The sequence below is a fragment of the Leucobacter celer subsp. astrifaciens genome, from assembly GCF_001273835.1.
Lineage (GTDB): Bacteria > Actinomycetota > Actinomycetes > Actinomycetales > Microbacteriaceae > Leucobacter > Leucobacter celer.
Genome location: NZ_JHEI01000132.1, coordinates 284,064 through 340,728 on the forward strand (window position 1 = coordinate 284,064; position 56,665 = coordinate 340,728).

The 56,665-nt window shown below is 68.5% G+C and carries 52 protein-coding genes and 1 tRNA gene (2 of these 53 only partly in view); 29 read left to right on the forward strand and 24 right to left on the reverse strand.

What is annotated here, in order from left to right; translation table 11 throughout:
- A protein-coding gene (locus AMS65_RS02180; RefSeq protein ID WP_053382518.1) for a DUF501 domain-containing protein crosses the window boundary here: on the forward strand, positions 1-259 show its 3' portion. It extends 224 nt beyond the left edge of the window; the window shows 259 of its 483 coding nt (coding positions 225-483); its start codon lies off the left edge, out of view; the stop codon is at positions 257-259.
- Between the two features lie 190 nt (positions 260-449).
- Positions 450-1,781, forward strand: a complete 1,332-nt coding sequence (locus tag AMS65_RS02185) for an NAD(P)/FAD-dependent oxidoreductase (protein ID WP_053382519.1) — start codon at positions 450-452, stop codon at positions 1,779-1,781.
- A 240-nt stretch (positions 1,782-2,021) separates the two neighbouring features.
- On the opposite strand, the gene AMS65_RS02190 is transcribed toward AMS65_RS02185, so the two are convergent.
- Positions 2,022-3,491: a helix-turn-helix domain-containing protein gene (locus tag AMS65_RS02190; protein WP_083451414.1), complete on the reverse strand. Its 1,470-nt coding sequence runs from the start codon at positions 3,489-3,491 to the stop codon at positions 2,022-2,024.
- Positions 3,492-3,623: 132 nt separating this feature from the next.
- Between AMS65_RS02190 and AMS65_RS02195 the strand changes: the two genes are divergently transcribed.
- Together AMS65_RS02195 and AMS65_RS02200 are read left to right on the forward strand one after the other, a co-directional pair.
- Positions 3,624-5,471 (forward strand): phosphoenolpyruvate carboxykinase (GTP), encoded by a 1,848-nt coding sequence (locus AMS65_RS02195; RefSeq protein ID WP_053382521.1) that lies wholly within the window; start codon positions 3,624-3,626, stop codon positions 5,469-5,471.
- Positions 5,472-5,783: 312 nt separating this feature from the next.
- On the forward strand, positions 5,784-6,788 hold the full coding sequence (locus AMS65_RS02200; RefSeq protein ID WP_053382522.1) for a GGDEF domain-containing protein: 1,005 nt from the start codon (positions 5,784-5,786) through the stop codon (positions 6,786-6,788).
- Between the two features lie 55 nt (positions 6,789-6,843).
- Here AMS65_RS02200 and AMS65_RS02205 read toward each other — a convergent pair.
- A tRNA-Leu gene (locus AMS65_RS02205) sits at positions 6,844-6,917 on the reverse strand.
- 42 nt (positions 6,918-6,959) lie between these two features.
- Positions 6,960-7,172: a helix-hairpin-helix domain-containing protein gene (locus AMS65_RS02210; protein WP_053382523.1), complete on the reverse strand. Its 213-nt coding sequence runs from the start codon at positions 7,170-7,172 to the stop codon at positions 6,960-6,962.
- Between the two features lie 59 nt (positions 7,173-7,231).
- On the opposite strand from AMS65_RS02210, the gene AMS65_RS19940 reads away from it, so the two are divergent.
- The 7 genes from AMS65_RS19940 (at position 7,232) to AMS65_RS02240 (ending at position 15,236) form a co-directional block, all read left to right on the forward strand.
- Entirely contained in the window at positions 7,232-7,381 is a 150-nt protein-coding gene (locus tag AMS65_RS19940; protein ID WP_169787566.1) for a hypothetical protein, read from the forward strand.
- 388 nt (positions 7,382-7,769) lie between these two features.
- Positions 7,770-9,023 (forward strand): alanine racemase, encoded by a 1,254-nt coding sequence (locus AMS65_RS02215; protein WP_053382524.1) that lies wholly within the window; start codon positions 7,770-7,772, stop codon positions 9,021-9,023.
- Positions 9,011-10,324, forward strand: a complete 1,314-nt coding sequence (locus AMS65_RS02220; RefSeq protein WP_053382525.1) for a D-arabinono-1,4-lactone oxidase — start codon at positions 9,011-9,013, stop codon at positions 10,322-10,324. Before AMS65_RS02215 ends, AMS65_RS02220 begins: the two co-directional genes overlap by 13 nt.
- Before the next feature lie 85 nt (positions 10,325-10,409).
- A complete protein-coding gene (locus AMS65_RS02225; RefSeq protein ID WP_053382526.1) occupies positions 10,410-10,979 on the forward strand; it encodes a LemA family protein in 570 nt (189 codons plus the stop codon).
- A gap of 7 nt (positions 10,980-10,986) precedes the next feature.
- Positions 10,987-11,856 (forward strand): M48 family metalloprotease, encoded by an 870-nt coding sequence (locus tag AMS65_RS02230; RefSeq protein WP_053382527.1) that lies wholly within the window; start codon positions 10,987-10,989, stop codon positions 11,854-11,856.
- Between the two features lie 363 nt (positions 11,857-12,219).
- Positions 12,220-13,701, forward strand: coding sequence for an MFS transporter (locus AMS65_RS02235; RefSeq protein WP_053382599.1), 1,482 nt, complete (start codon positions 12,220-12,222; stop codon positions 13,699-13,701).
- A 59-nt stretch (positions 13,702-13,760) separates the two neighbouring features.
- On the forward strand, positions 13,761-15,236 hold the full coding sequence (locus tag AMS65_RS02240) for an aspartate ammonia-lyase (RefSeq protein WP_053382528.1): 1,476 nt from the start codon (positions 13,761-13,763) through the stop codon (positions 15,234-15,236).
- A gap of 94 nt (positions 15,237-15,330) precedes the next feature.
- Here AMS65_RS02240 and AMS65_RS02245 read toward each other — a convergent pair whose 3' ends face one another.
- Positions 15,331-16,197, reverse strand: coding sequence for a fumarylacetoacetate hydrolase family protein (locus AMS65_RS02245; protein ID WP_053382529.1), 867 nt, complete (start codon positions 16,195-16,197; stop codon positions 15,331-15,333).
- A gap of 162 nt (positions 16,198-16,359) precedes the next feature.
- On the opposite strand from AMS65_RS02245, the gene AMS65_RS02250 reads away from it, so the two are divergent.
- Entirely contained in the window at positions 16,360-16,731 is a 372-nt protein-coding gene (locus tag AMS65_RS02250) for an FKBP-type peptidyl-prolyl cis-trans isomerase (RefSeq protein WP_053382530.1), read from the forward strand.
- Positions 16,732-16,943: 212 nt separating this feature from the next.
- Here the strand turns inward: AMS65_RS02250 and AMS65_RS02255 are convergent, their stop codons facing one another.
- Complete coding sequence (locus AMS65_RS02255) at positions 16,944-18,992, reverse strand: S-layer homology domain-containing protein (RefSeq protein WP_053382531.1); 2,049 nt, start codon at positions 18,990-18,992, stop codon at positions 16,944-16,946.
- A 363-nt stretch (positions 18,993-19,355) separates the two neighbouring features.
- Here AMS65_RS02255 and AMS65_RS02260 point away from each other — a divergent pair, with 363 nt between their 5' ends.
- Positions 19,356-20,825, forward strand: a complete 1,470-nt coding sequence (locus tag AMS65_RS02260) for an NCS2 family permease (protein WP_053382532.1) — start codon at positions 19,356-19,358, stop codon at positions 20,823-20,825.
- A gap of 11 nt (positions 20,826-20,836) precedes the next feature.
- Here the strand turns inward: AMS65_RS02260 and AMS65_RS02265 are convergent, their stop codons facing one another.
- Genes AMS65_RS02265 through AMS65_RS02280 form a run of 4 tightly spaced genes read right to left on the reverse strand, consistent with a single transcriptional unit; the run spans position 20,837 to position 23,331 of the window.
- Positions 20,837-21,337, reverse strand: coding sequence for a MogA/MoaB family molybdenum cofactor biosynthesis protein (locus AMS65_RS02265; RefSeq protein WP_241489306.1), 501 nt, complete (start codon positions 21,335-21,337; stop codon positions 20,837-20,839).
- Positions 21,334-21,822 (reverse strand): cyclic pyranopterin monophosphate synthase MoaC, encoded by a 489-nt coding sequence (gene moaC, locus AMS65_RS02270; protein WP_053382534.1) that lies wholly within the window; start codon positions 21,820-21,822, stop codon positions 21,334-21,336. The genes AMS65_RS02265 and moaC overlap by 4 nt, the downstream gene beginning before the upstream one ends.
- Entirely contained in the window at positions 21,815-23,080 is a 1,266-nt protein-coding gene (locus AMS65_RS02275; protein ID WP_053382600.1) for a molybdopterin molybdotransferase MoeA, read from the reverse strand. Before AMS65_RS02275 ends, moaC begins: the two co-directional genes overlap by 8 nt.
- A 5-nt stretch (positions 23,081-23,085) precedes the next feature.
- Positions 23,086-23,331 carry a MoaD/ThiS family protein gene (locus AMS65_RS02280; protein WP_053382535.1) on the reverse strand — a complete coding sequence of 82 codons (246 nt, stop codon included), beginning with the start codon at positions 23,329-23,331 and terminating at the stop codon, positions 23,086-23,088.
- Between the two features lie 208 nt (positions 23,332-23,539).
- Here AMS65_RS02280 and AMS65_RS02285 point away from each other — a divergent pair, with 208 nt between their 5' ends.
- On the forward strand, positions 23,540-24,712 hold the full coding sequence (locus tag AMS65_RS02285) for a ThiF family adenylyltransferase (protein ID WP_053382601.1): 1,173 nt from the start codon (positions 23,540-23,542) through the stop codon (positions 24,710-24,712).
- A 10-nt stretch (positions 24,713-24,722) separates the two neighbouring features.
- Here the strand turns inward: AMS65_RS02285 and AMS65_RS02290 are convergent, their stop codons facing one another.
- Positions 24,723-25,352 carry an SIMPL domain-containing protein gene (locus AMS65_RS02290; RefSeq protein ID WP_053382536.1) on the reverse strand — a complete coding sequence of 210 codons (630 nt, stop codon included), beginning with the start codon at positions 25,350-25,352 and terminating at the stop codon, positions 24,723-24,725.
- A gap of 136 nt (positions 25,353-25,488) precedes the next feature.
- On the opposite strand from AMS65_RS02290, the gene AMS65_RS02295 reads away from it, so the two are divergent.
- Positions 25,489-25,902 carry a molybdenum cofactor biosynthesis protein MoaE gene (locus AMS65_RS02295; RefSeq protein WP_053382537.1) on the forward strand — a complete coding sequence of 138 codons (414 nt, stop codon included), beginning with the start codon at positions 25,489-25,491 and terminating at the stop codon, positions 25,900-25,902.
- 202 nt (positions 25,903-26,104) lie between these two features.
- Here the strand turns inward: AMS65_RS02295 and moaA are convergent, their stop codons facing one another.
- From moaA to AMS65_RS02320, 5 genes are all read right to left on the reverse strand, one after another.
- Positions 26,105-27,178 (reverse strand): GTP 3',8-cyclase MoaA, encoded by a 1,074-nt coding sequence (gene moaA, locus AMS65_RS02300; RefSeq protein ID WP_053382538.1) that lies wholly within the window; start codon positions 27,176-27,178, stop codon positions 26,105-26,107.
- 98 nt (positions 27,179-27,276) lie between these two features.
- Positions 27,277-28,407 carry a sulfate/molybdate ABC transporter ATP-binding protein gene (locus tag AMS65_RS02305; protein WP_053382539.1) on the reverse strand — a complete coding sequence of 377 codons (1,131 nt, stop codon included), beginning with the start codon at positions 28,405-28,407 and terminating at the stop codon, positions 27,277-27,279.
- The gene (locus AMS65_RS02310) at positions 28,404-29,186 is read right to left on the reverse strand and encodes an ABC transporter permease (protein ID WP_394324714.1); all 783 of its coding nucleotides are present in this window, start codon (positions 29,184-29,186) and stop codon (positions 28,404-28,406) included. Before AMS65_RS02310 ends, AMS65_RS02305 begins: the two co-directional genes overlap by 4 nt.
- Positions 29,187-29,348: 162 nt before the next feature.
- Positions 29,349-30,173: a molybdate ABC transporter substrate-binding protein gene (modA, locus tag AMS65_RS02315; protein ID WP_053382540.1), complete on the reverse strand. Its 825-nt coding sequence runs from the start codon at positions 30,171-30,173 to the stop codon at positions 29,349-29,351.
- Between the two features lie 5 nt (positions 30,174-30,178).
- On the reverse strand, positions 30,179-30,577 hold the full coding sequence (locus AMS65_RS02320) for a TOBE domain-containing protein (protein ID WP_053382541.1): 399 nt from the start codon (positions 30,575-30,577) through the stop codon (positions 30,179-30,181).
- Positions 30,578-30,766: 189 nt separating this feature from the next.
- Between AMS65_RS02320 and AMS65_RS02325 the strand changes: the two genes are divergently transcribed.
- The 3 genes from AMS65_RS02325 (at position 30,767) to fmdA (ending at position 33,048) form a co-directional block, all read left to right on the forward strand.
- The gene (locus tag AMS65_RS02325; protein ID WP_053382542.1) at positions 30,767-31,390 is read left to right on the forward strand and encodes an AmiS/UreI family transporter; all 624 of its coding nucleotides are present in this window, start codon (positions 30,767-30,769) and stop codon (positions 31,388-31,390) included.
- 47 nt (positions 31,391-31,437) lie between these two features.
- A complete protein-coding gene (locus AMS65_RS02330) occupies positions 31,438-31,725 on the forward strand; it encodes an FmdB family zinc ribbon protein (RefSeq protein ID WP_053382543.1) in 288 nt (95 codons plus the stop codon).
- A 66-nt stretch (positions 31,726-31,791) separates the two neighbouring features.
- Complete coding sequence (gene fmdA, locus AMS65_RS02335; RefSeq protein WP_053382544.1) at positions 31,792-33,048, forward strand: formamidase; 1,257 nt, start codon at positions 31,792-31,794, stop codon at positions 33,046-33,048.
- Between the two features lie 163 nt (positions 33,049-33,211).
- Here fmdA and AMS65_RS02340 read toward each other — a convergent pair whose 3' ends face one another.
- A complete protein-coding gene (locus AMS65_RS02340; RefSeq protein ID WP_053382545.1) occupies positions 33,212-35,536 on the reverse strand; it encodes an FdhF/YdeP family oxidoreductase in 2,325 nt (774 codons plus the stop codon).
- Positions 35,533-36,441 (reverse strand): formate dehydrogenase accessory sulfurtransferase FdhD, encoded by a 909-nt coding sequence (gene fdhD, locus AMS65_RS02345; RefSeq protein WP_053382546.1) that lies wholly within the window; start codon positions 36,439-36,441, stop codon positions 35,533-35,535. The genes AMS65_RS02340 and fdhD overlap by 4 nt, the downstream gene beginning before the upstream one ends.
- Positions 36,442-36,528: 87 nt before the next feature.
- Between fdhD and AMS65_RS02350 the strand changes: the two genes are divergently transcribed.
- Complete coding sequence (locus AMS65_RS02350; RefSeq protein WP_053382547.1) at positions 36,529-37,770, forward strand: molybdopterin molybdotransferase MoeA; 1,242 nt, start codon at positions 36,529-36,531, stop codon at positions 37,768-37,770.
- Positions 37,770-38,738 carry an NTP transferase domain-containing protein gene (locus AMS65_RS02355; RefSeq protein WP_053382548.1) on the forward strand — a complete coding sequence of 323 codons (969 nt, stop codon included), beginning with the start codon at positions 37,770-37,772 and terminating at the stop codon, positions 38,736-38,738. Before AMS65_RS02350 ends, AMS65_RS02355 begins: the two co-directional genes overlap by 1 nt.
- A 176-nt stretch (positions 38,739-38,914) precedes the next feature.
- Here AMS65_RS02355 and AMS65_RS02360 read toward each other — a convergent pair whose 3' ends face one another.
- From AMS65_RS02360 to AMS65_RS02370, 3 genes are all read right to left on the reverse strand, one after another.
- On the reverse strand, positions 38,915-40,117 hold the full coding sequence (locus AMS65_RS02360) for an ABC transporter substrate-binding protein (RefSeq protein WP_053382549.1): 1,203 nt from the start codon (positions 40,115-40,117) through the stop codon (positions 38,915-38,917).
- A 123-nt stretch (positions 40,118-40,240) separates the two neighbouring features.
- Positions 40,241-41,062 (reverse strand): inositol monophosphatase family protein, encoded by an 822-nt coding sequence (locus tag AMS65_RS02365; protein ID WP_053382550.1) that lies wholly within the window; start codon positions 41,060-41,062, stop codon positions 40,241-40,243.
- A 71-nt stretch (positions 41,063-41,133) separates the two neighbouring features.
- On the reverse strand, positions 41,134-42,360 hold the full coding sequence (locus tag AMS65_RS02370) for an ammonium transporter (RefSeq protein ID WP_053382551.1): 1,227 nt from the start codon (positions 42,358-42,360) through the stop codon (positions 41,134-41,136).
- Between the two features lie 259 nt (positions 42,361-42,619).
- On the opposite strand from AMS65_RS02370, the gene rpsO reads away from it, so the two are divergent.
- Entirely contained in the window at positions 42,620-42,889 is a 270-nt protein-coding gene (gene rpsO / locus AMS65_RS02375; protein ID WP_053382552.1) for a 30S ribosomal protein S15, read from the forward strand.
- Between the two features lie 132 nt (positions 42,890-43,021).
- On the opposite strand, the gene AMS65_RS02380 is transcribed toward rpsO, so the two are convergent.
- From AMS65_RS02380 to AMS65_RS02390, 3 genes are all read right to left on the reverse strand, one after another.
- Complete coding sequence (locus tag AMS65_RS02380; RefSeq protein ID WP_053382553.1) at positions 43,022-43,777, reverse strand: alpha/beta hydrolase; 756 nt, start codon at positions 43,775-43,777, stop codon at positions 43,022-43,024.
- 107 nt (positions 43,778-43,884) lie between these two features.
- Complete coding sequence (locus AMS65_RS02385) at positions 43,885-45,279, reverse strand: aspartate aminotransferase family protein (RefSeq protein ID WP_053382554.1); 1,395 nt, start codon at positions 45,277-45,279, stop codon at positions 43,885-43,887.
- Positions 45,280-45,281: 2 nt separating this feature from the next.
- Positions 45,282-45,749: an Lrp/AsnC family transcriptional regulator gene (locus tag AMS65_RS02390; protein WP_053382555.1), complete on the reverse strand. Its 468-nt coding sequence runs from the start codon at positions 45,747-45,749 to the stop codon at positions 45,282-45,284.
- A gap of 359 nt (positions 45,750-46,108) precedes the next feature.
- On the opposite strand from AMS65_RS02390, the gene AMS65_RS02395 reads away from it, so the two are divergent.
- The 5 genes from AMS65_RS02395 to AMS65_RS02415 all read left to right on the forward strand — a co-directional run bounded on the left by AMS65_RS02395 (position 46,109) and on the right by AMS65_RS02415 (position 52,088).
- Positions 46,109-47,317 (forward strand): ABC transporter substrate-binding protein, encoded by a 1,209-nt coding sequence (locus AMS65_RS02395; protein ID WP_053382556.1) that lies wholly within the window; start codon positions 46,109-46,111, stop codon positions 47,315-47,317.
- A 3-nt stretch (positions 47,318-47,320) separates the two neighbouring features.
- Entirely contained in the window at positions 47,321-48,499 is a 1,179-nt protein-coding gene (locus AMS65_RS02400; RefSeq protein ID WP_053382557.1) for an ABC transporter ATP-binding protein, read from the forward strand.
- A gap of 9 nt (positions 48,500-48,508) precedes the next feature.
- Positions 48,509-49,369 carry an ABC transporter permease gene (locus tag AMS65_RS02405; RefSeq protein WP_053382558.1) on the forward strand — a complete coding sequence of 287 codons (861 nt, stop codon included), beginning with the start codon at positions 48,509-48,511 and terminating at the stop codon, positions 49,367-49,369.
- A complete protein-coding gene (locus AMS65_RS02410; RefSeq protein WP_053382559.1) occupies positions 49,366-50,166 on the forward strand; it encodes an ABC transporter permease in 801 nt (266 codons plus the stop codon). Before AMS65_RS02405 ends, AMS65_RS02410 begins: the two co-directional genes overlap by 4 nt.
- A 491-nt stretch (positions 50,167-50,657) precedes the next feature.
- Positions 50,658-52,088 carry an APC family permease gene (locus AMS65_RS02415; RefSeq protein WP_193786997.1) on the forward strand — a complete coding sequence of 477 codons (1,431 nt, stop codon included), beginning with the start codon at positions 50,658-50,660 and terminating at the stop codon, positions 52,086-52,088.
- A gap of 31 nt (positions 52,089-52,119) precedes the next feature.
- Here AMS65_RS02415 and yczE read toward each other — a convergent pair whose 3' ends face one another.
- Positions 52,120-52,776 carry a membrane protein YczE gene (gene yczE / locus AMS65_RS02420; RefSeq protein WP_053382560.1) on the reverse strand — a complete coding sequence of 219 codons (657 nt, stop codon included), beginning with the start codon at positions 52,774-52,776 and terminating at the stop codon, positions 52,120-52,122.
- 62 nt (positions 52,777-52,838) lie between these two features.
- Here yczE and yczR point away from each other — a divergent pair, with 62 nt between their 5' ends.
- The 3 genes from yczR to ftsE all read left to right on the forward strand — a co-directional run.
- Positions 52,839-54,287, forward strand: coding sequence for a MocR-like transcription factor YczR (yczR, locus tag AMS65_RS02425; protein ID WP_053382561.1), 1,449 nt, complete (start codon positions 52,839-52,841; stop codon positions 54,285-54,287).
- A gap of 53 nt (positions 54,288-54,340) precedes the next feature.
- Entirely contained in the window at positions 54,341-55,450 is a 1,110-nt protein-coding gene (prfB, locus tag AMS65_RS02430) for a peptide chain release factor 2 (RefSeq protein WP_053382562.1), read from the forward strand.
- Between the two features lie 186 nt (positions 55,451-55,636).
- Positions 55,637-56,665, forward strand: partial view of a cell division ATP-binding protein FtsE gene (gene ftsE / locus AMS65_RS02435; RefSeq protein WP_053382563.1) — the 5' portion only. Its footprint extends 159 nt past the window's final position; 1,029 of the gene's 1,188 nt are visible here — the first part of the coding sequence; the start codon lies at positions 55,637-55,639; the stop codon falls past the right edge of the window.

The following is a 56,665-nucleotide window of genomic DNA, read 5'->3' on the forward strand; positions in this document are numbered from 1 at the left end:
AGCCGGGGTGATGAACGAGTTCAACGAGCTGCTGGCCGACGACGAGGAGGTGCGCGCGCAGTATGCGCGCGCGCACGAGCAGTACATCGCGGATCGCGACAGCGTGGGGGAGGTGCCGGAACTGGCCGGTGTCAGCGCGGGTGGCATGCCGACGAGAGTCAAGTGCCTGCACGCCCTCATCGGGCACGCACTGGCCGCAGGACCGGGTGTGAACCCGATCGGTGATCTTGCGCTCGAACGGTGCGATTGGAACGGTTGAAGCCGCAGGAGACGCGGTCCTGGTAATTTTTCTCGACCGAATCTCGCGTTTTTCGTCGGCTTTCCGCTGAAACGGCCGTGGCCCCGGTGAAAACGGGGTAGAGTTGAGGCCGTGGGCGCGAAGCGCCCGCTTTTTTCTGTGCCCGCGAGGCGGGCGCACACTACGCTCATTGCATCAAGGAGACCGCTTCGTGGCGAAGAAGATTCTGATCGTTGGTGGTGGCTACGCCGGCTTCTACACCGCATGGAAGCTCGAGAAGCTGCTCCGTGCGGGTGAGGCAGAGGTGACGATCGTCGACCCGCTGCCCTACATGGCTTATCTGCCCTTCCTGCCCGAGGTCGCTTCGGGATCGATCGAGCCGCGGCACGCGGTCGTGGCGCGTCGTCGCCACCTGAGCCGCACCGCGAACATCGCGGGCAAGGTGACGGGCATCTCGCACGCCGCCAAGACCGCCACCGTCACCCCGAACGTGGGCGAGCCCTTCGAGTTCCAGTACGACCACATCGTCGTCACCACGGGCTCGGTGTCGCGCACCTTCCCGATCGCGGGCATCGCCGACAACGCGATCGGCATGAAGACCATCGAGGAGGCCGTCGCGGTGCGCGATCGCCTCGTCGGCAACTTCGAGCGCGCGGCCTCGCTGCCCAAGGACTCGGCCGAGCGCGCGCGCCTGCTCACCGTGACCGTCGTCGGCGGCGGCTTCGCGGGCATCGAGACCATCTCCGAGCTGCGCTCCTTCGCGACCTCGCTGCTGCGCCGCTACCCCGAGATCTCCTTCGACGAGACCGTATTCCACCTGGTCGAGGCCATGGGTCGCATCATGCCCGAGGTCTCGCAGGAGACGGCGAACTGGGTGGTCAAGGATCAGACCCGTCGCGGCGTCGAGATCCATCTCGACACGCAGCTCTCCTCCGCCGTCGACGGCAAGATCGAACTCTCGACCGGCGAGCAGTACGAGTCCGACCTCATCGTGTGGACCGCGGGCGTCATGCCCCGTCCGTTCCTGCGCGGCACCGACCTGCCGATCGGCCCCCGCGGTCACGTCGTGGGCAGCCCCACCCTCCGCATCACCACGGAGGAGGGCGAGGCGCTCGAGGGCGCATGGACCGCGGGCGACACGTCGCAGACGCCCGACATCTCGTCGACCCCCGGGCCCGGCGGATTCTGCGTGCCCAACGCGCAGCATGCCGTGCGTCAGGGCAAGCTGCTCGCGAAGAACATCGTCGCGGACCTGCGCGGCGAGGGCGTGCACGAGTACAACCACAAGAACGCGGGTGCGGTTGCCGGCCTCGGCGTCAACACCGGCGTGTTCCAGTCGGGCAAGTTCGCGCTGAAGGGCTACTTCGCGTGGCTCGCGCACCGCTTCTACCACGGCCTCGCGATCCCCTCGTGGGAGCGCAAGTGGCGCGTGTTCGGCGGCTGGGTCGGCCACTTCTTCCTGGGACGCGATGTCGTCAACATCGAGGCGACGCAGGAGCCCCGCGCGATCTTCGAGGAGTTCGCGTCGCGCCCCAAGGCGTAGCCGGTTCGGGATCCGCGATCCCGGATCTCCCGTTCAGAACCCCCGCAGCCCGGCGCTGCGGGGGTTCTCGCGTTTCTGCCCGCGGAGATCGGGCTCGGAGCGCAAAGCTTCGCTTTGCCGAGAGCTCCTTGCCGGGCCTGTGGGCCCGCGCCGGAGAAGCGAAGAGCTCCGCTCTCCGCTTAATTCTCCTGAGCCTGTGGGCTCAGCGCCTCCGGCGGAGAAAGGCTGACGCCTTTCTCCCTAAGCCTCCGGCGCATGCCGGGAGAGGAACTCGTACATCTCCGTGTCATCGACTCCCGGGAAGGTGCCCGTGGGCAGTGGCGAGAGCACGTGCGCGTGCATGCGGGCGCTGGGCCACGCCTTGCCCTGCCATCGCGTCAGCAGATCTGGACGGGGAGTGCGGCAGCAGTTCTCGTCGGGGCACGTCGAGACCCTGCGCTCGTGCGTATCGCGCCCCCGGAACCACTTGGCGTCGTCGAAGGGCACGCCACAGGCGATGGCGAAGGGCCCCAGCTCGGCGTCGCCGGTCTGCACGCTCGACCAGAAGGTGCCGGCGGGCGTGTCGGTGTACTGGTAGAACTCGCTGGTGCGGTTCGTGCGATTGAACGCCGTGCGGCCGCCCCACTTGTGGCACAGCATCTCGCCCTCGATCGACCCGGAATCATCGCTGGGGAAGGGCAGCCCGTCGTTCTCGTAGCCGCGCACCAGCGCGCCCGCCCCGTCGGCACGGTAGTGGTGCACGCGCAGATCGAGGTGGCGGGTGGCGAGGTTGGTGAAGCGGTGCGCGGCAGCCTCGTGAGTCACCCCGAAGGCGTCGCGCAGATCCTCGATCGCCAGATTGCGGTTGCGCTTGGCCTGCTGCAGCAGATCGACCGCCCTGGCCTCGGGCATCAGGCAAGCGGCGGCGAAGTAGTTGATCTGCAGACGCTGTTCGAGGAACTCCCCGTAGCTCGACGGTTCGGTGTGCCCCAGCACCCGGTGAGCCATGGCCTGCAGGGCGAGCGAGCGCAGCCCGTGGCCGCCGGGGATCGACGCCGGAGGCAGGTAGATGCGGCCGTTCTCGAGGTCGGTGATGCTGCGGGTGTTCGATGGTAGCTCGTCGACGAAGATGAGGGTGAACCCCAGCAGCTCCGCAGACATCGCGACCTCGCGGTGGGTGACGGCGCCCGTGGTGTGGCCGATGCGGCGCATCAGATCGGAGGCGACGAGTTCGATCTCGTGGATGTAGTTGTCGCACTCGCGCATCTGCATGCGGATGGCCGTGTTGGCGCGGCGGGCCTCTTCCGAGGTCGTGGCGGCGGCTCGGGATCGCCGGGCGAGTTCGCGGTGCAGGCCGACGAGGGACTCGAGGGTGTCGTCCCCGAGCGTGCGCGGAGCCCGCACGTGGGGGAGTCCGAGTCGCAGGTAGCTGGGGGCGGTCTGCGCGCGCTCGAGCTCGATCTCGAGTTCGCTGCGGCGATCCGGGGCCTCGCGTTTCAGCAGTTCGGAGGGATCGATCCCGAGCTCGCGAGCCGCGCTCTGCAGCAGGCCGAGCTTCGGCTCTCGGCGACCGTTCTCGATGAGCGAGAGCTGACTGGCCACGACGCCCACCCGCTCGCCGAGCTGGTCGAGGGTGAGTCCCGCCCGGGTGCGGAAGTGCCGCAGTCGTTTGCCGAGCAGCATCCGATCGAACTCGGCTTCGCTCTGGGTGGGGGTTACTTCAGGCGTCATGTTTTGACTATACGGCAAAAATCGCGAAAATTTCCGGGCGAAATGGTGCACGCAGGGTAAATCGCTTGCCGAGAATGGAGATGTCACCGATTCTTCACCGACACGGTGTGAACCCGAGGAGAACGAAACGTCATGAGCGCAACCCAGGTCATCGACGAGGAGATCACGATCACCGATCTCGTCCGCGCCAACGCGACCACCGCCAACGAGGAAGTGCTGCAGTGGGTGACCGAGGTCGCTGAGCTGACCAAACCCGCTGACGTGATCTGGTGCGACGGCTCCCAGGACGAGTGGAACCGCATCACGACTGAGATGGTCGAGGCCGGTTCGCTCATTCCGCTCAACAAGGATCTGCGTCCCGGCAGCTTCCTCGCCCGTTCCCACCCCGGCGACGTGGCCCGTGTGGAGGACCGCACCTTCATCTGCTCGGAGAAGCAGGAGGACGCCGGCCCCACGAACAACTGGGTGGCACCTGCCGAGATGAAGGCGGAGCTCATGCCGCTCTTCGACGGTGTCATGCGCGGACGCATCATGTACGTCGTGCCGTTCTCGATGGGCCCGGTCGGCGGCGCCATCACGCAGCTCGGGATCGAGATCACTGACTCGCCCTACGCGGTGCTGAACATGCGGATCATGACCCGCATGGGCCAGACGGCCCTCGACGGCATCACCCCGGGCAGCGAGTGGGTGCGCACCGTGCACTCCGTCGGAGCGCCTCTCGCCGACGGCCAGGAGGACGAGGCCTGGCCCTGCAGCGACACCAAGTACATCACCCACTTCCCCGAGACCCTCGAGGTGTGGTCGTACGGCTCCGGCTACGGCGGCAACGCGCTGCTCTCGAAGAAGTGCTTCGCCTTGCGCATCGCCTCGGTGATGGGTCGCGACGAGGGGTGGCTCGCCGAGCACATGCTGCTGCTCAAGCTCACCAACACCGAGACCGACAAGTCCTACCACCTCTCAGCCGCGTTCCCCTCGGCGTGCGGCAAGACCAACCTCGCGATGCTCCAGCCCACGATCCCCGGCTGGAAGGTCGAGACGATCGGCGACGACATCGCCTGGCTGCGCCCCGGTACCGACGGACGCCTCTACGCCATCAACCCCGAGGCCGGCTTCTTCGGCGTCGCGCCCGGCACCGGAGAGTCGACCAACCCGGTGGCGATGGAGACGCTCTGGGGCAACACCATCTTCACCAACGTCGCGCTGACGGATGACGGCGACGTGTGGTGGGAGGGCAAGACCGATGAGGTGCCCGCGCACCTCGTCGACTGGCAGGGCAACGACTGGACGCCCGATGCGGACCGCCCGGCCGCTCACCCCAACTCGCGCTTCACCGTGCCGATCCAGCAGACCCCCACGCTCGCGCAGGACTGGTACGAGCAGAACGGCGTGCCGCTCGACGCGATCCTCTTCGGCGGACGTCGTGCCACCAACGTGCCGCTCGTCGCGCAGTCGTTGTCGTGGGAGCACGGCGTGTTCGTGGGCGCGACCGTCTCGTCCGAGAAGACCGCCGCGCAGGAGGGCACCGTCGGCGAACTGCGCCGCGACCCCTTCGCCATGCTGCCCTTCTGCGGCTACAACATGGCCGATTACTGGGGCCACTGGCTCGAGGTGGGCGAGCAGCTGGGTGACAAGGCGCCCAAGATCTTCCAGGTCAACTGGTTCCGTAAGGGCGCCGACGGCCGCTTCCTGTGGCCCGGGTTCGGCGACAACTCGCGTGTGATCGACTGGGTCATCCGCCGAGTCGAGGGCGAGGTCGAGGGCCGAGAGACCGCGATCGGCACGGTGCCCGTCGCCGGCGAGCTGAACCTCGACGGCATCGAGGTGCCTGAGGCCGACATGGCGGAGCTGTTCGCGATCGACCCCGCGTCCTGGCTCGCCGAGGCCGACCTCACCGAGGAGTTCTTCGCCCAGTTCGGCGATCGTGTGCCGGCTGCCCTGCGCGGTCAGCTCGACGGCCTGCGCGAGCGCCTGAACGCATAAGTTTCCGCCGCTCGTGCCGTGCGCGGAGGTTTCCGCTGATTGAGCGGAGCGCGAAGCGCGGAGGTTTCCGCTGATTGAGCGGAGCGCGAAGCGCGGAGTCGAAATCGGGAAACCGGCCTCGCCTCCATCGCTTCGCGGTTCTGCGCAATCGCCGGACCACTCGTAGGCCCCGCCGTCCTGCCCGACGGCGGGGCCTGCTTTTTATGAGCTGAGCAGGGCGCTCAGCGACGGAGGATCGCGTGGCCTGCCGCGCCGGGCGCTATCCTGATGAGGGAGCACGAGGGAGGCAGGCCGGGTTTGGCCCAGTGAAGAGTGAGCAGCGCGCAGAATTCCAGATCGTGGGAGTCGCCGAGCCTGAACGGCGCCCGGCTCTTCACCGAATCCTCCGAGCGCGTAGTCGCCTATCTGAACCTGCACACCCCGCTCACCGATTGGTCGGTGTCCCGTGTGGGCGGAGGCGATCAGGTCCACCTGCACGTTCACCACGACCAGATACTGGACGTGGGTGATCGTGTCGCGTGGACGGAGTCCTTCTGCAGCCGGATGGCTGCGGGGGACACGCACGTCGTCAGGAACTCACGAATCGATCCGGAGTACTCGGATCTCGAGATCGCCGCGACGGTCGGTGCGTACGCTGGCTACACCATCGGTGACGTTCGAGGCGGCGTCTTCGGTGTGCTCTGCGGTGTGCGATCCGAACCGCTGCTCGAGGGCGAGACCGTCGATGAGCAGCTCCTGTCTCTGCTGAGCGAGATGCTCACGACCCAGCTCAGACTCTCGCGACACGTGGATCACGAGCGTCATCGCCTGGAACTCGCCGAAGCCCTCGCGCAGACCGATGCGCTCACCGGCGCGCTGAACAGACGCGGGTGGGACCGAGTGGTTGCGGACGCGCAGGAGCGTCTCGACGCATTCGGAGATCCCGTCGCAGTTGCGGTGGTCGATCTCGACGACCTCAAAGCGCTCAACGACTCGCACGGGCACGCCGCGGGGGATGCCATGATCGTGCGCGCCGCGGAAGCCCTTCGCGCCGCTCCCACCCAGGTGAGTCACGTCGCGCGCTACGGGGGCGACGAGTTCATGATCCTCTGCAACGGGACCGCGCCGTCCCAGATCGAGGCCGGGTTCAGCGCGTTTGCACGCGCCCTCTCCGAGGCCGGCGTGAGAGCGTCGATCGGGATCGCCGCGGCCGAGCCCGGTGTCGTCCCGGTGACCGACGCGATCACCGCTGCCGATGCCCGCATGTACGCGCACAAGCGCGCACGGAAACTCGACCGCCGCGCCCCGGCGTTCTCCCCGAGCGCCCGCGCCCTGTAGAGCGGATCAGCCGCGTCCAGGGTTCGAGAACAAGGCGGGACGGAGCGGAGCGGAGTCCCCCCACTGGGACTCGAACCCAGACTGCGCCGATTTTAAGTCGGCTGCCTCTGCCAATTGGGCTATGGGGGCAGCGACCATCCTCCCATGAGCGGGCCGCACGCGCAGGATCGGCTACTCGGCGAAGCTCAGGCCCGCGTCGCTGAGCGCCTCTTCGAGGATCCGCACGGCCTTGGGGCCGACACCGTGCAGTGCGAGAAGCTCCTTTCGGCGCATCCTGGAGATCTCGCGCAGCGTGGTGACGCCGATGGCGAGCAGCGCGCTGTTCGCCGGACGGCCGATCCGCGGCAGATCGCCGATTTGCTCGGGGAGGTCTCGAGTGGTCATGCGGTCAGCGTACAAGCTCGTCGGCGGATCCCGCGACCGGCGCCGCGTAAGCTGGTTCCGTGCTCTTCGCCAAGGTCCTGCTCATTGTGCTGATCGTGATTGCGATCCTGCTCGCCGCGTACCTGCGCGTGCGGGCCTGGCGGGTTCGCCGCGATGCGGAGCGGGCCGCCTGGCAGGCGGAGCTCGAGCGGGATCTCCGCGGAGACTGAGGGATCGCGGTGCGATGCGGCGCAGCCTCGAGTTACGAGGCTGCACTGTCACGAGTCTGCACTGCTGCGATTCCGCACCGCTGCTGACCCGCACCGCCGCGATTCCGAGCCCCGATCCCGGGCCCGGGGCCGCGAACCCCGAATGCCCGAGCAGCCGGGCACCCGAACACCCGAACACCCTTCCGTGGCCGCCGAGATCCCGATTTCGGTCCTCTCCGCCGCTGCTGAGCGACCGAAATCGGGATCTCGGCGTGATTCGCGGGGCGCTGGGCAGCGCGGAACCATGGCACGCGGGGCACGGGCGGGGCTCGAGACTCGGACAGCGGGGACCGGATTCGAGTCCACCGGGGGAGGTGCGTCCGAGACCCGCAGGCTCTACACTGCATCCATGACACTCGATCTCAGCGCCCCCGAAGTTCGGGCTGCGGCGGCGGAGCAGCCCTGGGAGAGACCGGAGGAGTACTGGTCCGCGTTCACCGAGGCGACGCGCGACCTGCCGGCTCCCGTCGTCGCGCTGAGTCTCGCGGCACTGAGTCGCAACGCCTATGACCTCACCCGGAGGGCCGGCGGGATCCCCATCCGGGTGGCCAGCAAGTCGGTGCGGGTACGCGGCGTGCTCGATGCGGTGCTCGCGCTGCCCGGGTTCCGGGGCGTGCTGGCCTATACCCTCGACGAGGCGTTGTGGCTCGCCGAGACCGTTGACGACGTGGTGGTGGGATACCCGACGGCCGATCGGCGTGCCCTCGCTCGGCTCGGCTCCGACGAGCGCAGTGCCGCGCGGGTCACGGTGATGATCGACGGTGTGGAACAGCTCGATCTCATCGATTCGGTGATGCCACCGGCATCGCGTGCTCCGATCCGGGTCTGTCTCGAGCTCGACGCGTCCTGGCGCAGCAGGGCTCTCGGGCATCTCGGCGTGCGGCGGTCGCCCCTGCACGCACCCGACGAACTGCGGGCGCTGGCGGCCCGCGTGGCTGCGCGCCCGGGATTCACGCTCGTCGGGGTGATGGCCTACGAGGCGCAGATCGCCGGGGTGGGAGACCGTCCGGCGGGGCGGACCGCCGAGGGGATGCTGCTGCGCGCGGTGCAGCGGGCCAGCGGCGCCGAGCTGGTGGAACGACGAGCAGCGGCAATCGCGGCCGTGCGGCAGGAAGCGCAGCTCGAGTTCGTCAACGGTGGAGGTACCGGCTCCGTCGAGCGCACGGCCTCCGAAGCCGCGGTGACCGAGGTGGCCGCGGGCAGCGGGCTCTTCGGGCCGCACCTCTTCGACCACTACAGCACCTTCGACGCGGCTCCCGCGGTGGCATTCGCCCTCGATGTGGTGCGCAAGCCGTCGCCCGATCGGGCGACGCTGCTGGGCGGCGGGTGGATCGCCTCGGGTCCCGCGGCGGCGGATCGCCTGCCGCAGCCCGTGTGGCCGGCCGGGCTGGGCTTCGAGCCCAGAGAGGGTGCGGGCGAGGTGCAGACGCCGGTGCGCGGCGCGGCGGCGCGGAGGCTGCTCCCCGGGGATCGCGTGTGGCTGCGCCACACGAAGGCCGGTGAAGTGATGGAGCACACCAACGAGGTCGTGCCGATCGGTGGAGACGGATCGGTGTTGCCGGCGATCCCGAGCTATCGGGGAGAGGGGCGGTGCTTCCTGTGACGGCACGCTGGAACAACTGGGCGCGCACGGAGTCGTCGCAGCCAGAGCTCGAGATCGCGCCGCGCTCCGCGGAGCAGGTCGTGCTCGCCGTGCAGCGGGCCCGTGAAACGGGTCACACGCTCAAGCCGATCGGCGCGTCGCACAGCTTCACGGCGATCGGCGCCACCGATGGCATCCGGCTCGACATGAGCCGGATGCGGGGTCTGGTCTCGGCCGATACCGCACGGGGCCGCGTCACGCTGTGGGGCGGCACGCATCTCTGGGAACTGCCCGCGATCCTCGAGCCGCTGGGCCTGGCCCTCGCCAACATGGGCGACATCGATCGGCAGACCATCACCGGCGCCACGCAGACCGGTACGCACGGCACCGGCGTGCGGCTCGGCGGGCTGTCGACGGGCGTGGTGGGTGCCCAGATCGTGACCGGCACGGGCGAGGTTCTGACGATCGACGAGGATCATCACTCCGAGCTGCTGCCGGCGGTCGCGCTCGGGCTCGGCGCGCTCGGGGTGCTGGTGACGGTCACCCTGCAGTGCGTGCCGCGCTATCTGCTGCGTGCCGAGGAGGCGCCCGAACCGCTCGAACAGGTGCTCGACACCTTCGTCGCTCGCACCCGAGGGGTCGATCACTTCGAGTTCTACTGGTTCCCGCACACGCGCGGTACCCGTACGAAGACCAACACGCGGCTTCCCGCAGCAGACCCGCGCGAGCCGCTCACCCGGTTCGCGCGCTTCGCCGACGAGGAACTGGCGAACAACGTCGCCTTCGGAGCCTGCACCGCGCTCGGCAGCGTGATGCCCCGGGCGACACCGCGCGTCAACCGGATCATCGAGCAGCTTTCGAGCCGCCGGCGCTACACCGACGAGTCGCATCGGGTGTACGTCACGCACCGCCGCGTGCGCTTCCACGAGATGGAGTACAGCGTGCCGCTCGACGCCGTGCCCGAAGCGGTGCGGGAGCTGCGCGCCATGATCGAGCGCCGGGGCTACCGCGTCTCCTTCCCGATCGAGGTGCGATCGGCCGGTGCCGATGGGCTGTTGCTCTCCACCGCGCACGGCCGCGACTCGGGCTACATCGCCGTGCACCGGTACTGGCGGGATCGGGATCGCGGATACCTGCGCGACGCCGAGGCGATCCTCGCCGCCTACGACGGACGGCCCCACTGGGGCAAGCTGCACACGCAGAGCGCCGAGACGCTGCGCGAGCGCTACCCGGCCTTCGAGAGCTTCACCGGGATCAGGGACCGCCTCGATCCCGAACGGATCTTCGCGAACCCGTACCTCGAGCGGGTGCTGGGCGCCTGACCGCACGAAGCAGCGCATGGCTCTGCGCGGCGGCGGAGCCGAACGCTTCCAGCGCATTCAGGGCCGAGCCGGATAGGATGCACCCATGTCTGGTGGATTGATTGCCGCGCTGATCGCGGTCGGTGTTCTCGTCCTGCTGATCGGTTATGTCTGGATCACGTACAACTCCCTCGTCACGCTGCGCGTGCGGGTCGACGAGGCGTGGAGCGACATCACCGTACAGCTCAAGCGGAGAGCCGATCTCATTCCGGCGCTCGTCGAGACGGTCAAGGGCTACGCCGCCCATGAGAAGGGCGTCTTCGACTCCGTGACCAAGGCGCGCGCCGAGACCATCTCGGCGCAGGGTCCCGCCGAGGCATCGGTGGCCGAGAACCACATGCAGCAGGCGCTCAAGAGCATCTTCGCGGTCGCCGAGGCGTATCCGCAGCTGCAGGCCAGCCAGAACTTCCTGCAGCTGCAGGGCGAGCTGGTCGACACCGAGAACAAGATCCAGGCGGCGCGCCGCTTCTACAACGGCGGTGTGCGCGAGTACAACACCAAGATCCAGGTGTTCCCCAACACCATCTTCGTGCGTGCGATGGGCTTCACGGAGCGCGAGTTCTTCGAGGTCGACGACGTCGCCTCGATCTCGGAGCCGCCGCGCATCCAGTTCTAGGAAGCCCGTGTACAGCGCGATACGCCGCAACAAGGTCAACAGCTTCCTCATCATCCTGCTGTTCATCGGCATCGTCGGTGGACTCGGGTGGCTCGCGTCGGCGATCTACGACTCGCCGGGCATCGTGATCACGGTGGTTGCCGTGGCCCTCGGCTACGCGGCGATCCAGTACTTCGCGGCAGGTCGTCAGGCCATCTCCATGAGCGGCGCGCAGCGCATCACCGAGGCCGACAATCCGCGCCTCTACCGCGTCGTCGAGAATCTGGCGATCACCACGGGAACGCCCATGCCCGAGGTCTACATCGTGCACGACCCCGCCCCCAACGCGTTCGCGACGGGTCGGGATCCCGAGCACGCGATGGTCGCAGCGACGACCGGGCTGCTCGACATCATGACCGACTCCGAGCTGGAGGGGGTCATGGCGCACGAGCTCGGGCACGTGCGCAACTACGACATCCGCGTCTCGATGATCGTCTACGGCCTCGTCGTCGCGGTCGGCATGATCGCCGACGTGCTCGTGCGCATGGCGTTCTTCGGGCGCAACAACAACAGCAACCCGGTGGTGATGATCTTCGGGCTCGTGGCGATGCTGGTCGCCCCGCTGGTCGCGTCGATGGTACAGCTCGCCGTCTCGCGACAGCGCGAGTACCTGGCCGACGCGACCGGCGCCCTCACCACCCGGCACCCGGAGGCGCTGGCCAGCGCGCTCCACAAGCTCTCCGAGTACGGCCGGCCGCTGCAGAAGCAGCAGTCGAGCATGGCGCACCTGTGGATCGCCGATCCGCTCAAGCCCGGAGTGATGCAGCGGCTCTTCGCGACGCACCCGCCGATCCCGGATCGCATCCGGCGGCTGCTGGACATGGGCGGGAAGTTCTGACCGCCCGTTGACTCGCCCTGTGGCAGAGCAAGCGGCATTGGCGCGAAACGCCGGCGCTTGAGCGCCTGGCCTGGGAGGGGAGTTCTCGCCGTTACCGCCGTCCTGTGCGACCGGGGCCTGGTTTCGACTCGCTCCGCTCGCTCAACCGGCAGCGGCCCTCGTCCTGTGCGACCGGGGCCTGGTTTCGACTCGCTCCGCCCGCTCAACCGGCGGTTGTCGTCCTGCGACTCCGGGCTGCGCACCTCGCGCAGATCGACGGGGCGTCCCGGAATATTCGTCGCCCGGAATACGTTGCACTTCCCGGTGCCCGATAGGGTCTCAGTACAGCACCAATCCAAGGAGGTCGCCCACTTCGTGTCGAACATGTTCCGATCGCTCGCCGTGCGCAACTACCGTATCTGGTTCGCAGGAGCGCTCGTCTCGAACATCGGCGCGTGGATGCAGGCGACCACCCAGAACTGGGTGGTGCTGACCGAACTCACCGACAACAACGCCGCGGCCGTCGGCCTGACGATGGCGCTGCAGTTCGGGCCGCAGCTGCTGCTCGTGCCGTTCAGCGGCGCCGTGGCGGATCGCTTCGACCGGCGGCGGGTGCTGCTCGTCACGCAGTCGCTGCTCATGCTGCTCGCGGCCGGGCTCGGGGTGCTGCTCATCACGGGCCAGGCGCACCTCTGGCACCTCTACGGCTTCGCGCTCGCGCTCGGCATCGTCAACGCGTTCGACACGACTTCGCGCCAGGCCTTCGTCTCGGATCTCGTCGGCACGAAGCAGCTCTCCAACGCGGTGGCGCTCAACTCGGCCTCCTTCAATTCGGCCCGGCTCATCGGCCCGGCCGTGGCGGGCGTGCTCATCGCGGTGGTCGGATCGGGCTGGGTGTTCCTCATCAACGCCGTCTCCTTCCTCGCCGTGCTCGGCGCGCTGCTGCTCATCGACGCGCGGCCTCCGGCGCGGCCCGCGGGGGCGGTGCGCGAGTCGCAGCTGCGGCAGCTCTCCGCGGGGTTCCGATACGTCCGGGGCAGGCACGACCTGCTCGTGATCTTCGTGATGGTCTTCCTGGTCGGCGCGTTCAGCATGAACTTCCCGGTGATCTCGTCGACGATGGCGGTCGAGTTCGGCCGCGGGGCGAGCGACTACGGTCTGCTCTCCTCGATCCTCGCCATCGGATCCCTCTCGGGTGCGCTGCTCGCGGCGCGGCGTCCGAGTGCGCGTATGCGCGTGGTCGTCATCTCGGTGGGCGGGATCGGGGTGGTGAGTCTTGTCGCGGCGCTGATGCCGTCGTTCTGGACCTTCGCGGCCACGCTCGTGTTCTTCGGCCTCGCGATCTCCACGATGCTCACCACTGCCAACGGATTCGTGCAGACGACCGCGGATCCCGCCGTGCGGGGGCGAGTGCTCGCGCTCTACATGGCGATCCTCATGGGGGGAACGCCCGTCGGAGCACCGCTCGTCGGCGCGGCCGCCGACGCGCTGGGGCCGCGGTCCACCCTCGTCATCAGCGGAGCGGCGGGTCTGCTGGCCTTCGGGATCGGTCTGGCCTGGCTGTTCACGGAGCGCGAGCTGCGCTTCCACCGCGACCGGGGCCTGCGCTTCACCGTCACTCACGCCGGTCGGCCGGGGGTTTCGGACGACCCGGGGCGCCAGACCGAGACGCTCACCGCCCCGATCTCGGTGCTGCGCCGGGGCGGAGCGGCGATGGGAGCCGGCGAATCGGCCCCGGTCGAGGGCCCCGGGGTCTCGGCCACGGGCGCCATTCGAGTCGACGATATCGAGGATCCGGACGCCCCGCACGGAGGATCCTTCGGAAAGAGCCCCCGCGGGCCCGAATCTCTGCGCGATCCCGAGTAGGCTTGATCTCGTCGTGCGGCTGAAGCCGCTTTTCTTCGAGTAATGGAGCCTAGATACCGGTGAGTGACTTCTTGTCAGCACAGACTCGTACCGAGACGGACTCGATCGGCAGTGTCGAGATCCCCGCATCCGCCTACTGGGGGGTGCACACGGCCCGCGCTCACGAGAACTTCCCGATCGCCCGACGCCCCATCTCGGTGTATCCCGACTTCATCCGCGCCTTCGCCTGCGTGAAGCAGGCGGCAGCGCGTGCCAACCTCGAGATCGGTGCGCTCGACGAGCAGCGCGCCACGCTCATCGACCGGGCCTGCGAAGAGATCAAGACCGGCATGCTGCACGACCAGTTCGTGGTGGGTGTCGTGCAGGGCGGTGCGGGCACCTCGACCAACATGAACGCCAACGAGGTCATCACCAACCGGGCGCTCGAGCTCGCGGGCCACGCGAAGGGCGACTACGCCTTCATCAACCCCAACGACCACACCAATCGCAGCCAGTCGACCAACGACACCTATCCGACCGCGATCAAGATCGCGCTCGCGTTCTCGCTGAGCAGCCTGCTTGAGGAGCTGGCGCTGCTCGCCGACTCGTTCTCCGCGAAGGGGCGCGAGTTCTCGCACATCATCAAGGTGGGCCGCACCCAGTTGCAGGACGCCGTGCCGATGACCCTGGGCCAGGAGTTCAACGCCTTCGCGGTGACACTGCGTGAGGACATCGAGCGGCTGCGCGAGGCCGTGACACTGCTCGGCGAGGTCAACATGGGGGCCACGGCGATCGGCACCGGCATCAACGCGCCGCGCGGCTACAAGGAGACCGTGATCCGGCACCTGCGCGACATCACGGGTCTCGAGCTCGTCACCGCGGGCGACCTCGTGGAGTCCACGAGCGACACGGGCGTCTTCATCACGTTCTCCGGCGCCCTCAAGCGCAGCGCGCTCAAGCTCTCGAAGATCTCGAACGACCTGCGCCTGCTCTCCTCCGGCCCGCAGGCCGGCCTGGGCGAGATCAACCTGCCTGCGCGCCAGGCGGGATCCTCGATCATGCCCGGAAAGGTCAACCCAGTGATCCCCGAGGCCGTCTCGCAGGTGGCGTACTCGGTCGCCGGCGCCGACGTGACCGTCTCGATGGCGGTCGAGGCCGGTCAGCTGCAGCTCAACGCCTTCGAGCCGATCATCGCGCACTCGCTGTTCCAGTCGATCACCTGGCTCGAGCGCGCCTGCCAGACGCTGCGCGTCAACTGCGTCGACGGCATCACCGCCAATGAGCAGCGCCTGGCCGACACCGTGTCGCGCTCGGTGACCGTGATCACGGCGCTCGCCCCCGTCATCGGGTACGCAGCGGCCGCGAAGCTGGCCAAGGAGGCGCTGGCCACCAACGAGAAGGTCTCCGAACTGGTGGTGTCGCACGGGCTGCTCGATCAGACGCAACTCGACGACATCCTGCAGCCGCAGAAGCTGGCCGGTCTCGCTCCGGAGACCGGTGCGATCGAGATCATCGAGGGCAGCGCACCCGAGAAGCTCGAGGACGGCGAGGAGTAGGCTCGGCCTCCGCTGATTGAGCGAGCGGAGCGAGTCGAAATCGAGGATCCTCGGGTTTCGACTCGCTCCGCTCGCTCAACCGGCGAACACTCGTCTACGCCGTGGTGCAGTGCGAGGTGAGCGCGCCGATGTGCTCGATCGTCACGGTGACCTCGGTGCCGGGGCGCAGGTAGAGCGGCGGCTTCCGCGAGCGGCCTGCGCCGCCGGGCGATCCCGTGGAGATGACGGTGCCGGGCAGCAGCGTGGATGACTGCGAGATCGATGAGATCAGCTGGGCGACGGTGCGGATCATGAAGCCCGTGGTCGAGTCCTGCACGCGCAGGCCGTCGACGTCGGTCGTGAGGCGCAGGGCCTGCGGGTCGGGGATCTGATCCGCCGTCACCACCACCGGGCCGATCGGCGTGAAACCGTCGAACGACTTGCAGCGCGACCACTGCGGCTCCTGGAACTGGATGTTGCGCGCCGTGACGTCGTTGATGACGGTGTAGCCGAAGACGTAGTCGAGCGCCTCTTCCGGGGTGACGTTCTTGGCGGGCTTGCCGATGATCACGCCGAGCTCGCCCTCGTAGTCGACCTCGTCGCTGATGCTCTCGGTGAGGGGCACCTCGCCCTCGTGAGCGCCGAGCGAATTGGGGAAGAGCGAGAAGAGCACCGGGCCCGAGTCGTTGTCGAGGCTGAGCTCGCTCGCGTGCTCGTCGTAGTTGAGGCCGACGGCCAGCACGATGGGGGCGCCGATCACCGCGGGGGCGTACGCGGCGCCGGCGATGCTGCTCCATGCGCTCTCGGGCAGCTGCTCCGCTGCGGTGCGCAGCTCGTCCAGCGCCTCGGATCCCGCCTCGATGAGCCGCTGCAGCGTCGTGTAGGAGGCTCCGAGAGCGCTCACGGGTGCGTACTGCTCGCCCCGGACGATCACGAGCTCGGGTGCGGAATCGGGGGAGAGGGTCAAATGCGCGAATCTCACACGTTCAAGGGTATCCGACGTCGTCCCCGAGCCGTGCTTCGTGCGGGTATCTCACGTGTCGGCCTCGATTCTTTGTGCGGTATGCACTGGACATCAGTTCCGGGGGTTCCCTCTGAGCGAACTCGGATGCGCCTACCGGCGGGGATCCGAGAGAATGAACGCATGAGTGAAACATCGAAGACGAAGCCGGAGATCGAGTTCCCGGAGGGCCCCGCCCCGACTGAGCTGCAGATCGTGGACATCGTGGAGGGCACCGGCGAGGAGGCGCTCGCGAGCTCCACGGTCGATGTGCACTACCTGGGCGTCGAGTACGAATCGGGCGAGGAGTTCGATTCGTCGTGGAGCCGTGGCGAGTCGATCAACTTCCCGCTGCGCGCACTGATCCAGGGCTGGCAGGTGGGCATCCCCGGCATGAAGGTCGGGGGACGCCGCAAGCTCACCGTGCCGCCGGCGCAGGCCTACGGCACCTCCGGCGGTCACCCCCTGTCGGGCAAGACCCTCATCTTCGTCATCGATCTGCAGGGGGTGAGCTGATCAGAAGAGGCGATTTCTCGCCTGTTCCAGCTCGCCCCGAGTCCGTCTCGGACTCGGTTCAGTCGACGGCGGAGGCGCAGCCTCTTCAGGTCAGCTGAACCGTCTTCCTCGTCCCGACCGGCGACACGAGGCCCATCCCGCGAGTTCGGGGTGGGCCTCGTGTCGTTCTCCGGCTCGCTCGCTGCGCTCAGGAGCCGGGTTTGCGGTCCCGCCTACTTCGCACGGTAGAGGAACGCGGCCATCGCCTCGCGGCTGACGGTGTCCTTCGGCTTGTACGCCGCCCCGCGAGCGGTGCGGGTGCCGGTGGAGAGGCCGCTCGCCTTCATCCAGGCGATCTCCTTGCCGAACTTGTGATTCTTCGGCACGTCGATGAAGGGCGCCTTCGTCGGGGCCTTGCCGTTCTCGGGGCTCAGCAAGCGGTACATGAACGCGGCCATCGCCTCGCGTGAGACGCCGTCCTTGGGCTTGTACACGCGTGCACCGCCCTGCTTGATGCCCGTCGAGAGGCCGGAGTCGTACATCCACTCGATCTCCCGGTAGAACTTGTGGCTCTTCGGCACGTCGGCGAAGTGCTGCTTCTTCGGCTGGTAGCCCTTCGGCGCATTCTGGCGGTAGAGGAACGCGGCCATCGCCTCGCGCGTCACCTTCCCCTTGGGCTGATACTTCAGACCCTGCGAGGTCTTGACGCCCGTGGTCGCGCCGGAGTCGTACATCCACTGGATCTCCGTGTAGAACCTGTGGGAGCGCGGTACGTCGACGAACGCGGTCGGCACGTACTTCTTCGCCGAGGTGCGCGATTCTGCGTTGTACCCCGAGCGGGAGCCGGTGACGGTCACGGTGACGCTGCGCCCCGCGTCGGCCGCGCTGAGCCGGTACTTCGACTTCGTGGCACCCGTGATCGCCTTCCCGTCGCGCTTCCACTGGTACTTGAACGTGACGGAGCCCGGCCCCCACTTGCCCGGTTTCGCGGCGAGCGTCGATCCGACCTTCGGCGTGCCCGAGATCGTCGGCGTGGCGGTCGACAGCTTTCTGCCGATGGTGAAGCTGTACGGCTTTCCGAAGGCCACCGTCTGGCCGGCGAAGGACTGCGCCCGCGCATACACCAGCAGGTACACGTTTCCGGCGGGGGCGGTGACGGTGAACGGTGCTCCGGAGCAGTCCGGGCCCCCGAGCTCGGCGGTCCGCAGCTCGCGACCCGCGTTGTCGTACACGGAGACCCGGTAGGGGCGTTCCGTCGCGAGTGAGCAAGACGCCCGGAAATCCACCGCCAGTCGAGCCGAAGACGGCAGCGATACCCGGTAGTAGTCGCAATCATAGAAATCGTTGTTGCAGTCGCCGTCGAAGGTGGCCCCGTACACGCGAGTGCCGAGCCCGATGAGATCCGCGGTCGCGGTACTCGAGTTCCGCTCGGTCTCGACGTTCAGCGGCTCGACCGTGGCCTTGAGCGTGTATCCCTGGCCGCTCCAGATCGGGGTTCCGCCGAACGACTGAACGCGAGCTTTGATCGAGATGTAGCTCGTCCCCTTGTCCACCGAGATGAACAGGCCGCGCAGGCGCGATCCGTTGTAATCGGAGGCGCGAATGTCCACCTCATGGGTGCGCTGGCCGGCTGCGTTGAGCACGGAGAGCCCGAAGGACCCGTCGGTGCCGAGAGTGCTCGCGAAGCGCAGATCCAGGCGGAGCCGACCGGCTTGGGGCGTGCTGATCCGGTAGACATCGCAGTCGTAGAAATCGTTGTCGCAGGTCCCCGCCGGCCCGAACTTCGCGTTGACCGTGTCACCGAGCGGGAGCGTCTGCGCTTGCGCGGTCGAGTTGTTCGGCTCTTTCTCGGTGAGCGTCGCCCCCGCATCGGTCAGCAGCCCGCCGTCGGAAGTGGCCGGCGTCTCCGGCGTCCCCGCTCGGGGATCCCGCCCGTCCGCGTTCGGATCGACGGGGACCGTCCGGTCCGGATCATCGGCGGTGGGCTCGTCCGCGGTGTCGGGCACCCCGATCTCTTCTCCGACCTCCTCGTCGGGTGCGGAAACGTCCGTTCCGCCGGTCGGGGGAGTCTCCCGCCCCGGAGCGGTCGAATCCTCGACCGCTTCGTCGGGGGTCGCGCCGACTCCCGGAACGCTCTCCTCCTGCGCGACCGACGGCGCCGGGGGATCCTCGTCCGCATAGGCTGCCGGACTGAGCATGAGTCCGGAGATCACCAGGGCGACAGCGGCGGCGATCGCCGGAAGCCTGAGTCCGAAGAGTCTTCGAGAAGAGGGGGTTGCCATCGCTGCTCCATGCTCTAACATAGGCGCGCCCTATGCGTCACCTGACGCCGATGATATTCGGGGCGCGGGCGCGCGGGCGGTGTTCGGACCGGATCCGGAATATCCGAAAATCCGAACACCTGAGTGCCCGGGCTCGGCCCGGGTGCAGCGTCTCGAGACCGTGCTCGGGATCAGCCGCCGTGGGTCTGGGATCGGCGGAAGATATGCCGTGCGCCCGGAGGGCGGGCATATGTTCCGCAGATCCCAGATCCACCGCGGCGAGCGGGTCGGTCTCTCCCGCAGCGACGGGATCGATGGGACGTCACGAGGGGTGGTAGCGTACTGCTGTTCAGCAAGACCCAGAGCAAGGGAACGGAGCGGCCGGTGGCAGAGGCGCGGCAGGAGACCAGCCAGCAGGAGACGAAGCGCAGGATCGGCGGCATCGACCGGTACTTCCAGATCACGGAGCGGGGATCCACGTTCGCCGCGGAGATCCGGGGCGGTCTCGTGACCTTCGTCACGATGGCCTACATCGTGATCCTCAACCCGATCATCCTCACGAGCGGGGTGGACGTCGAGGGCAACACTCTCGCATTCCCGGCCGTGAGCGCCGTGACCGCCCTCACCGCCGGAGTGATGACGATCCTCTTCGGCGTCGTCTCCCGGCTGCCCTTCGGATTCGCCGCGGGGCTCGGGATCAACGCGTTCCTGGCGTTCTCCGTCGTGGGCCAGGTGACCTGGCCCGAAGCGATGGCGCTCGTGGTGATCAACGGTGCGCTCATCGTGCTGCTCGCGGCCACGGGGCTGCGCCGCATGATCTTCGACGCCGTCCCGGTGGAGCTGAAGCTCGCGATCACCGTCGGCATCGGCCTCTTCATCGCATTCATCGGCTTCGTCAACGCGGGCTTCGTGACGGCCACCGGCCAGGGATCACCGCCAGTCGGCCTCGGCATCGGCGGATCGGTCGTCACGATCCCGACGCTCATCTTCGTCGTGACGCTCGTGCTCACCGGCGTGCTGCTCGCCGCCAAGGTGAAGGGCGGCCTGCTCATCGGCCTCGTCGCGGGCACCGTCATCTCGGTCATCGTCGAGTCGGTCATCCACCTCGGGCCGCGTGTGGGCGCCGACGGCGAGATCGCGAACGAGGGCGGCTGGGGCCTCACCGTGCCCGAGCTCGGCGGCGCGCCGTTCGGTCTGCCCGATCTCAGCCTGATCGGCGCGGTCAGCTTCGACCTGGGCCGCGTCGGCGCCGTCACCATCGTGATGCTCGTGTTCACGCTGCTGTTCACCAACTTCTTCGACGCGATGGGCACCATGACGGGCCTCTCGCGCGAGGCCGGTCTGGCCGATGAGAAGGGCAACTTCCCGCGCCTGAAGTCGGCGCTCGTCGTCGAAGGCGTCGGCGCCATCGCGGGCGGTGTGACCTCCTCGTCGTCGAACACCGTGTTCATCGAGTCGGGTGCGGGCATCGGCGAGGGCGCCCGCACGGGTTTCGCCAACATCATCACGGGCCTCATGTTCCTGCTGGCCATGTTCTTCACGCCGCTCACGCAGATCGTGCCGACGGAGGTCGCGGCCGCGGCGCTCGTGATCGTCGGCGCCCTCATGATGGCGCAGATCAAGCACATCGATCTCAGCGACTTCCGCGTGCTGCTGCCGGTCTTCCTGACGGCAGCGGTGATGCCCATGACCTACTCGATCGCCAACGGCATCGGAGCGGGCTTCGTGGCCTGGGTGCTGGTGCACGCGCTCAGCGGCCGGGCGAAGCAGGTGCACTGGCTGCTGTGGGTGGTGGCCGCGGGCTTCGTCATCTTCTTCGCGCGCGGACCCATCGAGGCGCTGTTCGGAGTGTAGCGGCGCCCGCGTTAGCGCGGCTCCCGCGAGTGCTCGTGACGGCCGCTCGCCGCCCCGGTGCGCTGCCCCAGCAGGTGATCGAGCACGGGATCCAGCACATCGAGGCCGTCGCGCACCCCTCCCGGTGATCCCGGGAGGGTGATGACGAAGCTGTCGCCGGCGAACCCCGCGACGCCGCGCGTCAGCAGGGCCGCGGGCACGGTTGCCGCGCCGCGTCGTCGCAGCTCCTCGATGAGGCCGGGGATCTGCAGATCGAGCAGCGGAGCCACCTGCTCGGGCGTCTGGTCATCGGGGGAGACGCCGGTGCCGCCGGTGGTGACGATGACGGCGGGGGCGGTCGCGAGTGCATCGCGCAGCGCTTCCGCGACAGCGGCGCCGTCCGGCACGATCACGGGCGGGTCGACGGCGAAGCCGCGCTGGGCGAGCCATGCCGAGATCACCGGGCCGGTCAGGTCCTCCGCCGTCCCGGCGGCGGCCCGGGTCGACACGACGATGACAATCGCACGCCTCACTCGAGCGACCAATCGCCGCTCTTGCCGCCTGATTTCGCGAGCACTCGCGTATCGGTGATCGTCGCGTGCTTGTCGACGGCCTTGATCATGTCGTAGAGGGTCAGCGCGGCGACGCTCGCAGCCGTGAGGGCCTCCATCTCGACGCCGGTGACCCCGCGCGTCGTCACCGTGGCGAGGATCCGTACGCGGTCATCGGCCGTCTCGAAGTCGACGGAGAGTCTCGTCAGCGGCAGCGGGTGGCACAGCGGGATCAGCTCGGAGGTACGCTTGGCGGCCATGATGCCGGCGATCCGCGCGGTGCCCAGGGCCTCGCCCTTGGGCAGAGCCCCAGCCACGAGCAGCTCGACGACGTCTGCGCGGGTGACGAGCGTGGCCTCCGCGCGGGCCGTGCGCTTGGTGACGGCCTTCTCCGTGACGTCGACCATATGCGCGCTGCCGTCGCCGCGCAGGTGCGTGAGCCGCTGCTCCGGTGTCTCTTCAGCCATCGATCCTCCATATTTCGACCGGTGCGTTCTCGGGGAGAGCAGCGGTGCCGAGCGGCAGGTGCGCGAGCAGCTCGGCGTCGGCGAGGTCGCCGAGCAGATGCGATCCCGGCGCGGTCAGCGAGACGCGCCCGTCGGCCTCGATGCGGCCGCGCCGAACCTGATGCTTCTCCGGGGGAGATTCCACCGCGTGGGCGAGTCTGCGCTCCTCGCGCGGCCGGTGCTCGGGAAGCCCCGCGAGCGCGCGAAGCGTCGGCAGCAGGAACACCTCGGCGGAGATGAGCGCACTGACCGGGTTGCCGGGGAAGCAGACGACGGGCACCGACCGGCCCGAGAGATCGAGTGCGCCGAGACCCTGCGGTCCCCCGGGTTGCATCGCGAGGGTGACGAATTCCACGCCCGACGGCTCGAGGGCGTCGCGGACCACCTCGAACGCCCCCGCGCTGATGCCGCCGGAGGTCACGATGAGATCGGTCGCGGGCCCCTCCGCCTCGAGCGCCGCAAGCAACTGCTCGGCGCTGTCGCGGCTGCGCACGGTGCGTACGGAGGCCCCGACCGCCCGGAGCGCGGCGGCGAGCATCGGCGTGTTCGCGTCGTGGATCCGACCCGGGGCGAGTTCGTGCTCGCGAGGGGCGAGCTCATCGCCCGTCGAGCAGAGCAGCACGCGCAGTCTCGGGCGCACCGCGACGGTCGCGGTGCCGGAGAACGCGATCAGGCCGATTCTGGCGGGGGACAGGCGAGTGCCGGCCGGCAGGAGCTGCGTGCCCGCAGCCACGTCCTCGCCGGCCCTCCTGACGAAACGGCCGGCGGCGGTCGGGCCGGTGAAGGCCACCGTGCCCTCCGGCTCGGGGTCGCCGGCCCGGCTGAGCCGCGGGAATCGCGGCGGGAGGGTGTGCTCGATCGGCACCACGGCGTCGGCGCCGCTCGGGATCGCCGCCCCCGTCATGATGGGCGAGGCCGTGCCGGCCTCGTGCACGCCGGGAGGATCGCCCGCTGCGGTCGCGCGCGCGAGACGGAGAGCGACGTGGTGCTCCGGGCCGGCGGCCGCGAGATCGGCCGCGCGCACCGCGTAGCCGTCCATCTGGGAGTTGTCGAACGGCGGCAGCGGAGTCTCGGTGTGCAGCGGGCGTGCCGTCACGCGCCCGAGCAGATCGGGGGAGTCGACCTCGATCATCTCGGGCGGGGCGGCCTCCAGGCGCTCGACGATGGGCGCGAGCAGCGCACGCACCTCCAGCAGGTGCTCTTCGACCAGGCGGCGCATCTCGCTCACCCTCCCGCGAAGGGCGGCAGCACGTCGACGAGGGAGCCGCGGATCTCGCCACCGTCGCGGCGCACGGTGCCGTCGACGAGGAAGGATCCCGATCGCAGCACCTTGCGCATGGGCTCGCCGTAGCGCTGCCCGAGCTCGCTGCGCAATGCGTCGAGGGTGGGGGCCTGGGCGTCCCAGCGCTCCTCGTCCCGGCCCGCGGCGTCGGCCGCCGCGGCGAAGTAACGGACGGTGATCTGCGGCATACCGCCATGCTATCCGGTCGGGCGGAGCCGCCGGTTGAGCGGAGCGCGCAGCGCGGAGTCGAAACCGCTGGCCCTTGATTTCGACTCCGCTGCGCTCCGCTCAATCAGCGGGGTGGGGTGCGCTCCGCTTCGCTCGATCAGCGGGGCGGGTGCCGCTGCGCTCCGCTCAATCATCGGCTCGCTCGACCAGCGGTCCTACAATGGCCGCATGGGTGCGGAGCAGCAGGCACGGCCGGTGCCACTCGTCGGGCCGGTCGACGAGCTGAGCGAGGATCGGCGGGCACGGGCGCAGCGGCAGATCCTGCTGCCCGGCTTCGGCGAGCTCGCTCAGCGCCGGCTCAGCGCCGCGAGGGTGCTGGTGATCGGTGCGGGCGGGCTGGGGAGCGGCTGCGTGCCCTACCTGGCGGGAGCGGGGGTCGGCACGATCGGCATCGTCGACGATGACCGAGTGGAACTCTCGAATCTGCACCGGCAGGTGTCGCACGGCACCGCGGATATCGGCCGGTCGAAGGTCGCCTCGCTGGCGGAGACGGTGCGCGCGCTGGATCCCGGGGTGCGGGTCGAGCCCCACGAGATCCGGCTCACGGCGGAGAACGCCCTGGACGTGCTGCGCGGCTACGACCTCGTCATCGACGGGAGCGACAACTTCCCGACCCGCTATCTCGTGGCCGACGCGGCCGAACTCCTCGACCTCCCCCTCGTCTGGGGGTCGATCCTGCAGTATCACGGACAGGTCGGGATGTCCTGGCGCCCCCGGCATCCGGGGTATCGCGATCTCTTCCCGACGCCCCCTCCTCCGGAGGACGTGGTCGACTGCGGAACTGGGGGTGTGCTCCCCGGCCTCTGCGGCACGGTGGGGTCCCTGCTCGCGACGGAGGCGCTGAAGCTCATCGCCGGCATCGGAGAGCCGATGATCGGGCGCGTGCTCGTCTACGACGCGCTCGCGGCCCGCACTCGGGAGCTCTCGTTCGGCCGGGACCCGGCCGCGGAGCCCGTGACCGGACTGATCGATTACGAGCGGTTCTGCGCCGGGCCGGCCACCGAGCCGCCCGCGCTCGAGGCCGCCGATCTCGTCGACATGCTCGAAGCGGGCGAGACTCCTCGCCTGCTCGACGTCAGGACCCCTGACGAACGGCGGCGGCTGCGCATCAGCGGTTCCGACGCGCTGCCCCTCGCCGCACTCGAAGCGGGGGGCACGCCGGTCACGGGCCCGGTCATCGTCTACTGCGAGCGCGATCCGCGCTCGATCCGGGCGGTGAGGATCCTCACCGAACGCGACGGCATCGATGCACGATTCCTGCGCGGCGGGATCCGCGCGCTCGCGCAGCTCGCGCCGCAGCTCCTGGAGGGAAGCGCCCGCGAGGAGACCGATCGGCTCTGAGGCCGGATCCTCAGTCGGTCTCGTACACGCCGGAGACCGTTGCGCTGACCGTGATCTCCGCGATCGTGACCTCCGCCGGGGCATCGCCGAACGCGCCGGCCGCGGCGAACCGAGCTTGTGCCGGGAAGGGCGTCGAAGGCGCATCTGAGACGCTGACGACGGTGCCGATCCGCCTGCCCAGTGCGGTCGCGTAGTCCTCGGCGATCATGCGCGCCTCGCCCACAGCGGCTGCGCGTGCGCGCCGCTCGTGCGCGCGACGGGACGCCTCGGTGAGCGTCCAGTCGACGTCGGTCGTGAGCCCGGCCTCGGCGAATTCGGTGACGAGCTCGCTCACGAGGGCGAGGTTCGACAGCTTGATGCGCACCCGGCTCGACGTCGTGTGCTCGATGACGACCTGCTGCTGGCTTCCCTGGGCGTACGTCTTGTGCGCCCAGGTGCTGACGGGATCCGCCGCGTGCCAGGTGGCGTCCCCGTTCGCCCGCAGCTGCTCGGCGCGCTGCACGGTCCAGTTGTGCACGCGCGTCGCGTCGGCGATGCTCGCCGACCGGTCGCGCGAGGTCGCTGTGACACGTGCGGTGATGGTTGCTCGCTCCGCTGGGAAGTGCTCCTCGCTGGTGCCCGTCGCGTGAATCGTCGTCATACCTCACGGTAACATCGCGAGAGCGGCTGATCGACCCGCGTTCGCGCGGGGCCGGATTCGCTGCGGCGCTGGGGGCGCGTCACACGCCCGTCGCGTCTATGGTGAAGTGAGCGCTCGCTCCGATCGGAAAGAATCCATGCCCCAGTCCTATGCCCGTGTCACCGCGCAACCGATCGACGAGGCGGCGGTGCGCGCCGCCGTCGAATCGCCGGAGTGCGGTGCACTCGTGCTCTTCCACGGCGTGATCCGCAACCACGACGGCGGAGCGCAGGTGCGCTCGCTCGACTACAGCGCGCACCCCGACGCCGAACGCCTGCTGGGCGAGCTGATGCGCGACGAAGCCGAACGCACCGGCCTGCGCCTCGCCGCGGCGCACCGCATCGGCTCGCTCGGGATCGGCGACGCCGCCCTGATCGCGGCGGCATCGGCTCCCCATCGCGGTGAGGCCTTCGCAGCGATCGAGCGCCTGGTCGATCGGATCAAGCACGAGGTGCCGATCTGGAAGCGGCAGCACTTCGCCGACGGCGCCTCGGAGTGGGTCGGACTGTAGCGGGTTCCGGGGCTCGCTGTTCCCGTCATCCTGCGTGCGCGGAATGCTGAGGCGGAACGCGCCAGCGTTCCGCGCATTCCACGGTGGCGCTACCGCGCCAGTGCGAGCCGCAGGATCTCCGCCGGTTGAGCGAGCGGAGCGAGTCGAAACCGAGTGCGCAGGGTTTCGACTCGGCTGCGGCTCGCTCAACCGGCGGGGTGCCTCAACCGCCGATGTAGGACATCTCGATGCGGGGTCCGGCATCCGCCTGCGCACCGCGGGCGCGCAGCTCGGAGTAGTGGTCGTCCCGCCCGCGCCACACCCCGGCGAGGGTCTCGGCGATCAGCGTATCGTCGGTGCCCTCCCGCAGCAGCGCGCGCAGATCCGTCCCCGAGGTCGCGAAGAGGCAGGTGTAGAGCTTGCCCTCGGCGGAGATCCTGGCGCGGGTGCAGGAGCCGCAGAAGGCCCCGGTGACGCTCGAGATCACGCCGATCTCACCCGATCCATCGCGATATCGCCAGCGCTTCGCGGTCTCCCCGGGATGCGAAGCGGGAAGCGGGTCCAGCGGGTGCGCCTCGTCGATGCGGCGGACGATCTCCGCCGAGGGCACCACGTCGTCGAGCGCCCAGCCGTTCGATGATCCCACGTCCATGTACTCGATGAACCGCAGCGTGCGCCCCGTGCCCTTGAAGTGCTCCGCCAGGATCAGGATCTCGTCGTCGTTGACCCCGCGCTTGATCACCGCGTTGACCTTGATCGGACCGAGGCCGGCCGCCTCGGCGGCGGCGATCCCGTCGAACACGCGGGACAGCGGAAAGCGAACGTCGTTGATCGCCTGGAAGCGTGACTCGATGAGCGAGTCGACCGAGACCGTCACCCGTTGCAGTCCGGCTCGACGGAGCGCCTCCGCCTTCACGGGAAGCGCCGAGCCGTTCGTCGTGAGTGCCAGGTCGAGCGGAGCGCCCTCCGGCGTCCGCAGTTCCGCGAGCTCCGCGATGAGCTCCTCGATGCCCTTCCGCAGCAGCGGCTCACCGCCCGTCAACCGGAGCTTGCGCACGCCGAGCCCGACGGCGATCCGCGCGACACGGACGATCTCGGGGAAGCTCAGCAGCTGGTCGTGCTCGAGGAACCGGTAGTCCCGGCCGAAGATCTCCTTCGGCATGCAGTAGACGCAGCGGAAGTTGCAACGATCGGTCACCGAGATCCGCAGATCCCGGAGCGGCCGATGCCGCGCGTCGAGGAGCCCGGTCGAGGGCAGGCGTCGAACAGGGGGACCCGATGCCGGATCTGACGACATCGCCGCATCACCTCGATCCTCGAACGCGCACTCCGTGCCCGAGTGCGATCCGCACCCGTATCCAGACCCTAACACCGCGCCCTGAGGAGGCCCGTTGTTCAGTCAGGATCCGTCGCCGGTCTCGGGATCGCGAAGCGTACGTCCTCCGCCGAGATCTCGAGGCGCACCCGCGACCCGGAGGAGAGCCAGGGCTCGAGCGCGCCGGAGAGGGGGAGTTCCGCCGCGAACCCGGCCCAGCCCGAGCACTCGACGCGGAAGCCGGCGGGGCTCGCCGAGACGGCTCGGATCGTGTCGCTCCACGAATTGATCGTGCGAGCCGCGTCGTCCGGCTCGGGCGCGCGGGGTTGATCCTCCGGAGCGATGCGCACCGCCGACGGTGCGAAGCTCGCGACCGCGCGCTCGCCCGCGGCCGGCAGCTCCCCGCTTCCGCGGAGCTCCGACAGCGGGGCGGTCGCGAGCCGCAGCGCCCCGTTCGGGGAAGCGACGCCCTCGACCAGCACTCTGCCGGTGAACTCGGCGGCGAATGGGCTGGCCGGGGCGCCGAGCACCTCGGCGACCGTTCCCGATTGGCCGATTCCGCCATGCTCGAGCACCAGCACGCGGTCGGCGAGCGCGATGAGATCGACCGGGTCGTGCGTCACCAGCACCACGGGGATCCCCAGCCGATGCTTCTCCGTCGCGACGAGCCCGCGGAGGTCGTCGCTGCTCACGACGTCGAGCGCGGCGAACGGCTCGTCGAGCAGCAGCGCCTCGGGTCCGGCGGCGAGTGCGCGGGCGATCGCGACGCGCTGCTGCTGACCGCCCGAGAGCTGGTGCTCGTGCGCGGATCCCCGTCCCGGCAGGCCGATGCGCTCCAGCCACTGCTCGGCCGCCGCGTCGGCGGAACGTCGACGTGTGCCCTGGGCGCGAGGCCCGAACGCGATGTTGGAGCGGGCGTCGAGGTGCGGGAAGAGCCGGGCGCGCTGATCCAGGTGCCCGATGCGACGATCGGCCCGGGGGATCCTGACCTCGGGCGAGCCGGGCTCGCGCGCGCACAGTACTCGTTCGCCGAGCGACACCCGCCCGGCGGCGATGCGGTGCGTTCCCGCGATCGATCCGACCAGCGTCGATTTTCCGGAGCCGTTCGCCCCGATCACTCCGAGCACCTCGCCCGGATCGACCCGCGCGGCCGCGTGCAGCGCGAAACGGCCGCGCTGCACGAGCACCTCGAACGAGAGCCCGCCGGTCACAGCTCTGCCCTCGACGGGCGCGAGCGCATGAAGAGCAGCGCGATGATCGCGACGAACACCAGGAGCAGCGAGAGCGTCAGCGCCGTGTCCTGGGTCACGCCGGCGCCGTTGAACGCGGTGTAGATGGCGAGCGGCATGGTGCGTGTGGTGCCGGCGGCGTTGCCCGCGAACAGGGCGGTCGCCCCGAACTCACCGAGCGCTCGGGTGAAGCAGAGGATCGCTCCGGCCGTCAGGCTGGGCGCGAGCAGCGGCAGCGTCACTCGCCGCAGCACCGTCCACGGCTTCGCTCCGAGGCTCTCCGCAGCGCGTTCGTAACCGCTGTCGATGCTGCGCAGCGCCCCCTCGACCGCGATCACCAGGAAGGGGAGCGCGACGAAGGTCTGCGCGATGATCACGGCCGCGGTGGTGAACGGGATCCGCACCCCGATGCTCTCGAGGGCCTCGCCGGCCACCCCGCCCCTGCCGAGCAGCGAGAGCAGCGCCAGCCCGCCGACGAGCGGCGGCAGCACGAGCGGGAGTGTGGTGAGCGCGCGGAGCACTGTCGCGAGCGTGCCCTCTGCGCGGGCGATCACCAGCGCGAGTGGGAGCCCGAGCACGATGCACAGCGCCGTGGCGATCGTCGCGGTGACGAGCGAGAGGCCGAGCGCGCTGAGGGCCTCCGGAGAGACGATGGTGGCGGGCACCAGGGCCCAGTCGACCCGGATGAACAGCGCTGCGAGCGGCAGCAGGAGCACCGCGGCCGCCAGCCCGGCCGGTATGAGCACCGCCGGAGGCAGCACCGTGCGGTCGTCGGCCGAGCGGGCCGAGCGGCTGCTGCTCGAGCGTTCGGAGCCGTCGCCGATTGAGCGAGCGGAGCGAGTCGAAATCAAGACCCCATCACCCCATCACTTCGAATCCCGATCCCGCGCCCGATCCAGAGCCCGCCCGTTGCGCCGAGCGACTCACGCCGCTCGGAACCCGAGCTCCTCGAAGAGGCGCTGTGCTTCCTCAGAGCCCATGAACTCGACGAACGCCGCGGCGGCCTCGGGTGACGCGGACCCGACGACGGGAGCGATCACGTAGCTTCCGGCCACGTCCTCGGATCCCGCGATGGGGATGCCCTCGACCTCGCCCTCGGAGCGCAGCACGTCGGAGTGGTACACGAGGCCGGCGTCGGCCTCGCCGCCGCGCACCTTGGTGAGCACCGCGGTCACGTTCTGCTCCTCGCTCGCGGGCGTGAGGGGCACGCCGTCGCGGTCGAGCAGGGTCTTCGAGGCGGTGCCGCACGGGACCTCGGCGGCGCAGACCACGACCACCGGGTCAGCGCCGTCCGCCGCGGGCCTCGCGAGATCCGCCAGGGTCTCGATGCCGAGCGGATTGCCCGGCGCGACGGCGATCACCAGCTCGCTCGTGGCGAAGACGACCGGCTCTCCGTCGGCGAGGTCGCCGTCGACGATCTTCTGCATGTTCGCCTCGTCGGCCGAGGCGAACACGTCGGCGCCCGCTCCGCCCATGATCTGGGTCGCGAGCACCGATGAGCCGTCGAAGGTGAGGGTGAACGCCACGCCCGGATGCTGTTCGGTGAAGGCCTCGGCCAGTTGCTCGAACGCGGGCTGCAGCGACGCGGCGGCGTAGACCGAGAGCTCGCCCTGCAGCTCGTCGATCGCCGGGGCTTCACTCTCGACCGGGATCTGTGCCGCCTGCGGGGAGCAGCCGAGCAGGAGGAGCGTTGCCGCTCCCAAGATCGCCGTCGCGGCGAAGCGACCGTGTCGTGAACGTACAGGCATGATTCCTACCTCTTCTCGGTCTCGATGATGACGGTGGTCGCCTTGACGATCGCGGTGGCCCGGGAGCCCACCTTGAGGTCGAGCTCTCTGAGCGCCTCGGCCGTCATTAGGGAGACCACACGATTGGGGCCGCACTGCAGCTCGACCTGAGCGACCAGGCCCGAGCTCTCGACCGCGGTGACGATGCCGGTGAAGCGGTTCCGCGCGCTGCGGCGCACAGAGGAATCCTCGTGCGCCGCCGGGGCGATCGCGAGGGCTCTTGCGGCGAGGGATCGCCCCGATACCACCTGGCGGCCGGAGGCGTCGACGGAGGATTTCAGGTTCCCATCCGCAGCCCATCTGCGGATGGTGTCATCGCTCACTCCGATCAGAGCGGCGGCCTCGCTGATCCGGAAATGCGTCATGATACGCAGTCTAGATCCGCATCTGCGGAGATGGAACCGGGCGAGCGTTGACTTCACAAGAAAACAGGCGTACCGTCCGAATGAGAGACCGACCCGTGCGTCAGGGAAGGGGTTGGTACAGCACCAGGGGGATGACCCCTCAGGCGTCCTCCGAACCTCTTCAACGCAATGGAGCGAGGGTGGAAGACCATGGGTCATGTCGGTTTGCTGTACGTCGGAGCCGTTCTGTTCGTGAACGGGCTCATGCTGCTCGGCCTCATACCGGGCAAGGCCGCCGCGGCGATGAATCTGTTCGTGGGCGGAATGCAGGTGGTCTTCCCCACGCTGATCATCCTGCAGTCGGGAGGAGATCCCGCGGCGGTACTGGGCGCCTCTGGCCTCTACCTCTTCGGATTCACGTATCTCTATGTGGCGTGGAATCAACTCACTGGCGCCACCGGTGAGGGCCTCGGATGGTTCTCCCTCTTCGTCGCCGCCTGCGCCGTCGTCTACGGCACTCTGCAGTTCACGATGTTCAGCGACCCCGTCTTCGGGATGATCTGGTTCTCGTGGGCGGTGCTCTGGTTCCTGTTCTTCCTCGTGCTGGCGCGCGGCAAGGAGGCACTCACGCGACGCACCGGGTGGTTCACGCTGCTCCTCGGCATCTTCACGGGCGCGATCCCCGCGATGCTGCTGCTGACCGGAGGGTATGTCACAGGACCCGTGGAGGGGATCGTCGCCGCGATCATCGGCGTCGTGCTCTTCGGGATCGCCTGGGTGCTGGGTCGGCCCGTCGCGGTGTCGCGACCGCAGGAGGAGGCCGTCGAGGTCTGAGCACGAGATCCGATCCCCACCCGTCCCGCAGAGAAAGGTCGACCGCATTGCCCAGTTACTCGTTCCAGTGCTCGGAGGGGTGCCGCTTCGATGCCCTGTACCCGATGTCCGAGGTTCCGAGGGAGACGAGCTGCCGAGTGTGCGGCGGATCGGCCAAGCGCGCGATCACGGCTCCCCACCTCTCGGTGGCGGGAGGATCGGCCTACAGGCTCATCGACGATGCGGCTCGCAGCGCGCACGAGCCGGCCGTCGTGGACCGATTACCCGCCCGCGGACCGGGCAGATCCCAGCCCGTCACCACCAATCCGCTGCACGCCAAGCTGCCGAGGTCCTGAACCGCCGAGACCAACGAATACGGGTCGGCGAAGGTGCCGATCCTGAGGAAACAAGGAGAGGTAACGATGCCAGAACACATATTCAAACTCGACTCGTCGAAGAGATTCACCGACCAGGAGAAACTCGGGCACAACCGCTGGCACCCGGAGATCCCGCCGGTCGCGACGGTCAAGCCGGGCGACAGCTTCCGCGTCGACTGCCGCGAGTGGTTCGACGGGGCGATCGTCAACGACGACTCGGCGCAGGATATCCTCGATGCTCCGCTGCTGACCGTGCACACGCTCAGCGGACCCTTCCGTGTCGAGGGGGCGAAGCCGGGCGACCTGCTGGTCGTCGACATCCTGGATGTCGGCCCGATCCCGCAGGAGGACTCCGGACCGCTCGCGGGGCAGGGCTGGGGATACACCGGCATTTTCTCCACGAACAACGGAGGCGGGTTCCTCACGGAGCAGTTCCCCGACGCCTACAAGGCGATCTGGGACTTCTCCGGACAGACGGCCACTTCCCGGCACGTGCCCGGCGTCTCGTTCACCGGGATCATCCACCCGGGGCTCATGGGAACCGCACCCTCAGCGGAGCTGCTCGCGAAGTGGAACGCGCGTGAGGGCGCGCTGATCGCGACCGATCCCGACCGGGTGCCGCCGCTCGCGCTGCCGCCCGAGGCGGAGCACGCGGTTCTCGGCGGCGTGCCGAGGGACGAGTGGGGGCGCGTGGGATCGGAGGCCGCACGCACCGCACCGCCGCGCGAGAACGGAGGCAACCAGGACATCAAGAACTTCACGAAGGGAACGCGAGTCTTCTACCCGGTGTTCGTCGACGGGGCCAACCTGTCGATGGGCGACCTGCACTTCTCGCAGGGCGACGGCGAGATCACCTTCTGCGGAGCGATCGAGATGGGCGGGTTCATCGACCTGCGCGTCGACATCATCCGCGGGGGCATGGAGACCTACGGCGTGAGTGAGAACGCCATCTTCGTGCCGGGCAACGTCGACCCGCAGTACAGCCACTGGCTGGCGTTCTCGGGCACCTCGGTGACGCTCGACGGCGAGCAGAAGTATCTCGATTCGCACCTGTCCTACCAGCGGGCGTGTCTGCACGCCATCGACTACCTGACCAAGTTCGGATACAGCCCGGAGCAGGCGTACCTGCTGCTCGGCGCCGCTCCGATCGAGGGCAGGCTCTCGGGTGTGGTCGACATTCCCAACTCGTGTTCGACGGTGTACATACCGGTGGAGATCTTCGACTTCGACCCGCGGCCCTCCTCCGCCGGGCCGTTCCAGATCGACCCGGGGATCGGAGCCCCCACTGCGGCGAACAAGTAGGAGCCGTGCGACGGTCGAGCCCGGGGCATCCGCCCCGGGCTCCGCTGTGTTCGCTGCCTCACCGTCATCCTGCTCGAATCGTAGATCTGGGCGATTGAGGCGCGTCAAGAGGGACCTTGGTTTCGACTTGCTTCGCTCGCTCAACCGGCGGGGCGTGCTCCGATCACACCACGGCGGGGCGGCCGACGCCGGCCGGTGCGTGCGACGGCTCGAGCCGGATGACGATGGCCTTCGACACCGGGGTGTTGCTCTCGAGGGCGGTGCTGTCGAGCGGCACGAGCACGTTGGCCTCCGGGAAGTAGGCGGCCGCGCAGCCGCGCGCGGTCGGGAACGCGACGGCCCGGAAACCGCGGAGCACCCGGTCGGGCTCGTCCTTCCACTCGCTGAAGATGTCGACGCTCTGGCCGTCCTCGAGCCCGAGTTCGGCGAGATCGTCCGGGTGGACGAAGATCACGTAGCGGCCCTTCTTGATGCCGCGGTAGCGATCGTTCAGGCTGTAGATGGTCGTGTTGAACTGGTCGTGCGAGCGCACCGTCTGCAGCAGCAGTCGTCCCGGCGGGCAATCGACGTGCTCGAGCTCGTTGACCGTGATGCGGGCCTTGCCGGTGTCGGTGTTGAAGGTCCGCGAGTCGCGCGGGCCGTTCGGCAGCACGAAACCGTCCCGGGTGCGCGTCTTCTCGTTGTAGCTCTCGCAGCCCGGGACGACCCGGGAGATGTGATCCCGGATCACGTCGTAGTCGCGGATCATCGAGAGCCAGTCGATGCCGTGACGGTCCCCGAAGACGGCATGGCCGAGGCCGGCGACGATCGCGGTCTCCGATCGCACCTGATCCGAGATCGGGGGGATCTGGCCGTGCGAGGCGTGCACCGCGCAGACCGAGTCCTCCACCGTGACGTACTGCGGACCCGAGACCTGCATGTCGATCTCGGTGCGGCCGAGCACGGGCAGGATCAGCGCCTCCTCGCCGGTGATGACGTGGGAGCGGTTAAGCTTCGTCGACATCTGCACGCTGAGGCGGGTCTTGCGCATCGCCGACTCCGCGAGGTTGGTGTCGGAGATCGCGCCGAGCAGGTTGCCGCCGAGCCCCATCCACACCTTGATCTTCCCCTGATCCAGGGCGCGGATCCCGTGCACCGCGTCGACGCCGTGATCCCGCGGCGGTTCGAACCCGAATTCCTCGCCGAGCGCGTCGAGGAAGGAGTCGGGCATCTGCTCCCAGACGCCCATGGTGCGGTCTCCCTGCACGTTGCTGTGCCCGCGGATCGGGGAGGCGCCCGCCCCGGGCTTGCCGATGTTGCCGCGCAGCAGCAGCAGGTTGATGATCTCCCGGATGGTGTCGACGCCCTTGCGGTGCTGCGTGATGCCCATCGCCCAGCAGATGATGACCCGATCCGAATTCAGATAGCGCGCCGCCAGCTCGTCGATCTCCGAAACGGGCACGCCGGTCGCGCGCGCCACCTCCTGCTCGTCGAGGCGGTCGATGTGCTCCTGGAAGGCCTCGAAGCCGTCGCAGTGGCGATCGAGGAAGTCGTGGTCGAGCACCGTGCCGGGGTTCGCGCGCTCGGCGTCGAGCACACGCTTCGAGACGGCCTGCAGCAGCGCCATGTCGCCGCCGGAGCGGATCTTGATGAATTGATCGGCGATCTGCGTCGCCTTGCCGAGGTAGCCGCGGATCCGCTGCGGATCCTTGTACCCGATCAGCCCCGCTTCGGGCAACGGGTTGATCGCGACGATCCTCGCGCCGTTCTCCTTCGCCTCCTGCAGTGCGGTGAGCATGCGGGGGTGGTTGGTGCCGGGGTTCTGGCCCATGATGATGATCAGGTCGGATTCGCCGAAATCCTTGTAGGCGATTGTCGACTTGCCGATCCCGACGGTGTGGCTCATGGCGGTGCCGGTCGACTCGTGGCACATGTTCGAGCAGTCGGGGAGGTTGTTGGTGCCGAGCACGCGCGCGAAGAGCTGGTAGATGAACGCCGCCTCGTTGGAAGCGCGGCCGCTCGTGTAGAAGGCGGCCTCGTTCGGGTCGTCGAGGGCGTGCAAGTGGTCGGCGATCAGCTTGAACGCGGCGTCCCACCCGATCGGCTCGTAGTGATCCGACCCCTTGGCCTTGTAGACGGGCTCGATCAGGCGGCCCTGCATGCCGAGCCAGTACTCGGTCTTGTCCTCCAGGGAGCTGATCGGATGCTCCCGCCAGAACGAGCGCTCCACCTTCAGCGGCGTCGCCTCCCAGGTCACCGCCTTGCCGCCGTTCTCGCAGAACTCCGCGATCTTGCGATGGTCGGGATCCGGCCACGCGCAGCTCATGCAGTCAAAGCCGTCCTTGTGGTTGATCTTCGTCATGAGCTTTGCGGTGCGGGCGAGGCCCATGTGCGTGAGGGCGGGTTCCATCGAGTGGAAGACGCCGCCGAGACCGGCGGCGTACGTCTTCGGCGCCGACACCTCGATGTCGGCGTCCGAGAAATCGTCTTCCGGGGCCCTGGGAGTCATGAGCGATCTGCCTTCTGGAGGTGGGGCGCGCGATCTTCGGCGCGCGGGGGAGCGGGAGGGTCGGGGTCCCGGATCGCGGCTTCGTCCGTCACACGATCCGGCCGACTGTAGAGCACCATCGAGGGGCCGCGCAGAAAACCGGCCAGGGTGAGCCCGGCATCGGCCGCGAGTTCCACGGCGAGCGACGAGGGCGCCGAGACGGCGGCGAGCATCGGGATGCCGGCCATGAGGGCCTTCTGGGTCAGCTCGAAGCTCGCGCGGCCCGAGACCATGAGCACGCATCCCCTGCCGGGGAGCCGGTCGTGCCGCAGCGCCCAGCCGATCACCTTGTCGACGGCGTTGTGGCGTCCGACATCCTCGCGCAGCACGAGCATCTCGCCGGTGCGTCCGTCGAAGAGGGCTGCCGCGTGCAGGCCGCCGGTGCGCTCGAACACCGCCTGTTGGGCGCGCAGCGCATCGGGGAAGCCGGTGAGCATCGTCGCGTCGATGACGAGCGGATCGTCGTCGACGGCGTAGCGCGTCGCCGTGTGCACGGCCTCGATGCTCGCCTTGCCGCAGAGCCCGCACGCGCTCGTCGTGGTGAAGTTGCGCTGGAGGCTCGGATCAGGCGGCGGCACGCCGGGCCCGAGCGTCACGTCGAGCACGTTGTAGGTGTTGGGCTCGCCGTCGCTCGAGCAGTGGATCGCCGCCATGAAGTCGCCGCTGCGATGGATCACGCCCTCGGAGACGAGGAACCCGGCTGCGAGATCGATGTCGTTTCCCGGGGTGCGCATCGTCACGGCGAGCGAGCGGCCGAAGACCCGGATCTCGAGCGGTTCCTCGACCGCGAGGAAATCCGCTCGCTCGATTCGGGATCCGCCTGCGGTGAGGCGGGTCACCCTGCGACGAGCGGCGATACGGGACACACTCCTTGGATAGCATTGAATGGCGGCCGGGGCAAGGCCGGCATCGGCCGGACTCACAGGCTCAGGCGCGACGAAGGGGCGGCCCGGATGCGGATCACGGTGGAGGAGCATCTCGCGTGGATCCTCGCGGCCATCGAACCGCTGCCCGAGCGCGAGGTTCCCGTGCGCGACGCGTACGGTCTGACCTTGGCCGAGACGGTGCGCGCCCGCTACGCGCTGCCGCTCTGGCACAACTCGGCCATGGACGGCTACGCGCTGCGTTCAGCCGACGTCGCCGCGGCCTCCGACGCGACGCCCGTCGAGCTGCGGGTGATCGGGGAGGTGGCCGCGGGCAGCGCCGCCGACCCGGCGATCGCTCCGGGCTCTGCGGTGCGGATCATGACGGGCGCGCCGGTGCCGAGCGACGCCGACACCGTGGTGCCCGTGGAATCCACACGCGGAGAGCGCCCTGAGAATCCGTGGGCGGACCGCACCGTGCGGGTCTTGGTGCCGGCGCCAGCCGGGGCGAACATCCGGCGCCGCGGTGAAGACGTCGCGGAGGGGGGCGTCATCGCCCGGACGGGGCAATCGCTCGGGGCGGCGAGGCTCGCCGCGCTCGCCGCAGCCGGTGCCGATCGGGTGGTGGTGCGGGAGCGGCCGCGCGTCGCGGTGCTCGCGACGGGATCGGAGCTGCGCGGCGCCGGTGAGGAATTGGAGAGGGGGCAGATCCCCGAGTCGAACTCGTTGCTCATCGCGGGTCTGCTGCGCGAGCTGGGGATCGAACCCGTCGAAGTGCGGCGCAGCGCCGACGATGCGGCGAGCCTCGCGCAGCAGCTGCGGGATCTCGGATCCCACTGCGACGTCATCGTGACGACCGGCGGGGTGGGGCCGGGGCGGCACGACGTCGTGCGGATCGCGCTCGAGGCGGAGCCCGGGGTACGGGCCGTGCGCGTCGCGGTGCGGCCGGGTCAGCCGCAGTGCGCGGGCCGGCTCTCGAGCGGTGCGTTCGTCTTCGCCCTGCCGGGAAACCCGGTGAGCGCCGCCGTCAGTTTCGAGCTCTTCGTGCGCCCGGCGCTGCTCGCGGTTCAGGGGCGCAGCGAGGTGCACCGGCTCCGCCTGCCGGCTCGTGCCGCGGCACCCTGGCGCGGAGCTGTCGGACGCTTGCAGGTGCTGCCCGTGGTGGTGACCGAGGATGCCGCGGGGCTGCTCTGCGCCCCCGCGGTCGACCCGAGCGGCGTCTCCCACGCCGTCGGCGGCCACGGCGGCGCGAACGGCTACGCGCTTGTCGCGGCCGATCGTGGCGACGTGGCCGCGGGGGAGACCGTGTCCGTGATCCTGGTGGCGTCGTGATGATCTCGGGGCTCGACGCCGTGGTGCTCGCCGGAGGGCGCGGCAGCCGGCTGGGCGGAGCGGACAAGGCCGTGATCGCGCTGCGCGGCGAGCGGCTGGTGGATCGCGCCGTAGCGTCCGCGAGAGTGTCCGGGGCCGGGCGCATCGTGGTGGTCGGGCCCGAGCACACCGGATCGGAGGGGGCCCTGGTCGTGCGAGAGGAGCCGCCGTTCGCCGGCCCGCTGGCCGCGCTCGCCGCAGCGCTCCCGCACCTGCGCGCCGACTGGCTGCTGCTGCTCTCCTGCGATCTGGTGCACCCCGACGCCGTGTGCGCGCTGCTGCTCGAACAGCTGAGCCGATTCGAGAACGAGAACGAGAGCCTCGACGGCGTCGTGCTGCAGGACGAGGACGGCCGGGATCAGTGGTTGGCGGGGGCCTATCGGGTCGCGGCGCTGCGCGGGGGCCTGCGGGCGACCGGGGACGATCTCGAGAACGCACCGCTGCGGGCGCTGCTCGGCGGGCTGCGGTTGCAGCGGATCGACGCGCCGCGCGGGACGACCACCGACATCGACGAACCGGCCGACCTCGAACGCGCGGTCGGGGCGGCGGCCGCCCCGCCGGTTGAGCGGAGCGCGGAGCGCGGAGTCGAAACCCGGCCGGCCGATGCCCTTCAGCCCCCAGAACGAACGAAGGAGACCCCCATGAGCACTCCGAAGCACCTGCCCCCCGAAGCGCTGGATCAGTGGCTGGCCGCGGCGGCAGCCGAGCTCGGCCTCGATCCCGAGGCGGTGTCGATCGCCACCGTGCTCGATGTGGCGCGCGACGTGGCGCACGACGTCGCCCGTCCCGCGGCACCGCTGTCGACCTTCCTGCTCGGCCTGGCGGTCGGGCGCTCGGGAGACCCGGAGGCGCTGCAGGCGCTGGCGGCGCGGATCACCGCCCGGGCGGCCGAGTGGAAGACCGCCGCGGGCGGAGACTCCGCCGGTTGAGCGAGGTCATCCTGTGCGAGTTTGCGGGTCGTATGACTCTCTCGTCATCCTGCGCGAGGAACGAGTCGCAGGATCCACACGCCTGGATCCTGCGACTCGCTCCGCTCGCGCAGGATGACGGGGTGGGGCTGCCCAGGACGACGGGGTGGGGCTGCGCAGGATGACGGGGTGAGGCCCTAGTTGCCGAGCACCTTCTGGTAGGCCTGCGAATAGCGGTTGTCCTCCTGCGCCGTCAGCGACCGCATATCGAAGATGCGCTTCGACATCTCGGCGTCCGGGAAGATGAGCGGGTTCTCCGCCAGCTCGGGGGTGTCGCTGTTCGCCATGGCCTCCTGCGCTCCGGCGACCGGGGTCACGTACTGCACGTACGCGGCCACCTGTGCGGCGACCTCGGGCTCGTAGTAGTAGTCGATGAGCTCGTGCACCTGCTCGAAGGACTTCGTCGCGAGGGGCATCGAGAAGGAGTCGATGAAGACGGAGGCTCCCGAGTCGGGCACCACGAACTCCCAGATCTCCTCACCGGCCTCCTCGTTGAGGATCGCGATGTCGCCCGACCACGCCATGCCGGCCCAGACGGTCTCCTGCTCGAGATCCTGCGTGTAGGAGTTGCCCTTCACCGTGGCGACCTGGCCGTTGTTGATCTGCTCCCTGACGACGTCGAGGGCCGCCTCGAACTCGTCGTCGCCCCAGTCGCCCTCGATATCGACGCCCTGCTCGAGCATGACGAGGGCGAGGGTGTCGTCCTGCTCCGTCAGCAGGTTGACCTTGCCCTTGAGATCGGGCGACCACAGGTCGGAGACCTCGCGCACCCCCTTCGGATAGAGCTGCGTGTTGTAGACCAGGCCGGTCATGCCCGCCTGGTACGGGATCGTCCACGTGCGGTCGGGATCGAAGGAGGCGTGCTGCACCATGTCGATCATCTGCGCATCGACGTTGGGCAGCAGACCGCGATCGAACTCCCGCAGCTGCTCCTGCTCGAGCAGGCGCACGATCGTGGTGTCGGACGGCACGAAGACGTCGTAGCCGGTGTCCTGCTCCAGCTTGAGCTGATCCTTGATCTTGGCGACGAAGGTCTTGTTGTCGTCGATGTCCTCGAAGTACTCGACGCGGATGTTCGTCTGCTCCATGAAGTCGTTCAGCGACGGCCAGTCCCCGGTCTCCTCGTCGTAGTCGAGGTAGTAGGTCCAGTTCGCCCAGCGCACGGTTCCGCCGGAGCCGTCACCCGGCCCGCTGGGACCGGCGCACGCCGCGAGGGAGCCGGCGCCCAGCAGCGCGGCTCCGAACGAGGCTCCCCGCAGCAGCTGACGGCGGTTCATCTGCGCGGCACGGGCTCGGCGTACGAGTTCCTGGACGATGGGGTCGGTCGACTGACGGGGCATGTCTCCTCCTTTGGAAACGGTTCCGCTCGGGCGGCGTGACTCTGCGTCTATCCTCACACAGTCGGCTCCCGATGTAAACGTGAGTGTCAATAACGTTTACATCGGAGGATCACGCCTCCTCGATCACGCCCCCAGCACGACCGAGCGAAGCTCTTCGACGATCGCGGGCGCACCCGCGAAGACGAACGGAGTTCCCGGCCGCGTCGTGTCGTCGCGTCCGATGATCGCGGCGCCCGCCTCCTCGGCGATGAGCGCGCCGGCCGCGTAGTCCCACGGCTGCAGGCCCAGCTCGTAGTAGGCGTCGAGGCGGCCCGTCGCGAGGTTGCAGAGATCGAGGGCCGCGGATCCGATGCGGCGGATGTCCCGTGCGAGCGGCAGCAGGCGGGACACCATCTCGGCCTGCTCGCTGCGACGCTCCGCCGTGTACCCGAAGCCGGTGCCGACCAGCGCGGTGGCGAGATCGGACTTGCCCGACCCTGCGATGGGGGAGCCGTTCAGGCGCGCGCCGCCGCCCTCCCACGCGTCGAAGAGCTCGCCCGTGCGTGGGTTGAACACCGCGCCGGCGATGGATCGTCGCCCGTCGGCGTATGCCGTCTCGTCGCGCACGGTGGCGGCGATGCTCACCGCGAACGCGGGGATGTCGTACAGGTAGTTCACCGTTCCGTCGATGGGGTCGATGACCCAGGTGACGGCGCTCGTGCCGTCGATCCCGGTACCCTCCTCGCCGAGGATGCCGTCGTCGGGGCGGGCGGCGCGCAGCTCCGAGACGATCAGACGCTCCGCCTCGCGATCCGCCTCGGTGACGACATCGACCGCGCTCGACTTGCTCGCGGCGACCGACACCCCGCGATCCCGCAGCGTCACGATCAGTTCACCGGCCTGCACGGCGATGTCCGCGGCGATGCGGACGAGGGACTCGGGAGCGATGTCGAGCGGATGCGTCATGGTCCGAGCCTAACGGGAAGAAGGGCGGGGCCCGCTTGCGCGAGCCCCGCCCGGGGATGGATGATTCCCGATCAGCGGACGGACACGCCGGCCGTCGTGGGATCGATCGCGTAGGCCTCCTCGCCGTGCGCGAAGGCGTCGATGCCCTCCTCCTCGACCGTCTGGGGTACGCGGAGCCCCGTGACCGCCTTCACGCCGAGCGCGATGATGAGCGAGACCGTGAAGGAGTACACCATCACCGCGACCACCGAGATCGTCTGCACCAGCAGCAGGCCCGCGTCGCCGCCGGTGAAGAGACCGTCGTCGAAGGCGAAGAAGCCGAGGTAGAGCGAGCCGATCACACCGGCGACCAGGTGCAGACCCACGACGTCGAGCGAGTCGTCGTAGCCCAGGCGGTACTTCCAGTCGATGGCGAAGGCGCAGGCGATGCCCGCGATGAGGCCGAGCAGCAGCGCCCACAGCGGCGAGAGGTTGGCCGCCGAGGGGGTGATCGCCACGAGGCCGCCTACCGCGCCGGAGGCCGCGCCGATGACACCGGGCTTCTTGCCGCGCAACACGTCGACGAGGATCCACCCGACGATGCCGGCTGCCGGTGCGCCGAGGGTGTTCACCAGGATGAGGCCGGCCTCGCCGGTCTCGGTCGCGAGGCCCGAGTTGAAGCCGATCCAGCCGAACCACAGCAGCGCGGCGCCGATCGTGACGAGCGGAACGCTGTGCGGCTTGTGCGATCCGGGGGCGAAGCCGATGCGCTTGCCGGCCACGAGTGCGAGGGCCAGGGCCGCGGCGCCCGCGTTGATGTGGATCACCGTGCCGCCCGCGAGGTCGATCACCTCGGCGGTGCCGAGGGTCGCGCCGAGGTTCTGGATCCAGCCGCCGCCCCAGACCCATGCCGCCACGGGGAAGTACACGACCGTGGCCCAGACGCCCGCGAAGAGCACCCACGACCCGAGGCCCACGCGGTCTGCGATCGCGCCCGAGATGAGCGCGGTCGTGATCATCGCAAAGACGGCTCCGAAGCCGACGCCGATGAAGTCGGCCGGGGCCGTGTTGAACAGGCCGAAGTCCTTGAAGGGGCTGCCGGCGAAGCCGCTCTCTCCATCGGCGAAGTAGTTCATGCTGTACCCGAAGAGGATCCACAGCACCCCGACGACGCCCATCGCGCTGACGCTGAAGAGCATCATGTTGACCACCGAGCGCACGCGCACGAGGCCTCCGTAGAAGAGGGCCAGGCCCGGGGTCATGATGAGTACGAGTGCGGTGCTCGCGAGTGTCCACACATCCTGCGGAGTGAGTTCCATGTCTTGCCGCCTTTCTCTCGGGTCGGCCGAGATCGCTGTCGTGTGACCAGTGTGCGCCGAGGGTGTTTCACCGTCGTCTCGTCCGGGTTTCCCGAGCGTCACATGTGTGTCACGGTCGTGTTTCGGCGAGGCTGTGGGCGCGCGGGCGGGATCGCCCGAGAGGTGCTAAGATGTACAGGTTGCCGTTAGAACGGCCGCGGAGAAAGAGAGCCCCAGCATCCCGCTGACGGCGCCGCGCAGCAAGAGAGAGGGGATCCCTATGGCACTGGAAGCAGAGGTCAAGAAGGCGATCATCGATGAGTACGCGACCAAGCCCGGCGACACCGGTTCCCCCGAGGTGCAGGTTGCCATGCTCACCCAGCGGATCAAGGATCTGACCGAGCACCTCAAGACCCACAAGCACGATCACCACTCGCGCCGCGGTCTGCTGCTGCTCGTCGGTCAGCGTCGTCGTCTCCTGGGCTACCTCCAGGACGTCGACATCACCCGCTACCGCTCGCTCATCGAGCGTCTGGGCCTGCGCCGCTAGTCGATGCAGGATCCGGTGATCGCCGGATAACCGCTGCGAAGCGCCCCGCCTCCTTCGTGGAGACGGGGCGCTTCTGCGTTGCCGGGAACACCCGCGATCCGATCGGAGTGGGGAGCTCACCGACTCGAAGGATCAATCGCCCGTGAGGAGCTCTCGCGAGCGTGCGCTCACCTCGCGAGCGACCTGCTCCCGCGAGACCGTCGCCTCGCCGTCCCCCGGCTGCGCTCCGTACCATCCGAAGGCGGCGTGATTCGCGCCGTCGATCACGAGCATCCTGGCGGTCGCCGGCAGCAGGCCCGAGGCGGTGTCGATGTCCGCCGGGGTGGACAGCCCGTCGTTCGTTCCGGAGATGCTGAGCACGTCCGCGCCGCTATCGCTGAGGTCGGTCGCGCAGTAGCTCGCGAGCAGGATCAGCGCGACGTCGGGGCGCCCCGACGCCTCCTGGCAGGCGCGCACGCCTCCGAGCGAGTGCCCGCCGATCGCCCAGCGGGTGACATCGGGAGCGTAGGCCGCGAAGTCCTCCATGCGGCGCGCCTCGAGGATCGCGAAGCGCAAGGGCAGGTCCGGGATCACGACCGTGGTCCCCGCGGCCGCCAGGTCTCGGAAGGTGGGTGCGTAGGCGATCGCGTCGACCTTCGCTCCCGGCAGGAAGGCCAGCCCGGTGCCGTCGGCGCCCTCGGCCGGTGTCATGACCCAGGCGCCGTCCTCGTGGACGACGCTGATCGCGGGATCGGCTTCGAGCGCGGCGATCGCCGTCGGATCCGCGTCCATCTTCCCGATGCCGGCCCAGACGATGAAGGCGCCGATCGAGATGACGAGGATCGCGCCGATCGAAGCGGCGACCCAGAAGATCACGCGGCGCAGTCGAGAGCGACGGGGAGCAGACACGGATCCAGGATAGCGCCGGTGCGGGTGCGCCGCCCGGGAACGCGGAACGGCCCCCTCGCCGGAGCGAGAGGGCCGTTCGGGATCCCGCGACGCGGAGATCAGTGCGCTCAGATCTTCGAGGACGCGTCCTTGAGCACGCTGCGGAGGATGCCGCCGATCTCGGCGAACTCAGCCGGACCGATGGTCAGCGGGGGAGCGAGCTGGATGACGGGGTCTCCGCGGTCGTCGGCGCGGCAGTAGAGACCGGCCTCCCACAGCGCGGGGGAAAGGTAGTCGCGCAGGAGTCGATCCGACTCCTCCTCGTTGAAGGTCTCCTTGGTCGCCTTGTCCTTGACCAGCTCGATGCCGAAGAAGTAGCCCTCGCCGCGCACGTCGCCGACGATGTCGATGTCGAGCAGCTTCTCGAGCTCGGCGCGGAACAGCGGGCTGTTCTCGCGCACGCGACCGTTGAGGTCCTCCTCTTCGAAGATGTCGAAGTTGGCGAGCGCCGCCGCCGCCGCCGCCGGGTGGCCGGCGAAGGTGAAGCCGTGGTAGAAGGTGTTGTCGACCGAGTTGAAGGGCTCCGACACCTTATCCGAGACGATCATCGCACCGAGGGGCACGTAGCCCGAGGTGATGCCCTTGGCCGAGGTGATGATGTCGGGCTCGTAGCCGAGCGCCTTCGACGCGAAGAAGTCGCCGATGCGGCCGTAGGCGCAGATGACCTCGTCCGAGACGAGCAGCACATCGTACTGGTCGCAGATCTCGCGTACGCGCTTGAAGTAGCCGGGGGGCGGCGGGAAGCAGCCGCCCGAGTTCTGCACGGGCTCGAGGAACACGGCTGCAACGGTGTCGGGACCCTCGAAGAGGATCGCCTCCTCGATGCGGTTCGCGGCCCACTGGCCGAAGGCCTCGAGGTCGTCGCTCGGCGCGCCCATCTCCTCAGCGCGGTAGAAGTTCGTGTTGGGCACGCGGTGGCCGCCCGGGGTCAGCGGCTCGTAGAACTTCTTCATGTCGGGGATACCGGTGATCGCCAGCGCGCCCTGCGGGGTGCCGTGGTAGGCGACCGAGCGCGAGATGACCTTGTGCTTCATCGGCTTGCCCTGGATCTTCCAGAAGTGCTTGGCCAGCTTGAAGGCCGACTCGACGGCCTCGCCGCCACCGGTCGTGAAGAAGACCTTGTTCATCTGGCCCGGCGCGTAGGACGAGAGGCGCTCCGACAGCTCGATCGCAGCCGGGTGGCCGTACGACCAGATCGGCATGAAGTCGAGCTGCTTCATCTGCTTGGCCGCCGCCTCGACGATGCGATCGCGGCCGTGGCCGGCGTTCACGACGAACAGGCCCGCGAGGCCGTCGATGTACTGCTTGCCCGCGGCGTCGTAGATGTGGTGGCCCTCGGCGCGCGTGATGACGGGGATGCCGTCGTCGAGCACCTTGCGGTTGGTGAAGTGCGGCCACATGTGACGCTTGGCCGAGGCCTGGAGCGCGGCGGTGTCTACCGCGGCAGTGGGATCAAAAGACATGGTTATCGTGTTCCCCAGTCATATTTCTGTTTGGTGAGTTGGAGGTAGACGAAGGTCTCGGTCGAGGCGACACCGTCGATTCCGCGGATCTTTTCGTTCAGCAGTTCGATGAGCCCGTCGTCGTCCTCGCAGACGACCTCCACAAGGATGTCGAAGGAGCCCGCGCTGAGCACGACGTAGCTGATCTCCGGCATTTCTGCGAGGCGATCGGCGACAACCCTGGTGTCGCCGGAAACGCGGATGCCGAGCATTGCTTGTCGGCTGAAGCCGAGTCGCATCGGGTCGGTCACGGCAACGATCTGCATGACCCCGGCATCCGTGAGCTTTTGCACGCGCTGGCGCACGGCGGCCTCGCTGAGGCCGACCGCCTTGCCGATCTCCGCGTACGAACGGCGGCCATCGCGCTGGAGTTGCTCGATGATCGCTTTCGACGTGGCGTCGAGCGCCGGTGTTGTGCGTTTGCTGCTCACGCCACTGATTCTTGCAGTGAAACTCCGAAAAAGCAAAGGAATCCGAAGATAGCAGGATGCAATCCGGTCAATATCCACGTTATCCGAGCAGGTCGAGGCATCTGTGGCGCCCCGCCCACGGTTCCCGTTGCAAGGGGCGCGAAAAAGAACGCAAAGCGTAGGGGGTTGTCGAGAGGGGCCACAGTTTCCGTCGCGCCGAGCGCAAAAAAATAACTGTTTCGTGAAGAATTCGTATCATCGGGGGTGTGCTGTTGGCGTCGGTTCCTACTCTGTGCCATATTCGAGGCACAGACTCCGGCGATGTTGCCGTACGTGCGCATGTCGGTTACCGGACCAGTGAGAACTGAAGGAGATATCTCATGGCACGTCAGCCCGAAGATCCGATCGTCCGCAATATCGTCGACATGATTCGCGGCGCTCAGTTCAACCGCCGGCAGCTGCTCCGCGGTGCGGCAGTGGGCGCGGCAGGCGCGGGCACGCTCGGTCTCGCATCGTGCGCCGGTGGCGGCAGCGGCGGTGGCGGAGGCGGCGGAACCGGTGTCGTCTGGGGGAACTGGACCTACTACCTCGACTTCGACGAGTCGACCGGCGGCTACCCCACCCTCGATGCGTTCATGGATGAGGTCGGCTACAAAGTCGACTACCTCGAGGACATCGACGACAACAACACCTTCTACGGCAAGATCAAGGACCAGCTACAGCTGGGTCAGCACACCGGCTACGACGTGATCACCTTCACCGACTGGATGAACGCGAGGATCATCGAGGCCGAGCAGGTGCAGGAGTACGACTACGCGAACCTGCCGAACGTCACGGCGAATCTCGTCGACGCCCAGTGGGACGCGCTCGACGTGGATCCCGGCCGCAAGTTCTCCGTCCCGTGGCAGCTGCCCGCCTCCGGCTGGGTGTGGAACACGGAGGCGGTGCCGCAGGGCATCAAGACTCTCGACGACTTCATGCGCCCCGAGCTGAAGGGCAAGGTCGTGGTGCTGAGCGAGATGCGCGACACCATGGGCATGATCCTCGCGGGCCTCGGACACGATCCGGGCGGGGACTGGGGCGACAAGGAGTTCGACGAGGCTCTGGCGTGGCTCGACGACGGTCTGCAGAGCGGTCAGATCGGCAACGTCAAGGGCAACAGCTACACGCAGGATCTGATCACCGGCGACGCGCTCGCGGCGATGGCGTGGACGGGTGACGTGATCGCGCTCAACTACGAGAACGGCGATCAGTGGACCCTCGAGATCCCGGAGTCGGGAGGCATGATCGCCGCGGACTCCTTCACCGTTCCGAACGGCACCTCGGCCGAGGCGAAGGCGAAGGTCGAGGAGATGATCAACTACTACTACGACCCGGCCGTGATGGCGCAGGTCGCCGACTACGTCACCTTCATCCCGCCGGTGAAGGGCACGCAGGAGGCGATGCAGGAAGTGAACCCGGAGAACGTCGACAACCCGCTGATCTTCCCGAGCGAAGCGGATTGGGCGCATCTGCATCCGTTCCGCACGCTCACCGCCGAGGAGGACAACCGCTACTCCACCGCATTCCAGAACGCGCTGGGGCTGTAGATCATGGCAGATAACTCCTTCGCCTCCTCGGGTGCGGACCTCGAGCTGGTCGGCATCGAAAAGCGCTTCCCCGGATTCACCGCGGTCGAGAACCTCGACCTCACCATTCCCGCAGGATCGTTCTTCGCTCTGCTGGGACCGTCGGGCTGCGGCAAGACGACGACGCTGCGATTGGTGGCGGGACTCGAAGACCCCACCCAGGGCAAGATCCTCATCGGCGGCAAGGACGTGAGCGGACTCAAGCCGCACAAGCGTCCGGTCAATACCGTGTTCCAGTCGTACGCGCTCTTCCCGCACATGACGATCCTCGAGAACGTGGCGTTCGGCCTGCGCCGCCGCAAGATCGACGACCCGGTGGGCAAGGCGCACGAGGCGCTGCGCCTGGTCGAGCTCGATCACATGGCCGACCGCAAGCCGGCTCAGCTCTCGGGCGGTCAGCAGCAGCGCGTCGCTCTGGCCCGCGCCGTGGTGAACCGCCCGGCGCTGCTGCTGCTCGACGAGCCGCTCGGCGCACTCGATCTCAAGCTGCGCCGTCAGATGCAGCAGGAGCTGAAGCAGATCCAGCAGGAGGTGGGCCTCACCTTCCTCCACGTCACGCACGATCAGGAGGAGGCCATGACGATGGCCGACACGGTCGCCGTGATGAACAAGGGCCGCATCGAGCAGATGGGTGCCCCTGAAGAGCTGTACGAACTGCCGCGCACGGTGTTCGTGGCCAACTTCCTCGGGCAGTCGAACCTGTTCCAGGTCGATGTCGCGGGCGGCACCGATCAGGTGCTGCACACCGACCTGAACGGCACGCGCGTCTCGGTGCCGCGTGCGCGCAGCGTGCGCGACAGCGGCGCGATCACGATCGGCGTTCGCCCCGAGAAGCTGACCCTCTCGAAGACCGCCCCGGAGGCGGACGCCGTGACGAACGCGATCGGGCCCGGCCGGGTCGTCGACGTCTCGTTCATCGGCGTGAGCACGCAGTACACCGTCGAGGTACCGGGCTCGGGCGCCGTCGAGGTGTTCGCCCAGAACCTGCAGGCCGGTCCCACGGCCGCCCTCGGCGACGAGGTCTGGCTGAGCTGGCATATCGAGCACACCTTCGGGCTCGCGGACGACCGACTCGAGACGGGGGCGCTCACCGCCGACTTCTCGACCAGGGCGATCGCGACCCAGGCGGCTCACGCCGAGTAGGGGACGATCATGGCATTCACCGCCTTCTCCGCTACCGCGAAAGTCGTCGAGCAGGCGCCCCGCAAGAAGGGCTGGATCGTCCTGCTCCTGCTGGCGCCGGGCATCGCGTACATGCTGCTGTTCTTCGTGGCGCCGTTCATCCAGCTGGCGATCACCTCGCTGCAGGCACCCGCCGAGACCGGCGGCATCGGGCAGTACGTCGCCGCGATGCAGTTCTCGAATTACTGGACGGCCATGCAGGAGTACTGGCCGCACCTGCTGCGATCCTTCATCTACGCCCTGAGCGCGACGATCATCGGCCTCATCATCAGCTATCCGCTGGCCTACCTCATCGGGGTGAAGGTGCGGTCGAAGCCGATGCTGCAGGGGATCCTGCTGATCCTCGTCGTGGCGCCGTTCTTCATCAGCTTCCTGCTGCGCACGCTGGCCTGGAAGTCGATCCTGCCGAGCGAGTTGATCGGCACGCACTTCTCGGTGATCTTCGGTCTGGTGTACAACTTCATCCCGTTCATGGTGCTGCCCATGTTCTCGTCGCTGCAGGCGCTCGATCTGCGGCTGATCGAGGCGGGATCCGACCTGTACGCCTCTCCCGTGACCACGTTCCGCAAGATCACGCTCCCGCTGTCGATCCCCGGCATCGTGTCGGGTACGCTGCTCAGCTTCATCCCGATGTCGGGCGACTACGTGAACGCGTCGAGAGAGTTCCTGGGTGGCACATCGACGACCATGATCGGTAACGTCATCGAGTCGAACTTCCTGCAGACGCAGAACTATCCGATGGCGGCGACTCTGTCGATCATCCTCATGGTGATCATCCTGGTGATCGTCGCGACCTATGTGCGCAAGAGCGGTGCGGAGGATCTGCTGTGAAGAATTTCAGCCTCGGAAAGGCGTTCGTCCCCGTCGTCGGAACGATCGCTCTCATCTACCTGCTGCTGCCGATCGCGCACGTCATCCTGTTCTCGTTCAACGACTCCGGCCGCAACAACATCATCTGGCGCGGTTTCACGCTCGACAACTGGCAGAACCCGTGCGGCGCTCCGCAGGTGTGCACCGCCTTCGGCAACAGCATCCTGGTCGGGGTGATCGCCACGGTCATCGCGACGACGCTCGGCACGATGATCGCGATCGCTCTGGTGCGTTACCGCTTCAAGGGTCGCTCGACGGTCAGCCTGCTGCTGTTCACGCCCATGGCCACGCCTGAGGTCGTGCTCGGTGCGGGCCTCGCCGCGCAGTTCCTGCTCGCGGGCGTCGAGAAGGGCATCGGCACCATCATCCTCGCGCACACGATGTTCTGCATCTCGTACGTGGTGGTCGCGGTCAAGGCGCGCGTGGCGAGCCTGAACCCCGCGATCGAGGAGGCGGGGCGGGATCTCTACGCGTCGCCCGGACAGGTGTTCTGGCGGATCACGTTCCCGATGCTGCTGCCCGGCATCATCGGGGCCGCGCTGCTGAGCTTCGCGCTGTCGTTCGATGACTTCATCATCACGAACTTCAACTCGGGCACCGCGACGACGTTCCCCAAGTTCATCTACATCTCGGCGCTCAAGGGAGTTCCGGCGCAGGCGAACGTGCTGGCGTCGATCGTGTTCATCGGAGCGCTGCTGCTCGTGATCATCGTGCAGATGATCAACATCAACAAGCGGAAGCGGCTGGCGCGGGCGTGACCAGAGCGAAAAGCATCGCTTTTCGCCCGCGTTGCGGCCACCGCCGCAGGGCGTGACCGAAGTGCGACCTCCGTCGGTTGAGCGAGCGAAGCGAGTCGAAACCTACGAGCCGAGAGCTCGGTTTCGACTCGCTTCGCTCGCTCAACCAGCGATAGAGGAGGCCTGCTCCGCGACGCGGCCGTATCGAGAGTAGAGTTTCGGCGCTGAAATCACGATTTCAGCGCCGAAACTCTACTCTCGGGCAGCGCTCGTTGGGCAACGGCACAGAACGCGGAGCGAAGCGGTGGCGGATCGACGGACTCGCCCGAGGACGTGCGCCCGGGACGGGCTATCCGGCGGTGAAAATGACCCCTCTATGAGGGACGCCGTCGATTGCCGACGGGTGTAATGTTGCTCTGTCCGGCGACCCCGCCGGCCCCGTAATACCTCCCCGCAACACCCACCCGCGCCGGCGACCGGCGCGGGATTTTCACGTTCTTGAAGGAGAGAACATGGCGAATACTTCCGCGCCCGCCGTCGCCAGGGGCGCGACCCTCAAGCGCAGCCTCGGCCTGTGGGCGATCGTCGGCCTCGGCCTCGGCTATATGACCCCGACCGTCATCTTCGACACCTTCGGCATGGTGGCGGAGGAGTCGAACAACGTGGTGCCTCTCGGGTATCTCGTCGCGCTCGTCGTCATGACGTTCACCGCCATCAGCTACGGCAAGATCTCGGGCGCGATCCCGAGCGCCGGTTCCGCCTACACCTATGTGCGCGAGTCGATGCACCCGAATGCCGGCTTCATGGTCGGCTGGGTCGCCCTCATCGACTACATGCTACTGCCGCTGGTCAACGCGCTCATCATCCGCAGCTACCTGGAGGCGCTGTTCCCCGGTATTCCCGGTTTCGTCTGGGTGGCCGTCTACGTCGCGGGGGTGACGGGCCTCATCTACCTCACGATGCGCGGCACCTCGAACCTCAACATGCTGCTGCTGGTGTTCTCGCTCGTGGTGATGGTCGTGTTCATCTTCCTCGTGGTCTTCCAGCTCAACCGAGGGGAGGGGCTCGGCACCGTCGCCTCGATGAATCCGTTCTTCCACTCCGAGGTGCAGGCTACGGCGGTGCTGTCGGCCGCCACCGTGGTGTGCTTCTCGTTCATCGGGTTCGACGCGGTCACCATGTACGCGGAGGAGGCGAAGACGCCGAAGATCATGCCGAAGGCGATCCTGCTCACCGTGCTCATCGGCGGCGGCATCTTCCTGGTGACGGCGTACTTCACGCAGCTGCGATTCCCCGACTGGGAGGTCTTCCTCATCGAAGGCGAGACCGTGGCCGAACAGCGGCAGTTCCTCGACGACTCGACGCTGCCGCTCATCGGCCAGGGTGTCGGCGGCAGTGTGCTCATGGCCGTGCTCACCGCCGCGGGATTCTGCGCCACGCTCGCCTCCGGCCTTGCCTCCCACGCCTCGGTGTCGCGCATGCTGCTGGTGATGGGTCGCAACAGCGTGCTGCCCAAGCGATTCTTCGGATACATCAATCCCAAGACGCACACCCCGACCTTCAACATCGTGCTGACGGGAGCTATCTCGCTGCTGGCCGCGGCGTTCACCCTTGAGCAGATCGCCGATTTCATCAACTTCGGCGCGCTCATCGCGTTCACCTTCGTCAACCTCTCGGTGATCGCCTGGTTCGCGATCCGGAAGGGCCTGCGCAAGACGCCGAAGGACATCTTCAACTACATCGTGATGCCGCTCATCGGCACGGTGATGACCGGTATCCTGTGGGCGTTCCTGTCGGGTTACTCGCTCATCGGCGGTCTGACCTGGACCGCGATCGGCTTCGTCTACCTGCTCGTCCTCACCAAGGGATTCCGCCGACCGGTCGCCTCGTTCGACGAGAACCAGCCGGTCACCGGATTCAACAAGGTGCCTGCGGATCAGTAGCCCGCGGGCGCGCGCAGAGCGGCTCGTCGCATCACGCCGGAAGGGATTCCTCCGCGGCGGGCGCGGCGGGCCGTTCGCTGTTCCGGTCGCCGGCGGCGGCACGCCGCCCGGTCCGTCGGCTCGGGTCGAAGAGCGGCAGCGTCACCGAGCACAGCGGGCCGATGAGCAGCGCGAAGGCGACGGTGCCGAGTCCGACGTTGCCGCCGAGCACCCATCCGATCGCCAGCACCGTCACCTCCACCGCGGTGCGCCCGACCCAGATGGGCGTGCCGAATCGGGCATGGATACCGGTCATGAGTCCGTCGCGCGGGCCCGGGCCGAGACGCGCCCCGATGTAGATGCCGCTCGCGACGGCGAGCAGCACCAGGCCGATGGCGAAGAAGAGCACGCGCAGCCAAAGCGGTTCGGGCGCGGGAAGCAGCCACAGCCCCAGTTCGATGCCCGGACCGACGAGCAGGATGTTCAGGATCGTTCCGATGCCGGGCTTCTGGCGCAGAGGGATCCACAGCAGCAGCACGAGCAGTCCGATGATGTTGGTGAGCAGCCCGATGCCGAGCCCGCTGTGCACCGAGAGCCCCTGTGCGAACACGGTCCACGGGTCGACGCCGATCACGGCGCGGATCATGAAGGCGTCGGCGATCCCGTACAGCAGCAGGCCGGGGATGAGTCGCGCGAGTCGTGGGAGCATGAAGAAGAGTCCACCTCAGATTGGCCTTGTGTTCAAGATGCCAACCTGCATACAGTGGCCTGATGAACGAGTCGTGGACCTCTCAGCGCCTGAGCGCGCGCCGCTTCACCGAGATGCTCGGGGACTGGCGCGGCAGCGGCCACGGCTATCTCGAGCTCGCGGAGAGCGCGGCGCTGCTGGTGCGCGACGGACGCATTGTGCCGGGCACCACGCTTCCCGCCGAGCGCCCGCTGTCGGATGCGCTCGGCGTCAGCCGCACCACGGTGGCCGCCGCATACCAGCGCCTTCGCGACACCGGAGCGGTCGTGTCTCGCCGAGGATCCGGCACGGTGGTGCGCGGCAGCGGTGGGGAGCGCTCGGCGCTCTGGTCGGGATCGGACGGAGGGATCGACCTCTCGAGCGCCTGTCCGGAGCCGTGGAGCGGGCTCGCCGAGCTCAACGCGCGGGCAATGGCCGAACACCCCGACGCGTTCCGACTCGTCGGCTACGACACGCTGGGGCTCCCGGCGCTCCGCGCTGCGATCGCCGAGCGGTATGCGGCGCGCGGGATCCCGACGGCACCCGAGCAGATCATGGTGACGCTCGGTGCGCAGCACGCCATCTTCCTGATCGCCCGCACGCTGCTGCGCCGCGGAGACCGCACGCTCGTCGAGTCGCCCAGCTACCCGCACGCCCGCGAGGCGCTCGCCGCGACCGGCGCTCTCGTCGCCGAGCTTCCCGTCGGCGGCCCGGGCGGGTACGATGCCGTGAGCATGCTCGAGATCGCGGAGCGCACCTCGCCCCGCCTGGCCTATCTGATCCCGGATCATCACAATCCGACCGGGCTGAGCATGCCCGATGAGCTGAAGGCGCGCCTCATCTCGACGCTCGCATCCCAGGGCGCCCACGTCATTGCGGACGAGACCACCGCGGAGCTCGTGCTGGGTGAACCCCGTCGCGTCGTGCCGTTCGCCGCCTTCGCCGAGCAGGAGCACCAGCAGGATGCGATCATTACGGTCGGGTCGATGGGCAAGACCGTGTGGGGCGGCATGCGCGTGGGCTGGATCCGCGCGGCCCCGGACCTCATCGTGCGGCTCGAGGCCGCGCGCCGCGTGGGGGATCTGGGCACGGGCACGTGGGAGCAGGTGCTCGCGCTCATCGCGCTCGAGCAGTACGACACGATCCTCGTCGAGCGTGCGCACGTGCTGACCGCGCGGCATCGGCTGCTCGCCTCGCGCGTTGCTGAGGAACTGCCCGAGTGGCGACTCACGCCCGCCGTCGGCGGGGTGTGCGTCTGGGCCGACCTCGGCGCCCGGGTCAGCACTCGGCTCAGCCGGGCCGCGGCCGGGCTCGGGGTGCGGCTGCCCTCGGGCCCGCGATTCGGCAGCCCCGGCACCTTCGAGCGTTTCGTCCGGCTGCCGTTCTCGGAGACGGAGGAGGTGCTCTCCGACGCCGTGGGGAGGCTCGCGGAGGCCTGGCGGAGTGAGGGCGACGCGTTCCCGGCGGAGGTGTTCGCCGAGGCGGTGATCTGAGCGTCACGATGTGGCGGGGGAGTGTACGACCCGACCGGTAAGCTAGAAGGATCATGCTCGATCTTGATTTCAGTGCACGCATCCGCGCCGTCCGTTCGACCTATGCCGACATCGCGGCGGTGACGGACCTGCCGAAGCTCGATCGCGAGATCATCGAACTCGAGCAGCAGGCCGCTGCTCCGGATCTGTGGGACGACCCCGCAGCGGCCCAGAAGGTGACGAGCGGTCTGTCGCACCGTCAGGCGCGGGTGAAGCGCCTGCGCGCCGTGGAGCAGCGCATCGACGACCTCGAGGTGCTGATCGAGCTGGCGCAGGAGATGGACGACGCCGACTCCGCAGCCGAGGCGGCCGAGGAACTGACCGCGATCGAGGCGGTGGTGCAGGATCTCGAGGTGCAGACGATGCTGTCGGGCGAGTACGACGAGCGCGCCGCGGTCGTCACGATCCGTTCGGGCGCAGGCGGCGACGACGCCACCGACTTCGCCGAGATGCTGCTGCGCATGTACCTGCGCTGGGCTGAGCAGCACGACTACCCGGCGAAGGTGCTCGACACCTCCTATGCCGAGGGCGCCGGTATCAAATCGGCCACATTCGAGATCGACGCGCCCTACGCGTTCGGCACGATCTCCGTCGAGGCGGGCACGCACCGTCTCGCGCGCATCAGCCCCTTCGGATCGGCCGACAAGCGGCAGACCAGTTTCGCGGGCGTCGAGGTGATCCCGCTGCTCGAGGAGGCGACCGAGGTCGACATTCCCGAGGCCGACATCCGCGTCGACGTGTTCCGCTCGTCGGGCCCCGGCGGCCAGTCGGTCAACACCACCGACTCCGCGGTGCGCATCACGCACATCCCCACGGGCATCGTCATCTCGATGCAGAACGAGAAGTCGCAGATCCAGAACCGCGCCGCCGCGATGCGCCTGCTGCAGACCCGCCTGCTGCTGCTGCAGAAGGAGCAGGAGGCCGCGAAGAAGAAGGAGCTCGCCGGCTCGATCACGGCGAGCTGGGGCGACCAGATCCGCTCCTACTTCCTCTACGGCCAGCAGCTCGTGAAGGATCTGCGCACCGGGCACGAGTCGTCGCAGCCCGACGCGGTGTTCGACGGCGACCTCGACGGTTTCATCGCCGCCGGCATTCGCTGGCGCTCGCTCTCGAAGAACGACTGACGCCACCCGTCATCCTGCGCGGAGGCCGCCTGAGGGGGCCTGACCTCGTCATCCTGCGCGGAGGCCGCCTGCGGCCGGAGTCGCAGGATCCACGTGACCGGATCCTGCGACTTCGCGCAGAATGACGAGCGCTGCACAGCGCGCCTGGGTTCGGTTTCAGGACGCAGGGCGTATTGTCGAGGCGTCATGATCCTCTTCGAGAACGTCACCAAGAAGTACCGGGGCACCGCGAAACCCGCGCTCGACGGCATCGACCTCAAGGTCGACCGCGGCGAGTTCGTATTCATCGTGGGCGCCTCCGGGTCGGGCAAATCGAGCTGCCTGCGTCTGATCCTGCGTGAGGATCAACCGAGCGCGGGCAAGATCCACGTGCTCGGCCAGGACCTCAGCAAGATCTCATCGCGCAAGGTCCCGTACTTCCGCCGCAACCTCGGAACCGTGTTCCAGGACTTCCGCCTGCTCACCAACAAGACCGTCTACGACAACGTCGCCTTCTCGCTGCAGGTGATCGGCAAGTCGCGCGGCTTCATCCAGGAGGCCGTGCCCGACACGCTCGAGATGGTGGGGCTCGCGGGCAAGGCGAAGCGCTACCCGCACGAGCTCTCGGGCGGTGAGCAGCAGCGCGTGGCGATCGCCCGCGCCATCGTCAACAAACCCGCGATCCTGCTCGCCGACGAGCCCACGGGCAACCTCGACCCCGCGACCAGCCTCGGCATCATGCAGCTGCTGCGCGCCATCAACGCGGCGGGCACGACGGTCGTCATGGCCACGCACGAGGCGGCCTTCGTCGACATCATGCAGCAGCGCGTCGTGGAGCTCTCGCAGGGTGTCGTGGTGCGCGACGAGGTCGGCGGAGGCTACGGGGAGACCGCGTCGATCCCGGTGACGGATCTCTCCGCCGAGGGAATGCAGGTGCTGCGCACCACCGAGGCCGTCGTACGCGCCGCCCTCGCTCCGGAGGACGTCCCCGAGACCGAGCACGCCGAGACCGTCGAGGCTGCGGCCGAGGCCTCGGCCGGCGGCGAACCGGATCCGGACACCGCTCCCGTGGGGATCGTGAGCGCGGCGCCGGATCCGGATCCCGGGGCGAGCCCCGATCCCGAAGCGCCGTCCGAGCCGCCCGGGGACGAGGAGTCGTCGCGGGAGGCATCCGTGTTCGAGCAGCCGCACCCGTTCGGCGAAGACGACGCGGACATCGACGGTGATGACGATACG

Coding starts and splice junctions, on each gene's coding strand:
- AMS65_RS02290 (WP_053382536.1), bottom strand. CDS start 25,352: ATGACGACGATTCACGCGACGGGCACCAGCGAGGAGCACTTCCCAGCG.
- AMS65_RS02415 (WP_193786997.1), top strand. CDS start 50,658: ATGGCGAATACTTCCGCGCCCGCCGTCGCCAGGGGCGCGACCCTCAAG.
- yczE (WP_053382560.1), bottom strand. CDS start 52,776: ATGCTCCCACGACTCGCGCGACTCATCCCCGGCCTGCTGCTGTACGGG.
- AMS65_RS02320 (WP_053382541.1), bottom strand. CDS start 30,577: ATGACGCATTTCCGGATCAGCGAGGCCGCCGCTCTGATCGGAGTGAGC.
- AMS65_RS02365 (WP_053382550.1), bottom strand. CDS start 41,062: ATGACGCATCCGCTCGACATCGCTCCCGAGTCCCTCGTCCGCATCGCC.
- AMS65_RS02360 (WP_053382549.1), bottom strand. CDS start 40,117: ATGCCCCGTCAGTCGACCGACCCCATCGTCCAGGAACTCGTACGCCGA.
- yczR (WP_053382561.1), top strand. CDS start 52,839: ATGAACGAGTCGTGGACCTCTCAGCGCCTGAGCGCGCGCCGCTTCACC.
- AMS65_RS02225 (WP_053382526.1), top strand. CDS start 10,410: ATGTCTGGTGGATTGATTGCCGCGCTGATCGCGGTCGGTGTTCTCGTC.
- AMS65_RS02355 (WP_053382548.1), top strand. CDS start 37,770: ATGATCTCGGGGCTCGACGCCGTGGTGCTCGCCGGAGGGCGCGGCAGC.
- AMS65_RS02295 (WP_053382537.1), top strand. CDS start 25,489: ATGCCCCAGTCCTATGCCCGTGTCACCGCGCAACCGATCGACGAGGCG.
- AMS65_RS02255 (WP_053382531.1), bottom strand. CDS start 18,992: ATGGCAACCCCCTCTTCTCGAAGACTCTTCGGACTCAGGCTTCCGGCG.
- AMS65_RS02405 (WP_053382558.1), top strand. CDS start 48,509: ATGGCATTCACCGCCTTCTCCGCTACCGCGAAAGTCGTCGAGCAGGCG.
- AMS65_RS02195 (WP_053382521.1), top strand. CDS start 3,624: ATGAGCGCAACCCAGGTCATCGACGAGGAGATCACGATCACCGATCTC.
- fmdA (WP_053382544.1), top strand. CDS start 31,792: ATGCCAGAACACATATTCAAACTCGACTCGTCGAAGAGATTCACCGAC.
- AMS65_RS02215 (WP_053382524.1), top strand. CDS start 7,770: ATGACACTCGATCTCAGCGCCCCCGAAGTTCGGGCTGCGGCGGCGGAG.
- AMS65_RS02325 (WP_053382542.1), top strand. CDS start 30,767: ATGGGTCATGTCGGTTTGCTGTACGTCGGAGCCGTTCTGTTCGTGAAC.
- moaC (WP_053382534.1), bottom strand. CDS start 21,822: ATGGCTGAAGAGACACCGGAGCAGCGGCTCACGCACCTGCGCGGCGAC.
- AMS65_RS02370 (WP_053382551.1), bottom strand. CDS start 42,360: ATGGAACTCACTCCGCAGGATGTGTGGACACTCGCGAGCACCGCACTC.
- rpsO (WP_053382552.1), top strand. CDS start 42,620: ATGGCACTGGAAGCAGAGGTCAAGAAGGCGATCATCGATGAGTACGCG.
- AMS65_RS02285 (WP_053382601.1), top strand. CDS start 23,540: ATGGGTGCGGAGCAGCAGGCACGGCCGGTGCCACTCGTCGGGCCGGTC.
- AMS65_RS02280 (WP_053382535.1), bottom strand. CDS start 23,331: ATGCCGCAGATCACCGTCCGTTACTTCGCCGCGGCGGCCGACGCCGCG.
- AMS65_RS02400 (WP_053382557.1), top strand. CDS start 47,321: ATGGCAGATAACTCCTTCGCCTCCTCGGGTGCGGACCTCGAGCTGGTC.
- AMS65_RS02350 (WP_053382547.1), top strand. CDS start 36,529: ATGCGGATCACGGTGGAGGAGCATCTCGCGTGGATCCTCGCGGCCATC.
- AMS65_RS02395 (WP_053382556.1), top strand. CDS start 46,109: ATGGCACGTCAGCCCGAAGATCCGATCGTCCGCAATATCGTCGACATG.
- AMS65_RS02250 (WP_053382530.1), top strand. CDS start 16,360: ATGAGTGAAACATCGAAGACGAAGCCGGAGATCGAGTTCCCGGAGGGC.
- AMS65_RS02190 (WP_083451414.1), bottom strand. CDS start 3,491: ATGACGCCTGAAGTAACCCCCACCCAGAGCGAAGCCGAGTTCGATCGG.
- AMS65_RS02210 (WP_053382523.1), bottom strand. CDS start 7,172: ATGACCACTCGAGACCTCCCCGAGCAAATCGGCGATCTGCCGCGGATC.
- AMS65_RS02385 (WP_053382554.1), bottom strand. CDS start 45,279: ATGTCTTTTGATCCCACTGCCGCGGTAGACACCGCCGCGCTCCAGGCC.
- moaA (WP_053382538.1), bottom strand. CDS start 27,178: ATGTCGTCAGATCCGGCATCGGGTCCCCCTGTTCGACGCCTGCCCTCG.
- AMS65_RS02275 (WP_053382600.1), bottom strand. CDS start 23,080: ATGCGCCGCCTGGTCGAAGAGCACCTGCTGGAGGTGCGTGCGCTGCTC.
- AMS65_RS02235 (WP_053382599.1), top strand. CDS start 12,220: ATGTTCCGATCGCTCGCCGTGCGCAACTACCGTATCTGGTTCGCAGGA.
- prfB (WP_053382562.1), top strand. CDS start 54,341: ATGCTCGATCTTGATTTCAGTGCACGCATCCGCGCCGTCCGTTCGACC.
- modA (WP_053382540.1), bottom strand. CDS start 30,173: ATGCCTGTACGTTCACGACACGGTCGCTTCGCCGCGACGGCGATCTTG.
- AMS65_RS02340 (WP_053382545.1), bottom strand. CDS start 35,536: ATGACTCCCAGGGCCCCGGAAGACGATTTCTCGGACGCCGACATCGAG.